Annotated in this window: 50 protein-coding genes and 7 tRNA genes (1 of these 57 running past the window's edge); 11 read left to right on the top strand and 46 right to left on the bottom strand. The window is 30.7% G+C overall.

Annotated features, from left to right (window positions below; genetic code table 11):
• The 5 genes from O5Y44_RS05740 to O5Y44_RS05720 form a co-directional block, all read right to left on the bottom strand.
• Positions 1 to 552: the 5' portion of a glycosyltransferase family protein gene (locus O5Y44_RS05740; RefSeq protein ID WP_316447192.1), read on the bottom strand. It extends 1,473 nt beyond the left edge of the window; only the first 552 of its 2,025 coding nucleotides appear in the window; its start codon is at positions 550 to 552; its stop codon lies beyond the left edge, outside the window.
• A gap of 2 nt (positions 553 to 554) precedes the next feature.
• Positions 555 to 1,556 carry a glycosyltransferase family 2 protein gene (locus O5Y44_RS05735; protein WP_271987747.1) on the bottom strand — a complete coding sequence of 334 codons (1,002 nt, stop codon included), beginning with the start codon at positions 1,554 to 1,556 and terminating at the stop codon, positions 555 to 557.
• Between the two features lie 333 nt (positions 1,557 to 1,889).
• Positions 1,890 to 4,040, bottom strand: coding sequence for a YhgE/Pip domain-containing protein (locus O5Y44_RS05730; RefSeq protein WP_271987745.1), 2,151 nt, complete (start codon positions 4,038 to 4,040; stop codon positions 1,890 to 1,892).
• Positions 4,041 to 4,166: 126 nt separating this feature from the next.
• Positions 4,167 to 4,814 (bottom strand): anaerobic ribonucleoside-triphosphate reductase activating protein, encoded by a 648-nt coding sequence (gene nrdG / locus O5Y44_RS05725; protein ID WP_271987743.1) that lies wholly within the window; start codon positions 4,812 to 4,814, stop codon positions 4,167 to 4,169.
• A gap of 377 nt (positions 4,815 to 5,191) precedes the next feature.
• The gene (locus O5Y44_RS05720) at positions 5,192 to 6,808 is read right to left on the bottom strand and encodes an ATP-binding cassette domain-containing protein (RefSeq protein WP_271987741.1); all 1,617 of its coding nucleotides are present in this window, start codon (positions 6,806 to 6,808) and stop codon (positions 5,192 to 5,194) included.
• Between the two features lie 376 nt (positions 6,809 to 7,184).
• Between O5Y44_RS05720 and pcp the strand changes: the two genes are divergently transcribed.
• From pcp to O5Y44_RS05705, 3 genes are all read left to right on the top strand, one after another.
• On the top strand, positions 7,185 to 7,832 hold the full coding sequence (gene pcp, locus O5Y44_RS05715; RefSeq protein WP_271987739.1) for a pyroglutamyl-peptidase I: 648 nt from the start codon (positions 7,185 to 7,187) through the stop codon (positions 7,830 to 7,832).
• A gap of 323 nt (positions 7,833 to 8,155) precedes the next feature.
• Positions 8,156 to 8,560: a MarR family winged helix-turn-helix transcriptional regulator gene (locus O5Y44_RS05710; protein WP_271964832.1), complete on the top strand. Its 405-nt coding sequence runs from the start codon at positions 8,156 to 8,158 to the stop codon at positions 8,558 to 8,560.
• A gap of 12 nt (positions 8,561 to 8,572) precedes the next feature.
• Complete coding sequence (locus O5Y44_RS05705) at positions 8,573 to 9,955, top strand: MATE family efflux transporter (RefSeq protein ID WP_371465685.1); 1,383 nt, start codon at positions 8,573 to 8,575, stop codon at positions 9,953 to 9,955.
• Between the two features lie 49 nt (positions 9,956 to 10,004).
• On the opposite strand, the gene srtB is transcribed toward O5Y44_RS05705, so the two are convergent.
• The 3 genes from srtB to lplA all read right to left on the bottom strand — a co-directional run bounded on the left by srtB (position 10,005) and on the right by lplA (position 12,236).
• The gene (srtB, locus tag O5Y44_RS05700; protein ID WP_371465684.1) at positions 10,005 to 10,808 is read right to left on the bottom strand and encodes a class B sortase, LPKTxAVK-specific; all 804 of its coding nucleotides are present in this window, start codon (positions 10,806 to 10,808) and stop codon (positions 10,005 to 10,007) included.
• A gap of 97 nt (positions 10,809 to 10,905) precedes the next feature.
• Positions 10,906 to 11,229 (bottom strand): YbjQ family protein, encoded by a 324-nt coding sequence (locus tag O5Y44_RS05695; protein ID WP_371465683.1) that lies wholly within the window; start codon positions 11,227 to 11,229, stop codon positions 10,906 to 10,908.
• Between the two features lie 17 nt (positions 11,230 to 11,246).
• The gene (gene lplA / locus O5Y44_RS05690) at positions 11,247 to 12,236 is read right to left on the bottom strand and encodes a lipoate--protein ligase (protein WP_371465682.1); all 990 of its coding nucleotides are present in this window, start codon (positions 12,234 to 12,236) and stop codon (positions 11,247 to 11,249) included.
• A 177-nt stretch (positions 12,237 to 12,413) separates the two neighbouring features.
• On the opposite strand from lplA, the gene trpS reads away from it, so the two are divergent.
• Both trpS and O5Y44_RS05680 read left to right on the top strand, forming a co-directional pair.
• Positions 12,414 to 13,430 carry a tryptophan--tRNA ligase gene (trpS, locus tag O5Y44_RS05685; protein WP_271964826.1) on the top strand — a complete coding sequence of 339 codons (1,017 nt, stop codon included), beginning with the start codon at positions 12,414 to 12,416 and terminating at the stop codon, positions 13,428 to 13,430.
• A 225-nt stretch (positions 13,431 to 13,655) separates the two neighbouring features.
• A complete protein-coding gene (locus O5Y44_RS05680; protein WP_271964825.1) occupies positions 13,656 to 14,399 on the top strand; it encodes a DNA/RNA non-specific endonuclease in 744 nt (247 codons plus the stop codon).
• A 39-nt stretch (positions 14,400 to 14,438) separates the two neighbouring features.
• Here the strand turns inward: O5Y44_RS05680 and psiE are convergent, their stop codons facing one another.
• Positions 14,439 to 14,840, bottom strand: coding sequence for a phosphate-starvation-inducible protein PsiE (gene psiE, locus O5Y44_RS05675; RefSeq protein ID WP_271964824.1), 402 nt, complete (start codon positions 14,838 to 14,840; stop codon positions 14,439 to 14,441).
• Between the two features lie 135 nt (positions 14,841 to 14,975).
• Between psiE and O5Y44_RS05670 the strand changes: the two genes are divergently transcribed.
• From O5Y44_RS05670 to budA, 3 genes are all read left to right on the top strand, one after another.
• Positions 14,976 to 15,527 (top strand): GNAT family N-acetyltransferase, encoded by a 552-nt coding sequence (locus O5Y44_RS05670; protein WP_271964823.1) that lies wholly within the window; start codon positions 14,976 to 14,978, stop codon positions 15,525 to 15,527.
• A 320-nt stretch (positions 15,528 to 15,847) separates the two neighbouring features.
• Positions 15,848 to 17,524 carry an acetolactate synthase AlsS gene (gene alsS / locus O5Y44_RS05665; RefSeq protein WP_271964822.1) on the top strand — a complete coding sequence of 559 codons (1,677 nt, stop codon included), beginning with the start codon at positions 15,848 to 15,850 and terminating at the stop codon, positions 17,522 to 17,524.
• Between the two features lie 83 nt (positions 17,525 to 17,607).
• The gene (gene budA, locus O5Y44_RS05660) at positions 17,608 to 18,303 is read left to right on the top strand and encodes an acetolactate decarboxylase (RefSeq protein ID WP_371465681.1); all 696 of its coding nucleotides are present in this window, start codon (positions 17,608 to 17,610) and stop codon (positions 18,301 to 18,303) included.
• Positions 18,304 to 18,450: 147 nt separating this feature from the next.
• Here the strand turns inward: budA and lpdA are convergent, their stop codons facing one another.
• The 20 genes from lpdA to O5Y44_RS05560 all read right to left on the bottom strand — a co-directional run bounded on the left by lpdA (position 18,451) and on the right by O5Y44_RS05560 (position 41,920).
• Complete coding sequence (gene lpdA, locus O5Y44_RS05655; RefSeq protein WP_271987724.1) at positions 18,451 to 20,199, bottom strand: dihydrolipoyl dehydrogenase; 1,749 nt, start codon at positions 20,197 to 20,199, stop codon at positions 18,451 to 18,453.
• Between the two features lie 58 nt (positions 20,200 to 20,257).
• On the bottom strand, positions 20,258 to 21,646 hold the full coding sequence (locus O5Y44_RS05650) for a dihydrolipoamide acetyltransferase (protein WP_271964819.1): 1,389 nt from the start codon (positions 21,644 to 21,646) through the stop codon (positions 20,258 to 20,260).
• A 31-nt stretch (positions 21,647 to 21,677) separates the two neighbouring features.
• The gene (locus tag O5Y44_RS05645) at positions 21,678 to 22,670 is read right to left on the bottom strand and encodes an alpha-ketoacid dehydrogenase subunit beta (RefSeq protein ID WP_371465680.1); all 993 of its coding nucleotides are present in this window, start codon (positions 22,668 to 22,670) and stop codon (positions 21,678 to 21,680) included.
• Between the two features lie 55 nt (positions 22,671 to 22,725).
• A complete protein-coding gene (locus tag O5Y44_RS05640) occupies positions 22,726 to 23,706 on the bottom strand; it encodes a thiamine pyrophosphate-dependent dehydrogenase E1 component subunit alpha (RefSeq protein WP_371465679.1) in 981 nt (326 codons plus the stop codon).
• Between the two features lie 644 nt (positions 23,707 to 24,350).
• Positions 24,351 to 24,542, bottom strand: a complete 192-nt coding sequence (locus tag O5Y44_RS05635; protein WP_371465677.1) for a hypothetical protein — start codon at positions 24,540 to 24,542, stop codon at positions 24,351 to 24,353.
• Positions 24,543 to 25,245: 703 nt separating this feature from the next.
• Positions 25,246 to 25,845, bottom strand: a complete 600-nt coding sequence (locus O5Y44_RS05630) for a glycerol-3-phosphate acyltransferase (protein ID WP_371465676.1) — start codon at positions 25,843 to 25,845, stop codon at positions 25,246 to 25,248.
• On the bottom strand, positions 25,842 to 26,807 hold the full coding sequence (locus tag O5Y44_RS05625; RefSeq protein ID WP_371465675.1) for a lysylphosphatidylglycerol synthase domain-containing protein: 966 nt from the start codon (positions 26,805 to 26,807) through the stop codon (positions 25,842 to 25,844). The genes O5Y44_RS05630 and O5Y44_RS05625 overlap by 4 nt, the downstream gene beginning before the upstream one ends.
• 99 nt (positions 26,808 to 26,906) lie before the next feature.
• Positions 26,907 to 27,314 (bottom strand): hypothetical protein, encoded by a 408-nt coding sequence (locus tag O5Y44_RS05620; protein WP_371465674.1) that lies wholly within the window; start codon positions 27,312 to 27,314, stop codon positions 26,907 to 26,909.
• 76 nt (positions 27,315 to 27,390) lie between these two features.
• Entirely contained in the window at positions 27,391 to 28,074 is a 684-nt protein-coding gene (gene mtnN, locus O5Y44_RS05615; protein ID WP_271987718.1) for a 5'-methylthioadenosine/S-adenosylhomocysteine nucleosidase, read from the bottom strand.
• A 4-nt stretch (positions 28,075 to 28,078) separates the two neighbouring features.
• Complete coding sequence (gene greA / locus O5Y44_RS05610) at positions 28,079 to 28,567, bottom strand: transcription elongation factor GreA (RefSeq protein ID WP_048802056.1); 489 nt, start codon at positions 28,565 to 28,567, stop codon at positions 28,079 to 28,081.
• Positions 28,568 to 28,615: 48 nt separating this feature from the next.
• Positions 28,616 to 29,242, bottom strand: a complete 627-nt coding sequence (gene udk / locus O5Y44_RS05605) for a uridine kinase (RefSeq protein WP_003146783.1) — start codon at positions 29,240 to 29,242, stop codon at positions 28,616 to 28,618.
• Positions 29,242 to 30,513, bottom strand: coding sequence for a peptidase U32 family protein (locus tag O5Y44_RS05600; protein WP_003146785.1), 1,272 nt, complete (start codon positions 30,511 to 30,513; stop codon positions 29,242 to 29,244). The genes udk and O5Y44_RS05600 overlap by 1 nt, the downstream gene beginning before the upstream one ends.
• 97 nt (positions 30,514 to 30,610) lie before the next feature.
• The gene (locus O5Y44_RS05595; protein ID WP_271987715.1) at positions 30,611 to 31,537 is read right to left on the bottom strand and encodes a peptidase U32 family protein; all 927 of its coding nucleotides are present in this window, start codon (positions 31,535 to 31,537) and stop codon (positions 30,611 to 30,613) included.
• Between the two features lie 48 nt (positions 31,538 to 31,585).
• On the bottom strand, positions 31,586 to 32,233 hold the full coding sequence (locus O5Y44_RS05590; RefSeq protein ID WP_271964809.1) for an O-methyltransferase: 648 nt from the start codon (positions 32,231 to 32,233) through the stop codon (positions 31,586 to 31,588).
• 237 nt (positions 32,234 to 32,470) lie between these two features.
• On the bottom strand, positions 32,471 to 32,596 hold the full coding sequence (locus O5Y44_RS05585; RefSeq protein ID WP_271964808.1) for a hypothetical protein: 126 nt from the start codon (positions 32,594 to 32,596) through the stop codon (positions 32,471 to 32,473).
• A 262-nt stretch (positions 32,597 to 32,858) separates the two neighbouring features.
• A complete protein-coding gene (pta, locus tag O5Y44_RS05580) occupies positions 32,859 to 33,839 on the bottom strand; it encodes a phosphate acetyltransferase (RefSeq protein WP_316447200.1) in 981 nt (326 codons plus the stop codon).
• A 12-nt stretch (positions 33,840 to 33,851) separates the two neighbouring features.
• Positions 33,852 to 33,971 carry a DNA-directed RNA polymerase subunit beta gene (locus O5Y44_RS05575; RefSeq protein WP_224207478.1) on the bottom strand — a complete coding sequence of 40 codons (120 nt, stop codon included), beginning with the start codon at positions 33,969 to 33,971 and terminating at the stop codon, positions 33,852 to 33,854.
• A 57-nt stretch (positions 33,972 to 34,028) separates the two neighbouring features.
• Positions 34,029 to 35,300, bottom strand: coding sequence for a UDP-N-acetylglucosamine 1-carboxyvinyltransferase (murA, locus tag O5Y44_RS05570; RefSeq protein ID WP_048802062.1), 1,272 nt, complete (start codon positions 35,298 to 35,300; stop codon positions 34,029 to 34,031).
• Between the two features lie 318 nt (positions 35,301 to 35,618).
• Positions 35,619 to 39,968 carry a PolC-type DNA polymerase III gene (locus tag O5Y44_RS05565; RefSeq protein WP_316447201.1) on the bottom strand — a complete coding sequence of 1,450 codons (4,350 nt, stop codon included), beginning with the start codon at positions 39,966 to 39,968 and terminating at the stop codon, positions 35,619 to 35,621.
• 251 nt (positions 39,969 to 40,219) lie between these two features.
• On the bottom strand, positions 40,220 to 41,920 hold the full coding sequence (locus O5Y44_RS05560; protein WP_271964805.1) for a proline--tRNA ligase: 1,701 nt from the start codon (positions 41,918 to 41,920) through the stop codon (positions 40,220 to 40,222).
• Positions 41,921 to 42,327: 407 nt separating this feature from the next.
• On the opposite strand from O5Y44_RS05560, the gene recU reads away from it, so the two are divergent.
• Positions 42,328 to 42,903: a Holliday junction resolvase RecU gene (gene recU, locus O5Y44_RS05555; RefSeq protein WP_271964804.1), complete on the top strand. Its 576-nt coding sequence runs from the start codon at positions 42,328 to 42,330 to the stop codon at positions 42,901 to 42,903.
• A gap of 6 nt (positions 42,904 to 42,909) precedes the next feature.
• Entirely contained in the window at positions 42,910 to 45,081 is a 2,172-nt protein-coding gene (locus tag O5Y44_RS05550) for a transglycosylase domain-containing protein (RefSeq protein ID WP_271987706.1), read from the top strand.
• A 47-nt stretch (positions 45,082 to 45,128) separates the two neighbouring features.
• Here the strand turns inward: O5Y44_RS05550 and O5Y44_RS05545 are convergent, their stop codons facing one another.
• From O5Y44_RS05545 to gshAB, 10 genes are all read right to left on the bottom strand, one after another.
• Positions 45,129 to 45,800 (bottom strand): acylneuraminate cytidylyltransferase family protein, encoded by a 672-nt coding sequence (locus tag O5Y44_RS05545; RefSeq protein ID WP_316447202.1) that lies wholly within the window; start codon positions 45,798 to 45,800, stop codon positions 45,129 to 45,131.
• A 190-nt stretch (positions 45,801 to 45,990) separates the two neighbouring features.
• Positions 45,991 to 47,244 (bottom strand): ferric reductase-like transmembrane domain-containing protein, encoded by a 1,254-nt coding sequence (locus tag O5Y44_RS05540; RefSeq protein ID WP_371465670.1) that lies wholly within the window; start codon positions 47,242 to 47,244, stop codon positions 45,991 to 45,993.
• Positions 47,245 to 47,257: 13 nt separating this feature from the next.
• On the bottom strand, positions 47,258 to 48,046 hold the full coding sequence (locus tag O5Y44_RS05535; RefSeq protein ID WP_316447204.1) for an FAD:protein FMN transferase: 789 nt from the start codon (positions 48,044 to 48,046) through the stop codon (positions 47,258 to 47,260).
• Between the two features lies 1 nt (position 48,047).
• The gene (locus O5Y44_RS05530) at positions 48,048 to 48,521 is read right to left on the bottom strand and encodes an FMN-binding protein (RefSeq protein WP_316447205.1); all 474 of its coding nucleotides are present in this window, start codon (positions 48,519 to 48,521) and stop codon (positions 48,048 to 48,050) included.
• Positions 48,522 to 48,703: 182 nt separating this feature from the next.
• On the bottom strand, positions 48,704 to 49,261 hold the full coding sequence (locus O5Y44_RS05525) for an MFS transporter (protein WP_316447206.1): 558 nt from the start codon (positions 49,259 to 49,261) through the stop codon (positions 48,704 to 48,706).
• 178 nt (positions 49,262 to 49,439) lie between these two features.
• Positions 49,440 to 49,808, bottom strand: coding sequence for a DUF956 family protein (locus O5Y44_RS05520; protein WP_316447207.1), 369 nt, complete (start codon positions 49,806 to 49,808; stop codon positions 49,440 to 49,442).
• 79 nt (positions 49,809 to 49,887) lie between these two features.
• Complete coding sequence (locus tag O5Y44_RS05515) at positions 49,888 to 50,811, bottom strand: PTS system mannose/fructose/sorbose family transporter subunit IID (protein WP_316447208.1); 924 nt, start codon at positions 50,809 to 50,811, stop codon at positions 49,888 to 49,890.
• Between the two features lie 16 nt (positions 50,812 to 50,827).
• Positions 50,828 to 51,637, bottom strand: a complete 810-nt coding sequence (locus tag O5Y44_RS05510; protein WP_316447209.1) for a PTS mannose/fructose/sorbose transporter subunit IIC — start codon at positions 51,635 to 51,637, stop codon at positions 50,828 to 50,830.
• 24 nt (positions 51,638 to 51,661) lie between these two features.
• On the bottom strand, positions 51,662 to 52,645 hold the full coding sequence (locus O5Y44_RS05505) for a mannose/fructose/sorbose PTS transporter subunit IIA (protein WP_048802072.1): 984 nt from the start codon (positions 52,643 to 52,645) through the stop codon (positions 51,662 to 51,664).
• Between the two features lie 533 nt (positions 52,646 to 53,178).
• Positions 53,179 to 55,440: a bifunctional glutamate--cysteine ligase GshA/glutathione synthetase GshB gene (gene gshAB, locus O5Y44_RS05500; protein WP_316447211.1), complete on the bottom strand. Its 2,262-nt coding sequence runs from the start codon at positions 55,438 to 55,440 to the stop codon at positions 53,179 to 53,181.
• A gap of 193 nt (positions 55,441 to 55,633) precedes the next feature.
• Between gshAB and O5Y44_RS05495 the strand changes: the two genes are divergently transcribed.
• Positions 55,634 to 56,926 (top strand): cytidine deaminase, encoded by a 1,293-nt coding sequence (locus O5Y44_RS05495; RefSeq protein ID WP_316447212.1) that lies wholly within the window; start codon positions 55,634 to 55,636, stop codon positions 56,924 to 56,926.
• Positions 56,927 to 57,025: 99 nt separating this feature from the next.
• Here O5Y44_RS05495 and O5Y44_RS05490 read toward each other — a convergent pair.
• The 7 genes from O5Y44_RS05490 to O5Y44_RS05460 all read right to left on the bottom strand — a co-directional run bounded on the left by O5Y44_RS05490 (position 57,026) and on the right by O5Y44_RS05460 (position 57,636).
• Positions 57,026 to 57,097 (bottom strand) — tRNA-Glu (locus tag O5Y44_RS05490).
• A gap of 42 nt (positions 57,098 to 57,139) precedes the next feature.
• Positions 57,140 to 57,212, bottom strand: a tRNA-Lys gene (locus O5Y44_RS05485).
• 1 nt (position 57,213) lies between these two features.
• Positions 57,214 to 57,289, bottom strand: a tRNA-Gln gene (locus O5Y44_RS05480).
• Between the two features lie 9 nt (positions 57,290 to 57,298).
• Positions 57,299 to 57,382 (bottom strand) — tRNA-Tyr (locus O5Y44_RS05475).
• Between the two features lie 13 nt (positions 57,383 to 57,395).
• Positions 57,396 to 57,471, bottom strand: a tRNA-Val gene (locus tag O5Y44_RS05470).
• Between the two features lie 7 nt (positions 57,472 to 57,478).
• Positions 57,479 to 57,553, bottom strand: a tRNA-Glu gene (locus tag O5Y44_RS05465).
• Between the two features lie 6 nt (positions 57,554 to 57,559).
• Positions 57,560 to 57,636 (bottom strand) — tRNA-Asn (locus O5Y44_RS05460).
• Between the last annotated feature and the right edge of the window lie 35 nt (positions 57,637 to 57,671).

The following is a 57,671-nucleotide window of genomic DNA, read 5'->3' as shown; positions in this document are numbered from 1 at the left end:
AATCATTAGACCAAGAATTATTGTTTGTTTTTGTTTTGTTAGTAATTTTCCAGCAGTTTTATACGTTAAGAATATTGTTGCCGTTGTTACTAAGAAACAGAATATATGCAACATCCAAACTTCAGAAATATGTAGAAATGCTGCTATACGATATATCCAATAAAGAATAATAGTAGGTGTAATATTATTAGGATAAACTAAAAAATATCTCTCACCTGAAAATTTCCCATAGTTTAACATATAGTGTGCTTCATTTTCTATCTCTGCACCATCTGAAAAGTTTAAGGTATCCATCGATAATATTATTGCCTGAAATACTAAATATACTAATATTATAATTCTATTATATTTTTTTAATCCTACTTCATCAGTTGCTAAAATTTTCTTTACTGCATAAATAAATAATATGAATACAACAGGAACTCCTAAAAGTAACGCAAGTGGATTCAATATTCGTTCATATACAAACGGTGCTACATAAGCCCAAGTCAAAGCAACTGTGAAAAGCGCTATAAACGCATATGAAAATACATTATGAAGTATTCGCCTCATATTTATCTCCTATCCTTTCTATTAAGATGATTAGCAAACATTATCGGAGACATTGCTATCATTGTTTTGTTAACAAATGTATCACTTTCAAAATAATTTTTTCTTGATTTTATCAATTCTAAAATTTCTATTTCCTCGGACATATTTTCATGCATTCTTAACACATCAAAAAGTAAGTATCCGCATAGAAGATTTAAACTTTCTTCATATTTTTTGTTTTGTTTAAACTCTTCTATTTTATTTACTGCAATCATTATTCTTCTAGTAGAAGCATCTATCATTGCATTGTTTCTCACTGATTTTTTTTCTAATAAGTCTTTATATCCAACTTTTCCAATTTGACTAACCTTTCCTGCTATATCAAAAGTTTTTAATTTAAAATATAAGTTCTCTAAAGCAAGCATGTCTTCTTGAAATCTTAAATTATAGATATCTAAAAATTTTCTTTTAAACATACAAGCAGTGATATTATAGTTTAAATCACTTTTCAATCTTTTAATTTCTTCTACTAAATACTCTTGACCAGATGAAATCTTTTCATCTAATATACTAGGATATCCATCTCTAGTTAACATTACAATATCAAGATTATTTTTAGAAATCTCATTATATAAAATCTCTAAGTAATTTTGTTTTAATTTTGAATTTTCTTCTACAAAAACAACATATTCTCCTTTAGCAAAATCTAACGCACAGTTTTTCGCTGATGAATTAGATCCTAGTTGTTTTTTTATATAATTTATTTTACTACTATCGACTGCAGCAACCGCTTCTTCTATTTCTGAACTAGAAAGATCATCGACTACTATTACTTCGAAATCTTGAAAACTTTGATTAAATAAATCATTAATTATTTCCTGTAATCTTTTTACACTTCTATAAGCGGCTAAGACTACAGTAATTTTCGTTTTATTCGTTGTTTTTATTTTTTTTATTAAAATTTCATTTCCCAAAAGCATTGTATCTAAAAAGATATCTTTTGTTCTATCTAATGTTCTAACCATAATCTATCCTCTATATTTTAAGGTTTTATCTTTTTATTATATCATAAAAAATACTATTTTTCATTTACTATGAGAAAAGTAGAGATTAGGAGTGATTCAAAAATCGTGATTTTGAAAAAATGATATGTACCCCTTTTACTGGACAAGCCGGTAAAAGGGGTACATATCAAAATCGATTTTGTCGAATCACCCCGAAAAGTTTATTAGATATCTAAAAGCTTTTATAAAGCGAATTTAGATATCAATAAACCACTGCGTATATGAGTTATCATACGAATTTTGTTGAATTTTAGGACTTTTAAATCAGCCAAATCTACGCTAAATAGCAAATTATTATAAGAATAACTTAGAACGTTCTCTTTCTCTACTTAATTTTGCTGAACGTGCTTTTAGACTAACTAGAATCGCTCCACCTAAAAGAACAATAATTAGATATATAAATAATATTTTTATATCACGGTGCACAGCTGGAGCATATACACCACCTACCGCTTCACGTAGTAATCCTATTGAATAAGTGAATGGTACTTTTGGATATAATGTTTGGAAGAATTTTGAAGTCATCTGAATCGGGAATGTTCCCCCTGAACTTCCTAATTGCAGAACTAATAATATAATACAAACTGCTTTCCCTACATTTCCTAAAATGCATACTATTGTATAAATAATTGATGAAAATAGTAAAGATATTAATAATGCAAATATAACAAATCTAAAAGGTGATGTCGCCTGAGTACCTAGAACATACATATCACCTAAAGTTATAATTAATGTCTGGAATAAAGAAATTATTACAAACAATAACCCTCTTCCAAAGTATTTTTGATATGGTTTATATTTATTTTCTTCGTCTTCTACCTTAGTAGTTAATAACGAAGACATTAATAATGATCCAACCCAAATAGATAAAACTGTATAAAATGGAGTCATTGCTGATCCGTAGTTTTCTATATGATAAAGTTTATTCTCTTGAAGTTTTACTGGATTTGCGAAGAATTCAGCTTGTTGCTTATAATCAACTTTTAATAAATTAAACAGTTGGTTTTTATCTACTTCTCCATCAGCTTTTTTTATTTCATCTGTTAGTTTTTGAATTTTGCTTTTTGCTGATGGCATATGAGCTTGTAATGTTAATAACTTGCCATGAGCATTACTTATTTTCGCTTCAGTTTCTGATAATTTTCTTTCTACGGCTGGAAGTTCTCCTTGAGCTTGGGCTATTATTCCACTCACTTTATCAATATTAACATCTGCCCTACTAAGAACCTGTGATATTAATGGAGAAACCTCATCATTTAACTTAGTATTCATATCTGTTGAAAGTTCGTTTATTCCAGCTGATTTATTTACAAACTCTTCTTTCAAAGTATCTGTAATTTCATCATAGTGATCCATCTTATTATAAATATTAATATTAATCTCTTTTACTTTATTAATATCATTTTCTAGATTTGTCACTTTGGCTAGTTGATTATTAAATAATCTTTCATTAGATAGATTATTAAAATATTCGAAAATATTCTTTATAAGTTGTAGTCTTTCTCCACTAGCTTGAAGTCTACTATCTAAAGCTTTTTGTCTAGCTTTAATTTCTTCTGTTCTGTCTGGTTTTTGTTGAATTTCTTTTGCTATAATATTTGCTTCTTTTGATACTTCTTCAACTACACTTAAATGATTACTAATAATAGGTAGCATCCTATCATTAAATCCTTGAATATTGTTAATTGTTACACCTGCTTTATCAGCTAGCATAATACTGTTAGTCGCTGCTCTATCTATTTCAGGTAAAGTATTTTGAACTGTATTTAATATATTATAACCATGTTCTACTTTTCCTATTAATTCATTTAAACTCGCTTCATATGTAGAAAAGTTCTCATTCAATTTGAAAATTTCTTGTTTAGCTTTTTCTATTGATGGTAAATTTTCTTCAAATTTAATACCGGCTTCATGTAGTTTTTCAAAAATTACTCCATTTGCCGTTTCAACGAAACTCTTACTAATATTATTAGCAATTGCTGAAGCTCCACTATTAGTTATTTTAGGACTAATAGCATTAATCTTCTCATTTACCGTATACTCAATTGTCGCCCTTTGAGGTTCTGTTCTACTAACAGAAGTCATATCTTTACTAAAGTTTTTTGGAACTACTATACTAGCATAATAATCACCTATTCTTACTCCGTCCTCAGCTTCTTGTTTATTAGATACAAACTGCCAATCTAGGCTCTTATTACTTTTTAATCCCTCAACTAAACTATTACCTAAGTTTAACTCTTTACCATCGACAGTAGCCCCATCATCTTCAGATGTAACAGCAACTTTAATATTATTTGTATGACCATATGGATCCCATGAAGATAAAATGTTTGGCCATGCATACATCGATGGTAAAAAAATTAATCCTACTATAATTATCCATGTATTAGTTTTTCTAAATACTTCTTTTATATCATTTCGAAAAATCTCTATAATATTTTTCAACTTTTGATCTCCTCTCAATAATTTAATTAACAAAAATAATTAGAGATTTTATATGTCCCTAATTATTAACTTAAATATTATATCATGAAAAACTTTCTATTAAAAGTAATTTCATTTCTAGTATTACTATTCTAAATATAACACTACATTATCCCTACTCGAATTTTTTAAATCTATAATTCTTTGGTTACTACTCCCTCTAAATCTTAAACTTAGATCTTTCAAATAAATCATGAACGGTCCATCTACCAATACATCACATAGATTTAATAATTCTTTTTTATCCTCACTAGCATTTAAGAGTTGTTCATATGTATAACCACTGTATACCCAGATATCTTTTGTTGAACCGAATTCATCTCTTACTCTTTTCGCTAAAGATTTAGCTACTTGAGTATTAAGAAATGGCTCTCCTCCTAAAATTGTTAATCCTTGTACATACGAATTACTTAAATCTTGTATGATTTTATCTTCTATTTCTTTTGTATATAATTGTCCCGCGTTAAAGTTTTGGATACTTTCATTAAAGCACTCTTTACAAGAGAATAAGCAACCACTTAAATATATTGAACACCTTACTCCCTCTCCATCAACAAATTGAAATGGTTTATAATCTGCATATTTTTTCTTAGAATATACTTCAGCTAACCAAGTGTCGTTAGCTTCTTTAAATGTTCTCATCATACACTTATTATTAGTAGTTTTCTTATTAGCACTATATTCTGAATTATCTATCGTGCTAATAATAGTTCTTAATTTTTCTTCTCTAGACAAAATCCTCACCCCTTATGTTTTAATAATATCATTTTTAATAATCAATTACAATTTATCTTATAAAGAGATCCTCAAAAATCTTTATTTTTGAGAAATCGATTTTACCAAATAACAATAATACAGTTTGTTAAATACCTAAAAAGTTTTTATAAAGCGAAATTAGATATCAATAAAGTACCATATCTAAGATTCTCATATAAACTTTCTAAAATTTGAAACTTTTGATTCAGCACCTTCAAAATATATCTTATATAAAACGACAAAGAAAGACTTAGGAAAATTAATTTTTATAAAATCAAAATCCTAAGTCACTAGTATCTAACTCCATGTATAAGTATTACTTATCTGCGGTAATATTTATAATGTTGCTCTTACTCTTATTTAATTTCTATGATATCTGTAGCAAATTTATCAAATTCTTTACTATGAGTTATTATCAAACTTGTAATATTGTGTTCTTTTAAGTAGTTAAAAATGTTTTCTACTATTAATTCACTCAAATTGGTATTCATAGCGCTTGTCGGTTCATCCAAAATAATAAACTCAGGTCTTCTTATTAATATTCTAGCCAACTCTAGTCTTTGCTTTTCTCCACCACTTAAGTTTTTTCCGTTTTCTTTCAATAAATAATTATACCCTAATTTATCAATCAATTCTTGCAGGTGTAATAATCTAGCTATCTCATCAAGTCTATCCTCGTATGAATCACCTAAGAGAATATTATCTCTTATTGTAGCTTCATATATGTATGGTTCTTGACTTACTTTCAAAAATTCTCCTAAAACTTGAATATTATTCTTATATATATCTTTTTCATTGATTAAGACTTCCCCATCTAACTTATATGCACCCTCTTGCAAGTTTCTTAATATAAGATTAGATATCGTCGTCTTTCCTACTCCGCTTCTTCCTTTTAGGATTAGAAAATCACCCTTATTTATGTTTAATCTAAAATCAGATAAAATCAGATTGTCTTTAAAATAAAAACTAGCTATATTCACATTTACACTATTAAAATTACTTATTTTTAATACTTCCTTCTCTTCATTGCTTTTATTATTGAAAGTCTTAGACAACTCACTTTCTATTTTATAAGCAGTCTGCCTAACAGTTATTTTATCTGATATAGAATTTATAGGTTCATCTAACATTCTAACTGTAGAAAATATTGCAATAGCCGAACCTATGGAGAAATCTTTATATATTATAAAATACACTGAAAGTAATAGAGAAACAATAGGTAGTATAAATGCAACAGTAGCAGATATACCTACATATAACGAAAAATACTTTGCTAAGTCAGTATTGACCTTTATTCTCTTATTTATAATATTTTCTTTAAGATAATCTATAAAGTACTGTTCTTTATTTAATTGCTTTAAATCAAAATAACCTAATATTGACTGAAGTATATATTGATTAGTTTCACCTAATAATTTCTGTTCACTCTTCATACAATTCGAAAGCTTCTTACTTATTTGTTTTATAATAAAAAAACATACAAGTATTACAGAGAATAATATAAGTGTTATCGAAACATTATACCTACACATAAACATCAATATAGAAAACAAAATAAAAGACTGAGTTACTAAAATAACTTTACCTTGAGAATACCAATCTGATATCTTTATACTATCTGACGTTAACTTAGATAATATTTCACCGCTTTTTGCTTCTTTAAAATCATTATATTCACTTTTTAAAAACTTATCATAAAAATACTCTAAGACAGAAAAATTTCCAAGAAAGAAAAGTTTTCTTAAAAAATATTGAGAAAGAAATAACAATAAAAAATAAAATACTAATATTATTATCAAGTATTTAACAAAATGATAAACTCTCTCAAAATCTTTAGATATCAAACTATCCAAGATAACTTGAATAATAAAAATTGATGTTAAATTTACTATAGTTCTTAGTAAAATAAAAACTACGGTAATAAATTGAACAATATACAACTTATTATCATAATATTTTTTTGTACGATACATAATCTTCCCCTCCCTATTTATTTCAAATTACTTCACATAACTTTGTTTTATCGACTATTAATAAAGTAAAACTTATCTTTTTACAAAATACATCTTAGATAGTTAATATATTATAACATTCTTTTCAGAATAATGTAAGATTATTTCTTAAAAATCTGAAAATTAAAACTGGTAAATTTATGATTTTTTATCTCTTATTTTATGATTAATTACAATTTATCTCCTAAAATTATAAAAATACTATTTTAAAATTATCTAAACTGTTTTATAATTATTATAATTTAAAAATTTAATTAATTCAGATGTAATAATTTTCTTAGAATATTATTAAGTTAATTATTACAATATATTTTTTATAAATATTATGAGGTGCCTTATGAGAGTATTAATAACTGGTTTTGATAAGTTTGGTGGCGAGAGTATTAATCCTTCTAGTTTATGTGTTAATAGCTTATCAGATGTAATAGATAATATAGAAATAAAAAAAGTTACCCTACCTACAGTATTCAAAGATAGCTCACGTGTTTTAGAAGAAAACATAAAATCATTTTCTCCTAATATAGTAATCTGCGTTGGACAAGCTGGTGGAAGAAGTAAAATTACACCTGAGCGTATCGCTATTAATATTGATGATGCTAGAATCCCAGATAATATTGGAAATAGCCCTATTGATGAAACCATACGAAAAGATGGAGAGAATGCATATTTTTCTACACTGCCAATAAAAGCAATTGTTGATGAATTAAATAAAAATAATATCCCTTCTGCTATTTCTAATACTGCTGGTACTTTTGTATGTAATCATATTATGTATGAGGCTTTATACCTAACTACAAAAAAATATCCAAATATTAAAGCTGGATTTATTCATATCCCATATATTGAAGAACAGGTTAAAGATAAACCTAATATGCCTTTTATAAAAAAAGAAGACATAATCCAAGCTTTAGAAATTATTATAAAAACTTCTGTAAATTACTTTGATAAAGAAGATACAAAAATAACAGGTGGTTTAGAGCATTAATTATTATTGAAGTTCTATATTAATCCAAATTAAATTTAATTTTCATTAACAAATAGGGAAACACTGAAAAGAAAGGGGATAGCCAAAAAGTCCTAAAATTTAACAAAGTTTATAGAAAAACTCATAGGCGCAGTGGTTTATTGATATCTGAATTCGCTTTATAAAAGCTTTTCAGATATCTAATAGACTGTGCGGGGGTGACTCTACAAAATCTTGTTTCTTTGAAATCATGATTTTTGAGTCACTCCCTTTCTTTTTTATATTGACAAAATAGTATACTAAGTATATAATATATTAGCTATATTATTTTAGGTGGTGAATTTATGTTAAAAGATGCATTGGGGTATAAGCTTATTACGCTATTAGAGAATATGAGAAGTTATACTAAACAACCTTTGGCTGAGATAGGGATTACACATGGACATTTCATTACTCTTATCTACATTTCAGAAAATGAAGGAGTTACCCAAGCTCAACTTGCTGAAATCCATAGAAAAGATAGAAATATTGTTGGAAGAAACATCGATGCACTCGAAAAGCAAAATTTTGTTATTAGAAAACGTGGAGTGAAAGATAGACGTTCTTTTACACTACATTTGACTGAAATAGGTACAGAAGTTTTATCAACTTACTCTAATCTACTAAATACAGCTGAAAAAGAAGTTCTTAAAAACTTGACTGAAGAAGAAATTACTATTTTCTTTACACTATTGAATAAAATAACTTAAGGAGGAAATAATATGGAAAAAACACAAAATTATATAGAAAATCCACTAGGTACAAAGCCTATAAAAAAATTACTTACATCATTTGCTTGGCCTGCTATTACAGCTAATATCATTAATGCAATGTATAGCGTAATTGACCAGATTTTTATAGGGCAAGGTGTTGGATACTTAGGTAATGCTGCAACAAACGTTGCCTTCCCTCTTACTACGATTTGCTTAGCTATAGGTTTAATGATAGGAATCGGTGCTGCCTCTAACTTTAATCTTGAACTAGGTCGTGGAAATCCTGAAAAAGCTAAGTCCGTAGTTAGTACTGCAGTATCTTCATTATTTATTATAGGGATTATTATTACGATTTTAGTACATATATTTTTAAAACCTCTTATGTATGCATTTGGATCTACTGATGAAATTTTAGAATATGCAATGACATTTGCTGGAATTACTTCTTTAGGTATTCCATTCCTACTAATTTCTATTAGTACTAACCCTATTGTTCGTTCAGATAATAGTCCAAAATATTCAATGTTTGCTATAATTTTTGGTGCTGTTCTTAACACTATTCTTAATCCAATTTTTATTTTTGGGTTCGGTTGGGGAATTGCTGGTTCAGCTTGGGCTACAGTAATAAGTCAATTTTTATCTGCAATGATTCTTGTATTTTATTTCCCGAGATTTAAAAGTGTTAAATTTAATAAACAAGATTTCATACCTAAGCTACCTTTATTAAAAGTTGCAGCCGGATTTGGTATGCCTTCGTTTGTTTTCCAAGGATCTAATATGATTGCACAAATCGTAACAAACAACCTATTAAATATTCACGGTACAAATTCTGTATACGGTAACGACATTCCCATTGCAGTTGCAGGTATTGTAGCAAAAATTAATATAATATTTATCGCTATTATTATTGGATTAATTCAAGGAGCACAACCAATTTTCGGATATAATTACGGAGCAAAAAAATACGAAAGAGTTCGTACTACAATGAGATATACTATGAAATATGCAATGATTATCTCAATTACATTTTTCTTAATTTTCGAAATTTTCCCCAAACAAATTGTTAGTCTATTTGGTAATGGTAATGAACTTTACTTTGAGTTTGCAGTTAAGTACATGAGATTCTTCTTACTATTCACATTTATAAACGGTGTTCAAATTTCAAGTTCGACATTCTTCTCTGCAATAGGAAAACCAAAAATTGGAGTTACTATTGCCTTAACTAAACAACTTATAGTACTAATACCAATGTTATTTGTTCTTTCTCATTTCTTTGGTATTGATGGAATAATTTATGCTACTCCAGTGACTGATCTTTGTGCATTCTCAGTTTCTTTATTCTTCTTAATTAGAGAATTTAAAATAATGCCTAAACATAATGTTACTAAATAGAAAAAAGCAATCTAGTGATTAAAATCACTGGATTGCTTTTTATTATTTATTATCTTTTAGCTACATATTTTAATTCATCTTTATGTTTAGCTTCAAAATCATTCATCTCATTATCTGGGATTTGACGTAAGTACAGATTAGATCGGATTGTTTCATCTTCCTCACGGCAAGTAGATAATACTAAGTATTTATCTGTAGCTTTAAGTTGAACACTATCATTCTTAGTTGTTGCATCTTTTTTAACGTTAGTTAATTGGTTTAAGAAATCTTCATCACTTTCAAAATCTAAACGATAGAATGAAGTTGTCTCAGGTACGATTGTTAAGAATGCTGCTTCATAGTAGTATTTTCTCTCTGGAGTTTCAATTACTACATATTTGTGTTTATCCATATATTCTTGTTTATCATAGTAGTTAACATCGTTGAACATACGGTGATCCCCAACTTTACTTCCACGAGCGTGTCCGAATAACCAAGTTAATCTATCATGGAAATCTTTTTTGTTGTCCATATCCATAAATACAGTACCAAGGTAAGGAACATTTCCACCTTCGAATGTTTTATTTAAGTATGTTTCATTGTCATTAGTTTGTACTACAGGTTCATCTAAATCTGTACCTGGTGCATAAATATATCCTACAGTCTCATTATTCGTTTTAGTTAAATCTGCAAAACGTTTTGATAAATAATCTTTATCTTCTTTACTTACTTTATAAGTCGAATCTGATGAACTAGAACTCGAACTCGAACTTTTATCACTACTACATCCAGCTACAAATACAGCTGATGCTACTAGAGCGATTGTTAAAAGTAAAATAGAGAAAATCTTTTTAAAATTAAATATTTTTTTCATTATATTTTTCCTCTCTATTAAAATTTTAATAACTGCTTAATATTATACAATATCTTATAAAATATTGCTATTAATTTTATTTTTACTATTATATATTTTATCTTACTACAACTGCTGTTCCAGTGGCTGTAACTAAAAGCATATTGTTACCGTCGCTTCCTAGACCATCAAAATCAATTCTAACTCCGATAACCGCATTAGCACCCATCTCAGCAGCACGAGCTTCTAGCTCTTTTAAAACTTCAGCTCTTGCTTGGATAATTTCATCTTCGTACCCCTGGACTCTTCCACCAAAAAGGTTTCGAATTCCTGCTCCTATATCTTTGATGACATTAATTCCAGCTACTACTTCACCAGTAGCAAATCCCTTATATTCTACTACTTCCATTCCTGGAACATAGTTTGTCGTTGCAATTATCATAATACTTTACTCCATTATTAGTCTACTAATATATCTACTACTTCTTCTAATGTAGCTCCTAAGAAATATGAATTAATATCGATTTGCTCTAAAACTTTTTGAATATCTTCTTTTTGGTATTTTACACCTACTAATTTTTTAGCAATATCTTCTACATCCATTACTCCGAAGAAGTCTCCGTAGAATTTGATATTAGTAATAACCCCTTGTTCTACCATGATATTAGCTTCAATTTTACCTGTTTTAAGTCTTCTATTACGTTTAATGTTGAAGTCAGGATTTTTACCATATACCCAATCCCATGAGTTATTTTTTTCTTCTTGGATTGCTAAGATTGCAGCTTCATCTTCTTCAGTTGCAACAAATTCAGTCATTTCGTATTTTTCACTCATATATTTTTTCAGTGCAGCTACGAAATCTTGAACTGTCATATCCTGGTTTGGAAGATGATCCTTAATATTTGTTACACGTGAACGCACTGATTTGATACCTTTTGATTCAATTTTATCTTTAGATACTTTTAAAGCATCTGCTAAAACTGATGTATCAACATCAAACATTAAGCATCCGTGGTGCATAATACGCCCATTGCGTACGTATTGAGCATTACCGCAGAATTTTTGTCCATCGATTTCTAAGTCGTTACGCCCAGTAAATTCTGCTTTAACTCCTAATGAGTCTAATGCATCTAGCACAGGTTGTGAGAATGATTTGAAGTCAAATTCTTCACCACTTCTACCATTTGAGATAATTGTGTAGTTTAAATTGTTTAAATCATGGTAAACTGCACCACCACCACTTACACGACGAACGATTTTGATATCTTTGTCATCACAGAATTTTTGGTTTACTTCTTCTGTTGTGTTTTGGTTTTTACCAACAACGATACATGGTGAGTTTATCCATAGCATAAACACATCATCTTTTTCTGCAAGTTCATTAAAAGCATATAGCTCTAGTGCAGTATTGTAGCGTGGATCATTACTTTTTGATTCTATGTATATCATATTAATCTCCTTGATAATTAACTATTTCTTTATCTCTTATTATAACATTTTTTTCTAAGTAAAACACTAAATTTTTATCCAAAATGATATTTTTTATACTAATTCAAACAAACTTTTCATATATTATGGTATAATTATAAGGAATTATAAAAATTATTATAAAGGAGTTACCCTTTTATGACAAAAATTATTTTAACTGGAGATAGACCAACTGGTAAACTTCACTTAGGTCACTATGTTGGTTCTTTAAAAAATCGTATAGCTTTACAAAATGAAGATGATACTGAAGTATTTATTATGATAGCCGATCAACAGGCACTTACTGACAATGCTGATAATCCTGGGAAAGTTATTGAAAATATAACAGAAGTTGCACTTGATTACCTTGCTGTAGGAATTGATCCTAGTAAAACAACTATTTTCATTCAATCACAAATTCCACAACTTGCTGAATTGTATATGTATTACATGAATTTAGTTTCAGTGTCTAGATTACATCGTAACCCTACTGTTAAACAAGAAATTAATGATAAGAAATTTGGTGAAAGTATCCCTGCTGGATTCTTCACATATCCTGTAAGTCAGGCTGCCGATATTACAGCGTTTAAAGCAACTCACGTTCCTGTAGGAGAAGATCAAAAACCAATGCTTGAACAAACTCGTGAAATTGTACGTGATTTTAATAGAACTTACAACAAAGAAGTTCTTGTATTACCAGAAATTGTCCTACCGCCAAAAAACCATGCTCGACTTGTTGGTATTGATGGACAAGGTAAGATGAGTAAAAGTTTAAATAATGGTATTTACTTAGGTGACAGTGAAGAAAACATTAAAGCTAAAATCATGAAAATGTACACTGATCCAAATCACATTAAAATCGAAGATCCAGGTCAGGTAGAAGGAAATGTAGTATTCACGTACCTTGATATTTTCGATTCTCGAACAGATGAAGTTGCGGAGCTAAAAGAACACTACTCTCGTGGAGGACTTGGTGATATGAAACTAAAACGTCGTTTAAATGATGTAATGCAAGATTACCTACGTCCTATCAGAGAACGTCGTGAGGAATTCGCAAAAGATAAAGCTGAAGTTTATAGAATGCTTAAAGCTGGAAGTGAAAAAGCTGAAAGAGTTGCAGCTGCTACTTTAGATGAAGTAAAAGATGCAATGGGCATTAATTATTTCAAAAAATAAAATTAATTTTTGGGGCTGACCCAAAAATCATAAAATTTAACAAAGTGTCTATGAGAACTCATAGACGCAGTGGTTTATTGATATCTAAAGTCGCTTTATAAAAGCTTTTTAGATATCTAATAAACTGTGCGGGGGTGACTCGACAAAATCGATTTCTACGAAATCACGATTTTTGAGTCACTCCCTCTTAGTTATTTAACATATTATAAAAAATAAGGAGACCATATGGCAAAGAGAAAAAAACAACAATTATCACTATTTTCAATTATTTCTATAGCTATAGTTGTTCTAGCTGCATTTGCTATAACATACTATACTAATAAATCTTCAAATAAAAATGCTAATACTACAACTTTTACAAGTGTATCAAAAATTCCTGATGATGTGATAAATTCACTTACTGCACCAAAAGAAAGTGAAGCTACAGATAATAATAAATATAAGGTATTAAACAACAATAACCCATATTTTGCTAAAGAAGATCTTTCTACAACATCCTATGAAAATTACAGTCCACTTGATAAACTTGGTCGTGTTGGCCAAGCAAATGGAATTATTGGTGTTGATTTAATGCCAACAGATAAACGTGAAGAAATTGCTCACGTTCGTCCTAGTGGATGGCAAAGTAACCGTGGAACTCATGTTTACGATAGATCTCATCTTATCGCCTTCCAACTTGCCGGTGAAAATGATAATGATAAAAACTTAATGACTGGTACAAGATTTATGAATCTTAATATGATTCCTTTTGAAAATGAAGTTGCTGACTACGTTAAAAAGACTAAAAAACATGTTCGTTACCGTGTAACTCCAGTATTCAAAGGTAATGACCTTGTAGCACAAGGAGTAATTATGGAAGCAATGTCTGTTGAGGATAATGGTAAAAGTGTTAAATATAATGTATTTTTACCAAACTTCCAAAAAGGTGTAACTATCGACTACAAAACAGGAAAATACACTGTAAAATAAATACTAAGACTTCGAACAGATTTTGTTCGAAGTCTTTTCTTAATCTTTTTTTATAAATTTTTCAGCAATAGCTAAACTAATTACTAATAGTAAAATCGCAGCTGCCCAGATTAAAACACTTTTAGGATCATCATGTTGAACAATAATCAATCTTATAATTGCTGTGATTCCAATATAGATAAAATATCTAAGTGGGAAATGATAATTATTTTTAAAGTATTTAACTATTAAAGCAACAAACTCGAAATATAAGAAAAATACTAATATTCCTTCTACAAAGTGTTGATAATTTCCCTGCTCGGCAAGGAATTTTGATCCTTCGTGGAATATTTCTTTAGCTTCCATTATCAAACCAAATGACAATAATATCCCTATAATCAATAACCCGATATTCATAATCCAAAGAAAGATATCAGAAATTATTTTACTAAATTTTTCCATCGTTCACCTCTCTAATTATTTTTCATGACTTATTATATCATAAACCTCTTCAATATAATAATTAGACTGCTTAATTTAACTTATTTATATATTTTAAAATTTTTCTTATGTTATAATATAAAAAAGGAGATTTTTATGATTACACTGAAAAAGATAGAAGAAAAACATTTAACCGACTTATATAACGTTATTTACTCATCAGAAACTCCAGAATGGAGTAAATATAACGCCCCCTACTTTAATGATTTTAAGTTAATTGATTTAGATACCTTCCTACTTAAAAATCATCACGAATATTATTTAAGTGACCGTGTACTAGGAATATTTTTAAACAATAAACCTATAGGAATTGTTACTTACTATTGGGAATGTTTTGCTACTCGATGGCTAGAGATTGGAATAGTAATTTATGAGCAGCATACATGGTCAAAAGGAATAGGCTATACAGCATTAAATGAATGGATTAAAATCTGTTTTAATAAATTCCCTGATATTCAACACATTGGACTTACTACTTGGAGTGGTAATCCTCGAATGATGAGATTAGCTGAAAAACTTGGTCTTATGTGTGAAGCTAGAATTAGACAGGTTAGATATTTCAACGGTGTTTACTATGATTCTGTAAAATACGGAATCTTGCGAGAAGAATATTTTAACAACAATATTTTACCACCTCATAATAGGTAATATGGGAGTGACTCAAAAATCGTGATTTCAAAGAAATCGATTTTGTAGAGTCACCCCCGTACAGGTTATTAGATATCTAAAAAGCTTTTATAAAGTGAATTTAGATATCAATAAACCACTGCGTCTATGAGTTCTCATATACACTTTGTTAAATTTTATGACTTTTGGGTCAGCCCCATTCTTTGCAATATTTACATAGAATACATATAAAATTGAATTTCAATAACACTTATACTAGTATTCTATTCTTGAAAAAAATATGATATAGAGTTAGAATATTATTATATATTTTTTAGTCTCATGATTTAGGAGGAATAATAATGAGTGAACATTTAGAACAACAATCTCGCCGAGGCGCGGAATTAGTTGTAGATACATTAATAAATGAAGGAGTTAAACACGTTTTTGCTATACCTGGTGCAAAGATAGATGCTGTATTCGATGCTCTTGTTGATCGTGGACCTGAGCTTGTAGTTGTACGTCACGAACAAAATGCTGCTTTTATGGCTCAAGCTGTTGGGCGTCTAACTGGAAAACCTGGTGTTGCTTTAGTTACTTCAGGACCTGGTGTTAGTAACCTTGCTACTGGACTTATTACTGCAAACTCTGAAGGTGACCCTGTTGTCGCAATCGGAGGTCAAGTTAAGCGTTCTGATTTATTAAAACAAACGCACCAAAGTATGGATAATGTTAGCCTTCTTCGTCCAGTAACTAAATCAGCTGTTGAAGTTGGTCATCAAGATAGCATTTCTGAAGCAATTACTAATGCATTTAGAAAAGCTAAAGAACCTAAAAAAGGAGCTACATTCGTATCACTACCTGCAGACGTAATAAATGAAAAAACTTCTGTGAAAGCTATCAAACGACTTAGAGAACCTATTTTAGGGATAGCAGATCCAAAACACGTTAGTGACTTAGTTGAAAAAATAGAAAATGCTGAGCTTCCAGTTCTTTTACTAGGAATGAATGCATCAACTAAAGAAGCTACAGAAGCTATTCGTTTATTAGTCGCTAAAACAGGTATTCCTGTTGTTGAAATGTTCCAAGCTGCCGGAGTAATTTCTCGTGGATTGGTTCAACATTTCTATGGTCGTGTTGGATTATTTAGAAATCAGCCTGGAGATAGATTATTACATAAAGCAGATTTAATAATCTCTATCGGATATGATCCTATTGAATATGATCCGGTATATTGGAATACAAATAAAAATGCCACTCTAGTTCACATCGATGATACTATTGCTGTTATTGACCGTGATTACCAACCTGATATTGAACTTATCGGCGATATTTCTGAAACATTAAAATGTATTTATAACGGAAATCCTAAAGTAAGAATTTCTGAAGAAAACCTAGCTTACTTAAAAGAACTTCAAGAAGAAATAGTAAAACGAGATGAACCACCTAAATCAAAAATCGAAGGACGTCTTCACCCACTAGAAATTATTCAACAAACTCAAAATGCTGTATCAGATGATACTATAGTAACTTGTGACATTGGATCTCATGGAATTTGGTTAGCTAGACACTTCCGCTCTTATGAACCACGTCACCTACTATTCTCTAACGGTATGCAAACTTTAGGAGTAGCTCTACCGTGGGCGATTGCTTCTGGATTACTTTATCCTAATAAGAAAACTTTATCAATTTCTGGTGATGGAGGATTCTTATTCTCAGCAATGGAACTTGAAACTGCAGTTAGATTGAAATCTCCTATTGTTCACGTAGTATGGAACGACTCATCTTATAATATGGTTGCCTTCCAACAAGAAATGAAATACGGTCGCGATTCTGCGGTTCATCTTGGCCAAGTAGATATTAAAAAACATGCAGAATCTTATGGAGCTGTAGGAATGCGTGCAACTACAAAAGAAGAATTTGCAAAATGCTTAGAAGAAGCTTTCAAAATTGAAGGGCCAGTTGTTATTGATGTTCCTGTTGACTACAGTGATAACATCAAACTTGGTGAAACTCTTCAAGATAGCTATTTAAACTAGTTTTGAAGAGCTACTAGTTTCTATTGAACATGATTCAAGTTTTCTCTTGTTTCTAAAATATAAAACATAAAAGGAGAATTATTATGTTATATCAATATAGCACTATGGCTGCGCTAATGGGTGGAGCATTTAGTGGAACAACAACTGTAGAAAAATTACTAGAACACGGTGATTTTGGTATTGGTACTTTCGAAGGTGTCGATGGAGAAATGATTATACTAAATGGAGAAGTTTATAAAACTGATAGTAATGGATTCTCTACTTTACAGCCTAAAGAAGCAACTTCACCTTTTTCAAACATTACTATGTTTTCTACAAACTTTAAAAAAGTAACTACAACAAGTTTTGAAAATTTAAACAATGATATTAGTGAATATCTAAATCCGAATTATTTTTATGCTATAAAAATAACTGGAGTATTCGATAAAATTGATACTCGCTCACCTAAAAAACATGAAAAACCTTATCCTACTCTTCTAGAAATATTAGAAACGCAAAGTATATTTAATTACGAAGATAGTAAAGGTACAATAGTTGGTTTCTTTTCTCCAGAATATACTCAAGGAGTTGGTGTGGGAGGATTCCATCTTCATTATATTAGTGATGATCGTACTCAAGGTGGACATATTTTTAACTTCGATATTAAAGATGCTACAATTGAAGTATCTAAACCATTAAATTTCACACTAGAATTACCTCAAAGTGAAGAATATAAAGCTGTGAATATTAATTTAAAAACATTACATAAAGAAGTTCATGAGGCTGAAAGCTCTCGTTAGCATAATACACTCAAGCAAATTTAATCTTGCTTGAGTGTATTTTTGTATACAAATATATTATTTAAAAAATTAAATTAATTATATATAGAATTTAAAATAATAATACAAAAAAAGCAACTAGAAATCTAGTTGCTTTCTTCATTAAACTTATTTAGTTTTTTTCTTAGGTGCATGGATACACATATCGATACAGTCAGCCATTGCTTCATATAAAGCTTCTGAGTATGTTGGGTGACCATGGATAATATCCATAACATCATCAATTGTCATTTCTGTTTGGATTAATGTTGAACCTTCATTGATAATTTCTGCTGCAACTGGTCCTACAATGTGGATACCTAAGATTTCTCTGTATTTAGTATCCATAATTACTTTAACGAATCCTTCTCCGTGGTTAGATGCTAATGAACGACCGTTAGCTGCAAAGTTGAATCTACCAACTTTAACATCATATTTTTCGCGAGCTTGATCTTCAGTTAAACCAACCATTGCGATTTCAGGGTGAGTGTAGATTGCTGCTGGAGTAGCTTTAAGATCAACTTTTTTGTGGTGACCCATTGCATTTTCAGCTGCGATTTCTCCCATCTTGAACGCTGCGTGAGCTAACATTTTAACTCCGTTAATATCTCCAGGAGCGTAAATTCCTTTAATAGAAGTTTCCATGTATTCGTCAACTTTAACACGTCCACGTTCCATTTCGAATTTATCAGCTAATTCTCCAAGACATGTATTATCTGGAACACGTCCGATAGATAGTAATACTTTATCAACTACGATATCTTCTTTTCCTTCAACTTTAACTACTACTTCGTGACCTTTGTCAACGATTTCTAATAGTTTAGTAGATGTAAGAACCTCGATACCTTGTTTTCTGAATTGTTTTTCTAAAGCTACAGATGCATCTTTATCCATGTTAGCAATTAGACGATCAGCCATTTCAACGATAGTTACTTTAGAACCAAATGTAGAGAATGCTTGTCCTAATTCAGAACCGATTACTCCTCCTCCGATTACTGCTAAACGAGATGGTACTTCAGTGATATCTAAGAACTCATCACTTGTAAGAACTTTATCACTGTCCATTCCTGGAATGTTAATTCTACTTACTTTAGAACCACCAGCTAAAATTACATTATCAGCATCGATAGTTTCTTTTTCATCAACAACGATTTTCTTATCAGCTGTTAGACTTCCTACACCGTTAAATACTTTAACACCGTAAGATTTAAGTAATCCAGCTACTCCACCAGATAGAGTTTTAGATACTTTATTTTTAACTGCTACAGTTTGTTCCATATCAACTGTAAATGCATCATTTACAAGTTTGATACCACGATCTTTTGCAGAACGGATGTAGTTAATGATTTCTGCATTGTGTAAGAATGTTTTTGTTGGAATACATCCACGGTTTAGACATGTTCCACCAAGTTCACGGTTTTCTACTAATGCTACTTTTCCTCCTAATTGAGCCGCTTTAATAGCTGCTACGTATCCAGCAGGACCTCCACCGATAACTGCTACATCATATTCTCCACGACGTTCACGTTTTGGTAATACTTCTTCTGCTTTAGTTTCAGGTACTTTAACATCAGCTGCTACTTCTTTAACAACTTCTTGAGCTGCTGCAGTTGCTCCATCAGCTCCTGGTACTGCTTCACCAGGTTGTCCAATCCAAGCGATTGTTTGAACTACTGGTACAGTTGATCCAGCTGGGTGAAGAATTTTTAATAATGTTCCACTTGCTTCAGCTTCAACTTCCATATTAACTTTATCAGTTACGATTTCAAGTAGGACTTCACCTTCTTTTACTTCGTCACCTTCTTGCTTAAACCATTGTACGATTTCGCCTTCTTCCATTTCACTTCCGGCTTTTGGCATAATAACTTCTACTGCCATGTTATAATCACTCCTTAATACACTTTTCTCTTATTTTCTTCTATATATTATATCATTATTAGATTAGTAATGATAGTGGATTTTCGATAGCTTCTTTCAGAGTCTTCATGAATTTAGCTCCTTCTAATCCGTCAACAACACGGTGGTCCGCTGTTAATGTTAATGTCATAATTGGTCTTACAGTAACTTCACCGTTTAATACTACAGGTTTTTGAACTGTAGCACTTACACCTAAAATAGCTGTATTTGGTTGGTTAATGATTGGCACGAAGCTTTTAACTCCATACATACCTAAGTTACTGATTGTAAATGTTGAGTCTGCCATTTCATCTGGTTTTAATTTACCAGCAAGAGCTTTAGTTGTAATTTCTTTAGAAGCTATTACAAGCTCTTTAAGACTCATCTTATCTGCACCTTTAATTACTGGTACTACTAATCCGCTATCCATACCAACAGCGATTGATAAGTTTACATAGTGGTGTAAATACATTTCTTTTTCATCACTTGATAATGAAGCATTTACATATGGGTGTTTCATTAATGATTTAATTACCGCTAATGAAATAAAGTCTGTAACTGTTGCTTTTTTACCAGTTTCTTCGATAATTGCATCAACAACTTTTTTACGTAATGCTAATAATTCAGTCATATCAACTTCAACATTAACTACAAATGTTGGTGCACTGAAGTAAGATTCACTCATACGTTTAGAAATAACTTTACGCATTGGTGACATTGGTACAGTTTCAACAATTCCCCATTGATTTTCATTTGGCGCTTTAACAGATTTTTTACCTGGTTGAGCAATTTCTTCTTTTTTAGCTGGCTCTGCTTTAGGTGTACCATTAAGTACTGCAAGAACGTCTGCTTTCATAATTTTACCATTTGGTCCTGTTCCAGCGATACTTTCAGTGTTAATTCCTTCAATTTGTGCAATACGTGCAGCAAGTGGAGAAATTTTAACTTTAGAGTTTAGTTTGTAATCTAAAACATCATCTTTGTGGATACGACCTTTTGCACCTGTACCTTTAACTTTAGATAAGTCAATTCCTTTTTCACGAGCATATGCTCTAGCTGCTGGTGTAGCACGAAGGCCTGAATAATCAATTACTTCCACTTCTTTAACTGGTGTATGATCAACTTTTTTCTCAACAACAGTTTCTGCTGGAGCTACTTCCCCTGTTGAAGTTGCCCCAGGAATTGCTTCACCTGGTTCACCAATCCATGCGATTGTTTGAACTACTGGTACAACATCTCCTGCTTGTGCTAATATTTTTAATAGTGTTCCGCTTGCATCAGCTTCAACTTCCATATTTACTTTATCTGTTACGATTTCTAATAGGACTTCACCTGCTTCGACATGGTCACCTTCATTTTTGAACCATTGTACGATTTCGCCCTCTTCCATTTCACTACCGGCTTTTGGCATAATAACCTCTACTGCCATGTTTTATTCACATCCTTCGCTAACTAAATTTTTATTTTTTATTTACAGCTTTTTTAATTGTTTCTTTGATGTCTTCTACATCAGGTACAACTAATTTTTCTAAGTTTTTAGCTGATGGAATGTTAGTGTCAGCTCCTGCAACACGGTAAATTGGGCTATCTAAGAAATCAAATGCATCACTTTCTGCGATACGTGCAACGATTTCTCCACCGAATCCACCAGTTTTGAATGAGTCGTGACAAACTACTAATTTTCCTGTTTTTTGTACAGATTTAACGATTAAGTCTGTATCTAATGGTACTAATGTAATTGGGTCAACTACTTCTACTGAAATTCCTTCTTCTTTTAACTCTTCAGCAGCTTTTAAGCTACGTTCTAACATTCTTCCCCATGATACTAATGTTACATCAGTACCTTCTGCTTTGATGTCACCTTTTCCGATTACACCAACTTTACCTACTTCAACTTCACCTTTACGTCCAAATAACGCTTTTGGTTCAATGTAGATAACTGGGTTGTTATCTCTAATTGCAGCTCTTAAAATTGAGTAAACATCTCCTGCTGTACCTGGTGCTACTACTTTAAGCCCAGGAATGTGACAGAACCAAGCTTCTAGAGCTTTACAGTGTTGAGCTGCAGCTCCTGTACCTGCACCAGATGCACAACGATAAGTAACTGGTACTTGTACTTCTCCACCTAACATATAACGCATTGGTGCTGCTTGGTTAACAATAGCATCCATACCAATTGTTACGAAATCCATAAATGTTACATCGATAATTGGACGCATACCAACTGAAGCAGCCCCTGCAGCAGCTCCACAAATCGCAGCCTCACTAATAGGTGTATCGATAACACGTTCAGAACCGAACTCTTCTAACATTCCTACTGTAGTACCGAAGTCACCACCGAAGATACCAACATCTTCACCCATTAAAAATACATTTTCATCTTCACGCATTTCGTGAGTCATAGCTTCTTTTATGGCTTCACGAACTGTCATAATTTTTGTTTCTTTAGTCATAACTATTAATCTCCTATTATATAAAATATTATTTAAATTATTTTAACCTAAAATATTAGTCAGCGTAGTTATCTTGGAATGCAATTGAACCATCAGCAAATGGTGATTCTTTAGCAAATTCTACAGCATCATCGATAGTTGCTTTTGATCTATCTTCGATTTCTTTTAATTCTTCTTCTGTAGCAATTCCATTTTCTAATAAGTAGTTTTTATATTTTACGTTAGGATCTTTAAGTTTCCATTCTGCTACTTCTTCACGACTACGGTATTTACCAGCATCTGAAGCTGAGTGTCCGAACCATCTGTAAGATACTGCTTCTACTAAAACAGGACCTTTTCCACTTCTTGCATGTTCGATAGCTTCTTGCATTGCATCGTAAACAGCTAATACATCGTTACCGTCTTCTACGTGAATTCCTTTTATTCTATAAGAAGCAGCACGTTCAGTAATATCTTTAACACGCATACATCTTTCTTGAGCCATTGAAATACCATATTTATTGTTGATTACATAGAAAATAAGTGGTAAATCCCAGTTAGATGCCATGTTTAAACATTCGTGGAAACTTCCTTCGTTAGTAGCCCCATCACCCATACAACAAATTACAACATTACCTGTTTTTTTCATTTTTTGAGCTAGAGCGGCACCAGTACTTAAACCGTGTCCTCCACCAACGATACCATTACATCCCATGTTTCCTTGTTCAAGGTCATAAACGTGCATACTTCCTCCACGTCCTTTACATTGACCAGTTTCTTTACCAAGGATTTCAGCCATCATACGGTCAATTTCAATACCTTTAGCAATTGTTTGCCCATGACCACGGTGGTTAGAGTACATTAAGTCTTCTTTTCTTAATGGATAAATAGCTCCAACGTTAGCTGCTTCTTCTCCTACTGAATAGTGAGTCATACCGTGAACTAAACCACGAGAGTATAGTTTACTTAACTCCATATCAAAATCTCTAATAAGGTGCATTAGTTCATACATTTCTAAATGCTCTTGTTTAGTTAAATCTTTTGATGTTTTTACCATAATAACCTCCAAAGTTTGTATATATATTTATTAAATGTGTATAAATTATGTTTTAATCATATATTACTTTAATAATATACAATGTTTTCGAAAAAAAGTCAAATCAATGAGCTCAATAAAATAACAATATTTATCTCAGTAATATTTCTTGATTCTGTACTACTACAATCTAAAACTTTCAACAAACAGAATAAAACAGATTTCTTCCATTTGCATATACTATCATTTTTCTTATTCTACACTTTATATAAACTCTCTCTAAATTTTTATAGATACAGAATTAAAATAAACTAATTAAAGATAGTAAGAATAGTTTTTTTAAAAAATTATGTTGTTTATTAAGAAACTAGCCGTAAATATTAAGTCTAATGTAAAGCGTTTTCTTGTAGATTTATATACTTTTAAACACTTAAAAATTGAAGTTAATTAATTATTCTTCAGAAATTATGTAAACTTTAAATTTCTATGAAGTAACCTATTAAATACACTAATGTGTATTAATTATTAAGATTTTTGATTGTGATTAAGTTACTTATCATATCTAAATATCATTTATTATAAATATTCCCACTTCATAATAGTATATATTTATACCAGCCCTGAAAAAAAGAGAGATCTGACACTTTCTCAGATCTCGTTTTTAGCTATGCAGCGTGTTTATTGCAGTGACAATCACCAGTTTTGCAATTTCCACATTCACAATCTTCTTTTGCGTTGTGGCATCCACAGGCACAACCTTCTTTACAGTCACAAGTTCCTTCAACACAATTTCCACATTTGCAATCTTCTACTGCATCATGACAGTGACAGTGGTGTTCACATTCACATTTAGTCATCTTTATCGCCTCCGTATTTTTATTCTATACTTAAATTTTATTATGTTTTATATAACAAGTCAATAGATTCTCGTCTTAAGTAACTATTACGATTTATATACCTGTAAATCGTAATAAGAACGATTTTTGTATCTCAAAATAAATTAGTTGAAATCACTAATTTATTTACTATTCTTTACCTATTATTTATTCCATATGTTATAATAAAGTTGAACTTTAGAAATTTAATAACATCAATACAAAAATATACTTATTCTAGATTTAATCTTATTTCAAAGGAGGAAAAATAGATGAAAAGTAGAAATTATTTAATCATCAGTCTTATGTTGTTTGTCGTACTTTCAATAGTTTTTTTCGTCACAAAAAACAACATTTATTATTATTTAACTATACCAATACTTATTTATGCTAGTTTTATGAGATATAATAGAGAAAAAGAAAAATTAATAATAAAAACAACTAAGATTCTTATTTTTTTAAAGTATGAGATTATAACATTCACCATGGCTTTTCTAACAATGTATTTACATTCATTATTTATCAATACTAGAATGTTTTCATCTGAATTATATCTTTTTATTACGACTATAATTTCTGTTATTTTTCTCCTAATCTATCTTATACTTCATATTAAGCGTACTCTGCTTATAAGAAAAGAACTACGAAATAACAATTCTAAATAACAAAAAAAGAAATCAGCTCACTATCGAACTGATTTCTTTATTTTTCTTACACTAAAATATTTATCAAATGAATTTTCTATGTCTTCAACCGCTACCACACCTAATAATACAACAGTTAAAATAAATATTCCTAAAATTAAGAATGATGGGTTCTCAACATAGTTGATATACGTTACGAATGGAAAACTTGAATAGAATCCAATCGTTAAACTTTTTACGATAATTGCTATAACTAATGTGCAAAGTATCATAATCAAGAATAAATTAATCGACAGAGCTGCTAGACAACCAAAAAACGTAGCAACTCCTTTACCACCTTTAAACTTAAAGACAACAGGTTTTATATGCCCTAGTAATACTAAAAGTATGCATATATATATTATTTTAGAATCAACAGCTAAAATTTTTAAAAGTATAACTACTAAAAATCCTTTGAAGAAATCTACCGCTAATACAAATAAAAACGATCTAGGACCTAAAATTCGTCCTGCATTTCTAGCACCAACATTACCTGATCCTTTATTAGTAAATTCTTCTTTATATATTTTTTCTAATAATTTTCCACCCATTATATTCCCAATAAGGTAGGCTAAAATCGCGTAAATTACCATTGAAATCATAACTTTTCTCCTCTCTTAAATTTATTTTTTATAATTCTTATTCCTTCACTTAAAAACATTAGACATCCTATAGAAAATGGAACAACATAATATGCTAATCTGTATATTACAATAGTTGCTCCTATAATTTCTGGGTTAATCCCTAAGTTTTTGAGACCAATTAGGACTAATGTGTCAAAAGTACCTAATCCTCCAGGAATCATAGTTAATAACCCCACTATTGAAGCTACTATTATAACTCCCATTATTTGCAATTCCTTATCAGCAACTAAATCACCTGTATAAAAATATAAAATCACTAGTATGATAAGAGCCGCAAATACCCATTCTAAAAAAGAAATCACTGTCAATTTAACACTCAAGTATCTATCCGTTCTAATTCTTGGTTTTCTCAAATTAAAAAATAGATACAATGGTAAAAATAACGACATCAGAATTAAAGAATAATAAAAAATTTTATTATCAGCATATAACGCCTGACCTGGAAATACATTAAGAACCACAAAAATTGATAACAAACTAATACCTGAAAGCATAGAAATTAAAATCATTCCTATTGCAGTAACTAATGTTTTTCCGTTTTTTGTATAAGGTTTATACATATAATATCTAAGTCCAGCACCAATAAAGCCACCAAAACCTAGAACCATATTCAGTGTGTTAGTCATAAAGCTGATTTTAAAAATACGGAATGAAGACATATTTTTCGTTAAATTAATAGCTTTAAGGACAAAATAATCGTAAAGACATAAAATACTTATACCGAATAATCCGAATAATAAAACTACTAAAAATTTCATCTCTCCTATAGTTAAGGTAAGATGATGTATTTTTTTAAAATCTAAACTAACTATCTCTTTTTTAAAATAGGAAAAAATTAAATAAAATATCAATAATCCTAAGCTTATCTGAACTAAATTCTTCAAATAATTAAAGGATCTACTCTCTGTAATATTTTTCATTCTTCTTTTCCTTAAATAATATTTATCTACTTTATATTAACATTTTATAACTTTTTTTTCAATACAATTAATTACATAAAATTATGACTACAATATTTTTTAATCTACATATTCATATAACTTATCTTCATATTCATTATATAACTCTGGATAACCTTTTTTCACAGCTTTTAAAAATGTTTTTCGAATTTTATTGACTTTTTGTACATAAATCAAAATAAACATCAATGTAAATATTACAATATACAAAATTAACATCTCAATTATAAACGCTCTATAGGCTCCTTGATAGAATCCAAGACATAATATGAGTGAAACAATAAAAAATACCATTACTACTGAAGCTTTAAAACCTTTTTTATATCTTGTATAATCATCTCTCACAATTTTACAGATTATATCTAATTCTTCTTTTGTATAACCTCCACTTTTAATTGATTTCAAAGTATAGCTCGGAAGTTTTTCAGATGTAAGTGCTAAAAATAATTTCGATAATATAGTTATCATACTTTCCCTCCTACTTCACATAAATATTACAGCAAAGAAAAGCTTTTTGCCCTCCTTTGCTGATCTATAATTAATTTTAAAGTTTTTTAATTAGTTCTGTAGTTAAAATTGACGAGTTTACTGCAGCTATTTGTAAAAATTCATCAAAAGTAACTCTTGTTCCTTCTTCTGCTTTATCACTTACACTACGGCAAACTATAAATTTTGTTCCAAATTGGTAACAAGTTTGAGCAATTGCTGCTGCTTCCATCTCAACTACTTGCATATTAGGAAAGTTTTTCAATATTCCTTTTTTTAACTCTTTATTAGAAATAAATGAATCTGATGTTCCTACTAAACCAAAGTGAATCTTATGATTTGGTAAGTTGATTTCAGAAGCTAATTTTTGTAACTCTTCATCACTCTTATATGCTGCTGGCATTTGCGGAACTTGACCTATTTCATAGCCAAACTCTGTTGCATCAACATCAAAATGTCTCACCTCTGTGGCAACAATCATATCACCAATTTCCATATCACCTTGCAGTGCACCACATGTACCTATATTAATCACATACTCTGGTTTATAGTGATCTAATAATAGAGTTGTAGCAATAGCAGCATTCACCTTCCCTGGTAAACTTAACATAAGAACAATATCTCGTCCTTCATATTTACCTTCATAAAATGTTACATGAGCTATTTTTTTCTCTTGTAAATTTTCTATTTTTTCTTTTATTATAGCCACTTCTTCTGGCATTGCACCGATTAATGCTATCATAATACTATTCTACCGCTAGAATTTTGATATCCATTGAATCTTCAGGTCCAGTTGGTAATGATACTTTCGCAACATCCCCTACTTCTTTTCCTAATAAAGCTTGTGCTACTGGAGATTCATTTGAAATTTTGTATTCAAATGGGTTAGCTTCCGCGCTACCTACGATTTTATAAGTTTCAGTTAAACCATCAGGTAATTCTTGATAAGTTACTGTGTTACCAAGACGAATTGCACTTGATTTTTCATCTAATTCGATAATAACAGCATAACGAATCATTTGTTCCATTTCTAGAATTCTTTGTTCGATAAATCCTTGTTCATCTTTTGCTGCATCGTACTCAGAGTTCTCAGATAAGTCCCCGAAACTACGTGCGATTTTAATTTTTTCAATTACTTCTGGACGTTTTACTTTTTTATAATGTTCTAATTCTTCAACAAGTTTGTCATAACCTTCTTGGGTCATTTGATATTCTAATTTTTCTTCTAAAGCCATAGTGGTACTCCTTTTTTTAGTCTACTCTATATTATATCTTTTTTTTAATTATTTTGCTAGTAGCGATTTAATTTTTGTTATTAAAATGTCGATAGCTATATCGTTATATCCACCATCTGGAACGATAATATCTGCATATTGTTTTGTAGGTTTAATATATTTCTCATGCATTGGTCTAACAGACACTAAATATTGATTAATTACTGATTCTACAGTTCTTCCACGTTCATTAATATCACGTAATAGTCGTCTTAAAATACGTAAATCACTAGGTGTATCAACAAAAATTTTAATATCCATTAATTCTCGTAGTTTTTCTGAATATAAACCAAACATACCTTCGATGATAATTACATCTTTAGGTTCTTGGTGTTTTTGTTCTTTACTACGAGTATGATTTACATAATCATAAACCGGAAGTTCGACAGCTTTCCCCTCAATTAATTCTAATAAGTGATTATAAAGTAACTCATTATCAAATGCACTCGGATGATCATAATTTGTTTTAACTCTTTCATCCATAGTCATATGGCTTTGGTCTTTATAATAATAATCTTGCTCAATTAAAGCAACTTTATCTTGAGTTAGCTCGTCTATAATTCTTTTAGTAACGGTTGTTTTACCACTACCGCTTCCCCCAACAATACCGATAATTTTTGGTCGTTTTGTAGTCATTATCGTCCCATTTCCTTTCGCATCATATTGCTTTTAAATACTCTAGAGTCTAATTTTGTTCTAATAATTTGAAGTGGATGTCTTGCTGCATCTAACAATTCACCATCTTCATCATAAATTTCCCCGATAACTTGTCTAAAAGTATCAATCTCAGGTCCAAAGAATTCGACTTCTTGACCTGTTTTAAAGAAGTTACGTTGTTGAATTGTTGCGATTTGAGTTTCTTCATCATAGTGAAGAACTTGTCCAACGAAATCATAATTTGTTTTCTTACCACCCTCATTTCCAAACATTTGTTCAGAATACTTAGGTATTTCATAGAAGAATGACATTGCTGTATCACGGTTAGCACATTTATATAGTTCTAATTTATATTCTGGCGTCATCTCAAAGTTATCTGGATCTGCACAATAATCATCAATTAGTTTTCTATACACACTTGCAACTGTCGCAACATAGTGAATAGATTTCATTCGCCCTTCAACTTTTAATGAATCTATACCTAACTCAATAATTTCTGGTACTGCTTCAATTAAAGTTAAATCTTTAGGACTCATCGCATATGGATTTGCTCCTTCATCGAATAACTTAGTATCTTCATCAGTTCCTTCTTCATAAAGGTCATAATTCCAACGACATGATTGACAACAACCTCCACGGTTACTATCACGAGCTGTCATGTAGTTACTTAAAGTACAACGTCCTGAATATGCTATACACATTGCTCCGTGTACAAACATTTCAATCTCAACATCTGTTTTTTCACGAATTTCTTTTATTTCCTCATATCCTGTTTCACGTGCTAATACAACACGGTGTACTCCTTCACTTTCCCAATATCTAACTTCTTTATAGTTTGAGATAGATTGTTGTGTACTAATATGTACCTCTACTTTTGGAGCAACAGCTTTACATCTTTCGATGATATATGGATCCGCAACGATTATACCACGAACACCTGCATCTTGAAGTGCCATTAAGAATTCATCTAATCCTTCAAAGTTTTCATCGTGCGCGATAATATTCGCTGTTACATAAATATCAGCTCCATATTTTGCAGCAAATTCACAACCTTCTTTTATCTCTTCGATTGTAAAGTTATCTGCGTTACTACGAAGTCCAAACTCCTGTCCACCTAAGAACACAGCATCTGCTCCATAGTGAATAGCTATTTTTAATTTTTCTAAGTTTCCTGCTGGAAGCAGTAATTCTGGTTTTTTTGTTATTACTCTCTTGCCGTCTCTAATTTCTGAAATATTTGGTATTGCCATAAGTTTAGGTCACATTCAAGTATGACCCATCCTCCTTGTCTTTTTTATTAGGTTTTATATAGGAAACCTTATCCTCTTTTCAACATTTAAAATATGATTAGTACATAGTTTTCTTATAGAAGAATCCTAAGTCAACTTCTCTATATTTTGGTTTAATTCTCTCTATATCATTATAGAAATCTTGCTTTTCATCTTCATATGCTTCTTTATCTTCGTAATAAAGATCGATAGCATCACGATAAATCGTTACTACTTCTGTAATGTAATCTTCATCTTTTAAAACACCCTCAATTTTGAATGCAGATACTCCCGCTTCAATTAGACGATCTAATTCTTCAATAGCACAAATGTCGTTTGCACTCATAATATGTGTACCGTTAGAATCCTCAAAAATCGGGTAACGTTCATTTCTATCTTGGCTATATAGGAATAATTTTTTCGAATTACTATATTCCTCGATGTATTTTTCTTTACCGCTATACATGAAATAATTATCAACTAATTTCCTTACTGATTGGAACATACAAAGCATCCCTTGTACCTGAACTTCAATCTCATAGTCGCTTTTTCCAGTAATTTCAAGAATCTCATCGATTGTTAATTCTTTCGAAAGACATGTTCTATATGCTCCACGTTTCCCCCAGTAATTACAAGAGAAAGAGTTCGTAGCTAATGTATGTGGATCCCATTGAAGTTTGAAATCTAAATTCTCTTCTCTTAAAATTGTAATTATTGTTGGTTCTCCATATATTAAAGCATCTACATCTAACGTTGATAGATAATGTAAATAATCAACTAGGTCATCTATATGCTCATTATGGAATATTGCATTTACACTAACATATGCTTTTTTCCCTGCTTGATGTATAATCTCAATAGCTTTTTTTAATTCGTCTCTCTTAAATTCACCAGCAAGACGTAATCCATATTTTTCTTCACCTATTACGAAACTATCAGCTCCTACGTTTATAAGTTCATAAATATGATCTATACTTTTCGGTGTTACAACTAACTCTACTGTCATTTTTTATCCTCTCTTAATAAAATTTACTAACTTCACAGTTCTATAATTTTATTTTCTCGTTGTTATAGTTATTCCATCTCCAAATGGTAATATTACACTCTCATAGTTTTCATGTTTTAATAACCATTCATTGTAATTATTAATTTTTCTAGAAAGTTGTTTTAAATCTCTACTATGTTTAATAATACTTGGATCTGCAACCATTCCCTTGAATAGCACATTATCCGTAATAACTACAACATCTTCAGCAAAATATGGTTCATATAATTCAAAAAACTTTCTACTTTGACTCTTAGCACCATCGATGAACACTACATCATAAGGTGCATTTGCTACGACTTCATCTTGAAGTTCTAATGCATCAGCATGAAGTAATGTTATTTTATCAGTAAGATTTCGCTTTTCAATATTGTTTTTTGCTTCTTTATACATCTTATCATCACGCTCAATAGTAGTAACATTACATCCTATTCTCTCAGCTAATTTAATTGACGTATAACCAATTGCAGTTCCTATTTCCAATAAATTCTTAGCTTTCTTAACTTTTAGCATTTGAATTAAAAATCTTATCCCGATTTTATCAATTATTGGAACTCTATTTTCTTCAGCAAATTTTTCTAATTCTAAGTAAAATTCATCAAAGTCTTCTAACAAATCTATAACGTATAAGTCATCTTTTGATTCTATCGCAACCATGTTTACCTCCATATTTATACATCATTATATAATACCATATAAGTTGGTATAAATGCAATTATAAAGACTAAAAAAGAAAGTAACCCTATATTTTATGATTCTATAAAAATCACTAATACAAAGTTACTCCCACATAGTTTTTTATATATTCAAAAAATGTACTAAACTCATCTAAATTTAGAAAAGTCTATCTCTTATCAAATTTACTATTTTTATCATCTATTAAAATTAGTTGTTCTATTTTTTTAATCCTTTTCGTATAAAGTCTAAAGCAACATATACTAAATATAAAAATACAACAAAACCGATAACATCCGCAACTGGACTAGTAATCGCCTTATAAAAATAATCTAAATCATTCATAATTCACATCTCCTTTTTTACTACTTTATCATAATACTGTTCACACACATTAAAAAAATAAATTACCATTGTAATCTCTCCTTTAAATTTTAATAACCTATTTTTTATTAATTTCCCCTTTTATTTTTGTACATATGAACAGTATTCTTCTCAATAAATGTAGCTTATATTCTTTACTTAATTATATCAAATAAAAAAATCAATATCAAATTATGCTATAAAGAAAAAGAGGTTAACCAAAGTCAACCTCTTTATTAAAATCTTATTTTTCTAAAGCTTGAACAGCTGTAATTAATGAAAGTTTATATACATCTTCTGCATTACATCCACGAGATAGGTCATTCACAGGAGCGTTTAATCCTTGTAAGATTGGTCCTACAGCTTCAAATCCACCTAGACGTTGTGCAATTTTGTATCCAATATTACCAGCTTCTAGACTTGGGAACACAAATACATTAGCATCTCCTTGTACTTTTGAATTAGGAGCTTTTAATTTAGCAACTGAAGGTACAACTGCAGCATCGAATTGTAATTCACCTTCTACCGCCAATTCAGGTGCATTTTGTTTAACTAATTTAGTAGCTTCTGCCACTTTCGTAGTATCTTCAGTAACAGCTGAACCTAAAGTAGAGAAACTTAACATTGCTACTTTTGGATCAACGTTAAAGCTTTTAGCTGTTTTTGCACTTTCAATTGCAATTTCAGCTAGGCCTTCTGAATCTAATGTTGGGTTAATCGCACAGTCAGCAAATACATAACGTTTGTCTTCTTTACTCATAATGAATGCACCACTTGTACGTTTTGTACCTGGTTTAGTTTTTATTATTTGTAACGCTGGACGAACAGTATCTCCAGTAGAGTGAATTGCTCCAGATACTAATCCTTCAACTTCACCTGTATATACTAACATAGTTCCGAAGTAGTTAACATCTTTTAATAATTCACGAGCTTTTTCTTCAGTTACTTTTCCTGCACGACGCTCTACAAACTTAGCAACTAATTCTTCTAATTTTTCGTAGTTTTCGTGATCAATAACTTCCAAGTTAGAAACATCTAAAGATAATCCTTTAGCAATCTCTTCTACTTTTTCTTTTTTTCCAACTAACACAGGTTGAACATAACTAGTAGCGCCTAACTTAACAGCCGCTTCTAATACACGCTCATCATATGCTTCTGGAAGTACGATACGTACATTTTTCCCTTCTAATTTTTGTTGAAGTTCTACAAATAAATCATTTGCCATCTTCATTTCCTCCTAATTGTATATAATATCTTTAATATGTCTTATCGGCTTTAAGCTTAAAGCGTCAAATAAACTTCCCTTACCTAGAATTGTATAGCCTAGCAATAATCCAATATAAAATATAATTATCATTAAGGCTATATTACGCAAGTATCTTGTTAACTTATCATTTAGTTTCATAATGAAATCCTACTCGTCTATTCTTTGAATATCTGCACCTAATTTTCTCATTTTTTCTTCGATGTCAACATATCCTCTATCAATATGATAAATGTCAATAACTTTAGTAGTTCCCGTTGCCATTAATCCCGCAATAACTAATGCCGCTCCAGAACGTAAGTCTGTTGCTCTTACAGTAGTTCCTTCTAAATGAGGTAATCCCTCAATTAGTGAACTTCTACCTTCGATTCTAATTTTAGCATTCATTCTACGTAGTTCTTCTACGTGCATAAATCTATTTTCAAAAACTGTTTCTGTAATTGTACTTGTACCATCAGCTAAAAGTGTTAATACACACATAATAGATTGCATATCAGTTAAGAAACCTGGGTGTGGTAGAGTTTTAACATCTACAGGTTTTAAACTATCCAACTTATTACTTACACGCATAGAGTTTTCATCTACTACTTCAATGTTAACTCCCATTTCACGCATTTTACTCACTAAAGCAACATTATCTTTGTATGGAGCTCCTTTAACAAGAACATCTCCTTTAGTTGCTGCAGCCGCAATCATGTATGTTGCCGCTTCTACACGGTCTGGCATTACTGAGTATTCAGCTCCTACTAGTTTTTCAACACCTTCTACAACTAAAACAGAAGTTCCTTTTCCTTCAATCTTAGCACCCATTTTTATCAAGAAGTTAATCATATCTTCAATTTCAGGTTCTTGTGCTGCATTTACGATTGTAGTTTTACCTTTTGCTAAACAACTAGCCATAATTACATTTTGAGTTCCTCCTACACTTGGGAAATCAAAGAAGATAGTTGTTCCTTCTAATTCTTTTTCTGCACGAGCTTCTACAAACCCTGCATCTTGAATAATTGTTGCACCTAGTGCTTCAAATCCTTTTAAATGTTGATCAATTGGTCTACTTCCAATTGAACATCCTCCTGGCATCGCTACTTTAGCACTTCCTTCACGTGCTAGCATTGGACCTAAAACTAAAAATGATGCACGCATTTTACTAACAAATTCAAAAGAAGCCTCTGTTAATAATGGATTTCTCGCATCCATTTCTAATGTATTTTCATCAGGTCTATAATCTATTTTCACTCCTAGACTTTCAAATAATAATCCTATTGTTTTAATATCTGATAATTTAGGAACGTTATAAAATTTACTTGTACCCTCTGTTGCTAATAATCCAGCTGCTAATATTGGTAAAGCAGCATTCTTCGCACCAGAAACTTGTACTTCTCCTATTAAAGGTGTTCCACCTTTAACAACTATTTTTTCCAAGTTGTTTCCTCCATCTCTATATTTACATTTTATATCACATATAATACTACCACAAATTAATAAATAAATAAAGTTTGAATAATTATTTTAATATTTATTTTATTAAAAAATATAGTTTCTATTATCAAATAATGAAAAACTAATTTAAATTACATAAATGAATAATTATTATCTTCTATCATTTAAAAATCTAATTCTAAAAAAGTTATTCTACAAAAAAGGATAATTTCATAAAAAATACTTTTTATGATTTTATAATTTTGTAGAATAACACTTTTTTATTTACTTTACTCTATTTCTAATGAATAAAATTATCAATTACAGTTCATCAAAGAAAGATAATTGAGCTTTTTCAGGCAGGCCTTTTAATGTTCCCATCTCTCTTAAATACTCTACTACTGTAGATGAAACACTTCCTCGTTTCGAAAAGTCTTCAATTGAAAGGAACGATTTTTCTTCTCTCGCTTGAACTATTTTATTCGCTACGTTATCTCCAAGCCCAGGTACTATTGAAAATGGTGGAATTAAAGTATTTCCTTCAATGATATAATCATGGCTTGCTGATTTTTCTAAATCAACTTTTGAGAATGTAAAACCACGTTCCATCATTTCATTAGCTATCTCATAACTTACTAGAGCATCTTTATCTTTATTCGATAATTCATTCTTATCTGTAGTTTTTATTTCTTTAATTTTTGCTTTTAATGTTTCTGCTCCCTTAACAACGGTTATAATATCAAAATCACTCGCTCTAACTGAGTAATATGCACAGTAATATGTAAGTGGTTGATGCACTTTAAACCATGCAATTCTTAAGGCCATTAATACATATGCACATGCATGGGCTTTAGGGAACATATATTTAATTTTTTTGCATGAATCAATATACCATTCTGGTACATTATTATCAATCATCGCTTTTTCAAAATCTTCAGTGAGACCTTTACCTTTCCTAACACTTTCCATTATTTTGAAAGATAAACCTTCTTCTAAACCAGCATGTATTAAATATACCATGATGTCATCACGACATCCAATTACATCTTTAAGTTCACATGTACCATTTTTGATTAATTCTTGTGCATTACCTAACCAAACATCGGTACCATGAGATAATCCAGATATCTGAACTAACTCCGAATATGTAGTCGGCTTCGTATCATCTAACATTTGAATAACAAAGTTTGTTCCAAATTCGGGTATTCCAAAAGTTCCACTTGCTGAATCCACTTGATCTCTAGTTACACCTAGTGCCTCAACTGTTGAAAAAATACCCATTACTTCAGGATCAGATACGTCAATTGTCTTAGGATCTATTCCTGATAAATCTTGAAGTTTTCTTATCATAGTCGGATCATCGTGTCCAAGTATATCAAATTTTAAAATATTATCGTGAATAGAGTGGAAATCAAAGTGAGTAGTTCGCCATGGACTCGTTTCATCATCCGCCGGGAATTGGTACGGCGTAAAATCAAAAATGTCCATATCATTTGGAACAACTAGTATCCCTCCAGGGTGTTGACCAGTAGTTCTCTTAGAGCCTTCACATCCTGCTGCTATTCTTTCTATATCAATACTTCTTTTTTCTACTTCATTTTTCTCATAATAATCTCTAGTAAATGAATAAGCCGTCTTTTCGGCAACTGTCGATATTGTTCCCGCACGGTATACGTAATCCTCACCAAAAATTTCTTTCGTAAAGTTATGTGCCGTAGCTTGATATTCTCCAGAGAAGTTTAAATCTATATCGGGTACTTTATCCCCATTAAATCCTAGGAAAGTCTCAAACGGAATATCCTGACCGTCTTTAATCATCTTCACATCACAATGAGGACAATTTTTATTCGGAAGGTCAAATCCTGAAGCATATTCTGCATTTAAGAAGAATTCACTATGTTTACATTTTGGACAAACATAATGTGGCGCTAGCGGATTAACCTCTGTAATCTCCATCATCGTAGCAACTAATGATGAACCAACAGACCCCCTTGATCCTACAAGATATCCATCATCAAGTGATTTCTTAACTAGCTTATGTGAAATTAAATATACTACACTGAATCCATTACCAATAATAGATGCAAGTTCTTTTTCTAATCTTTTTTCTACTATTTCTGGTAACTCTTCTCCATATATTTTATGAGCCATATCATAACTTAGATTACGAACTTCATCTGCTGCCCCTTCAATATTTGGTGTATATAACTTATCTTTTAACGGAACTACTAACTCAATCATATCGTTAATTTTATGAGTATTTTCTATAACTATTTCTTCTCTTAATTGTTCATCAAGATAAGAGAATTCTTTTAACATTTCTTCAGTCGTTAAAAATGTTGCCATGGGTTTTAAGTCTCGTGCACCAGGATTACTTTTCACCGTTAGTCTTAATATTTGTCGATAAACATGTTGATATTCATCTAAATAATAACAGTCCCCTGTTGCTACAACTATTTTTTCTTTTTTCTCTGCTAATTTTATTAATTTTTTCAGAATTTCTTCTAACTCGGCATTATCTGATATTCTTTCATTTCTTATGAAATTAGCATAATGATGTTTTGGCTGAATTTCTATATAATCGTAAAAATCAATTATATTTTCCACCTTAGCTTCTTTTGAGTTTAACAATTCTTCAAATACTTCATTATCACCATTACCACTACCGATTAATAAATCTTCACGATATTGTTCTAATAAGCTACGTGGAATTGTAGGCTTAGCTGAATTTAAATATTTAGTACAACTATAAGATACTAATCTAAATAAATCTTTCAATCCTTTTGCATTCTTAACTAAAATTGAACATGGAAAAGTTCTAGAGCGTTTATGTGCAAGTTCTAAATCAATCTTTTCATCAATCTCATTATGATATTCAATGCCAAGTTCATACAATTGATCTAACATTTTCACAAAAATCTCTGCAGTAGCTTTAGTATCATAAATTGCCCTGTGGTGTTGTACTAAACGCACTTTATATAATTTGGCTAAATTACTAAGACCATGCCTTTTAGCTTCTTTATTTTCGGCACGAGAGACAAATAACGTATCTATACTAGCATTATTCTTATTCTCTAAACCTAGTCGCTCAAAACATGTATCTAAGAAACCAAGGTCAAATTTAGCGTTGTGTGCTACTAATATGTCATCTTTATCTAACCAATTATAAAAATTAGTCATGACTTCTTTTTCTAATGGAGCATCTCTAACATCATCATTAGTAATACTCGTTAATCTTGTGATTAATTCTGAAATAGGTCTTTGTGGATTAATGTAACTTTCAAAACTGTCTATTTCAGCTCCATTTTTCACCTTAACCGCAGCTATCTCGATTAGTCTATCACGTTCGGCAGAAAGACCTGTAGTCTCAACGTCAAATACAACATAAGTAGCATCTTTTAATTTAAGATTCTTTGGGTTAGTTGTAGCAGTAATACTATCATCCATAATAAAAGCATTAAGACCATAAATAGGTTTAATATCTTTTCCTTTTGAACTTAGACAAATTTCTGGATATGCTTGAACTCCATAAGTATCAGTGAAAGCAATAGCTTCGTGTCCCCAATCCATAGCCCTAGCTATATATTCTTTCGCAGAAGAAATACCTTCTAACTGACTCATTTTTGTATGAGTATTTAACTCTATTCTTTTTTTACCACTATAATTATCTTTCTTTTCATCTTTGTGAGCAACCTCAATGGACTTCGGTTCAATAATTGTATCTCTTAAATATGGATCATTACTAACACTTCCATGAATCTTAAGCCATTGCCCTTTTTTTATTCCTTTTACTAAATCGATAAGTTCATTTCTTCTTTTATTTTGAAACTTAGAATTAGGATTATTACCAAATAGTCTTAGTATTATAGAATCACTGTAGTCAGTAAGTTTTAAGCGGTATTGACTTGAACCATTTCTATGAACAATTTCTTCAGTTCCAAAAACTTGAGCCATTATTGTTACATCGCCGGCATAACCAATAACATCCTTAATTTCAACGATATCTTCATCACGAATTTCTTGTCCATAACGAGTTCCCCCACCTCCACCGAAGGCAGCAAATTTTTTCTCAGGTTCTTTTGGTTTTCTTTCCGCATTTTTCTTATCAATTTCTTCTAGTTTTACAATTTCCTGGGAAATCTTCTCTTCTTGACTTTCTAACACCGCTTCTACATCAGTTTTAGAAAAGTTAGGAATGATATCTTTAATTGCAATACCAAGGTTAGAATAACTACTTATTATCTGGTGTTTTCTCTCATTAATAAAGTTATTCCAAATAGACGGAGCCATTATTTTCATAGTTAAAACATTGTTGTTTACATCTATTTCACTAAATAAAATACTCTCTAATAAAACTTGAGATATTTCCGAAAAATTCTCTAGTATTATATATTTCCAAAATTCTTTTATTTGCTCATCAGTTACAATATTACTTGTCTTTAAGCGATAATTAACAACATAATCACCCATAAAACTTTCACGTAATTTTTGTATAAGTAATGTTAATTCATCTGCTAACGGCAAAGTTTCACCACTGAAATTAAATGTCCATGTCTTATTTTTATTATCTTTTTCTATATTATCTAAAGAAAAATTAATAAGTTTTGAGCCGGCTAATCTTTCTTCTAATTCTAATGTTTTAACCAATAAAGAAAAATGTTTATTACTCATGCTTCCTCCTATAGTTTTACTAAATCGACAAATTTTTATAATAAATATCGTCTAAACGAAAAAAATCCATTCATTTTGTTTCTACTTTGACAAAATGAACTAGCTTTTTAATAAGACATTATTATAAATTATCAACACAATATAATTTTATACTTATTTAAATTATACTAAAAATACCAACTAAAAACAAATGGTTATTTTCTATTAACTACTTATTTTTAATTGGTATTTATTATTTTAACTTTTTCTTATTATTTGTAGAATGCTTCTACTTTAGCTAATACATCCGCAACTTCTGTATCAACTTTTTCTAAAGTTTTTCTTTCTTTAACTTCCACGATTCCTTCACCAGCTTTTTTACCTACAACTACTTGTAATGGAATACCGATTAAATCCGCATCGTTAAATTTAACTCCAGCACGTTCTGCTCTGTCATCATAAAGTACTTCATACCCAGCAGCCGTTAACTTAGCATATAATTCTTCACTAAGTTTTACTTGTTCTTCTTTCTTAACATCTACACATACTAAGTGAACTTGATATGGAGCTACTTCTTTAGGCCAGATAATTCCTTTATCATCACTATGTTGTTCAATGATTGCTGAAATAACACGAGTTACCCCGATTCCGTAACATCCCATATAGAAGTGATTTGCACGACCATTTGCATCTAAGTAAGTAATGTCCATAGATTCTGAGTATCCTTTACCAAGTTCGAACACTTGTCCTACTTCGATACCTTTAGCGAATTTAACTGGTCCTGATAAGTCTTCAGCTAAATCTCCTTCTTCAATCATACGAAGGTCGTAGTGAGCATCGATTTCATAATCCCCTGGATTTACATTAATATAGTGGAATCCTTTTTTGTTAGCTCCGCAGCTGTGATTGTACATATATTTAATAGCATTATCACCGATTACTTTACAGTTTTTAATGCCAAATGGTCCCATGTAACCTACTACACTTCCCATAACTTCTTCAATTTCTTGCTCAGTTGCCATTTCTACTTCAGAAGTTCCTGTAGCTTTCATGAATTTAATATCATTAAGTTGATCGTTACCACGCATAAGAACTAAATAGAATTCTCCATCAGCTTTTAAAGCTAATGCTTTCATAGCACGGTTTACTTCAACACCACAGTATGCAGCGATTTCATCGATAGTTTGTTGATTTGGAGTTTCTAATAAACTACGATCTTTTTTCTCAAAACCAGTAGGCATAGTGTAGTTTTGTTCAACTACCGCTGCAGTTTCAATATTTGCTGCGTAATCACTCTCTTCAGTATACGCAATAGTATCTTCTCCAACTTCTGCTAAAGCTTGAAACTCATGAGTATAGCTTCCTCCGATATTTCCAGAATCAGCTTTTACCGCACGATATTTAAGTTCAAATCTATCAAAAATATTACTGTAGGCTTGATAATAATCTTTATAAGTTTCTCTTAAAGATTCTGGTGTATCGTGGAAAGAATAACCATCTTTCATGATGAACTCTTTACAACGTAATAAACCTAAACGTGGACGAATTTCATCACGGAATTTAGTTTGAATTTGGTATAAGTTCACTGGAAGTTGTTTATATGAAGTTACCATGTTACTAACTGTTTGACAGATAATTTCTTCAGCGGTTGGACTTAATGCATACCCAGCATTTTTTCTGTCTGTAACACGAATTAACTCGTCTCCCATTTTGTTCCAGCGACCAGATTTTTTCCAATATTCATCTGATTGTAAAATTGGCATTAATAATTCTACAGCACCAATTTTTTCGTGTTCTTCTCTTATAACTTTTTCAATTTTTTGAATTACTTTAGTAGCTAAGGGAAGATGAGTGTAAACTCCTGCAGATACCTGCTTCACCATCCCCGCTTTAATAAGCAACTTGTGACTTGTTGCTTCTGCAGAGGATGGTACTTCTCTTGTTGTTGGAATAAATGTTCTTGATTGTCTCATAACAATACCACCTCTCATTTTTAAAATTACTTATATTATACCACAAAACTTATGATTTTTTTCAAATAATTTCACTTTTTTATAAATATATTACTGTATTACATAGCTGTAATTTATTGTTATTAAATTTTAAATATTACATTTAAAACTATAATCAGTGTTACTTTCACTTTCTATTGTATTTTTTTATTAAACACTTACTCATGAATTTAATACTGTTATATATCTTTTTTTACTACACTAATAGCGATTTTCATTATTACTAATTTATCAACACTTTTTATCTTTATCTTCTGTTACTTCTTTTTCAAGATTTTTTCGAAAATATTATATTTTTAGTTGTTAGTAATTTAATTTTTTCTAATAATATAGTATAATAAATAAGATAATTATTTATGGAGGGATATATGTTTAATTATCCTAATAAAAAAGGTAATTTTATTCAAAAAACTAAGTATTCTAATAGAGGGATGGAACTTGAAGAGGATATAAATTTTGCGAATAAATATTATTTAAATAATGACATAGCTGTAATTCATAAAAAACCAATTCCTATTCAAATTGTTGAAGTTAATTATCCTAGTAGATCTAGCGCTATGATTACTAAAGCATTCTATAAAACACCTTCTACTACGGATTACAACGGTCTTTGGAATGGAAAATATATTGATTTCGAGGCAAAAGAAACTAATTCAGCCACTTCGTTTTCTCTAAATAATATCCATGATCACCAAATCGAACATATGCAAAAAATTTTAAATCACGGTGGAATAACTTTTATCATAGTTCGTTTTAAAAAGATAGATAGAACCTTTATTTTACCTTTTAAAAATTTTATTTTCTTTCATAATCGAGCTAATAACGGAGGAAGAAAATCAATAAAACTTAGTGAATTTGAAGAATCGGCATTTGAATTATCATTCAACTATAAAATAAGATTAGATTATTTAAATATTATAAAAAATAATGAAAGTGAGTTTTAATAACAGATGAAAACTTTGTTTAAATATATAAGTTCAATCTTTTTTTCAATCTGCTTAGTATTATTCTTTGTTGTTATGATACTATTTGCACGTGAATTAAGAGATGTTCCTGATATTACTCAGGCAAACTTACAAGATCCTTTATCATCGGAAATCTATGATAAAAATCTTAATTTAATCGCTACTGTTGGAGCTGAAAAAAGAGAATATGTATCATTAGAAGATATCCCTAAAAATATAACTGATGCGGTTCTTTCAACAGAGGATACAAGATTCTATTCTCACCTTGGGATCGATCCTATTCGTCTTATCAAAGCAGTTCTTGTTAACATACGTTCTAATTCTGCTCAACAAGGTGCTAGTACAATAACTCAACAAGTAGTAAAAAATTCATTACTTACATCAGATAAATCGTTACAACGTAAAATTCAAGAAGCATACTTATCTTTAAAATTAGAAAATAAATACTCTAAAAAAGATATATTAGAAATGTATATGAACAAAATATACTATTCTGATGGACAATACGGTATAAAAACAGCTGCCAAGTATTTCTATAATAAAGAATTAGATCAGTTGACTTTACCACAAGTTGCTCTTTTGACTGGTATGCCTCAACAACCAATATTATATAATCCTTACGATTATCCTGAACAAGCTAAAGAACGACGCGATACTGTATTATATGCACTTTTAAGTAATGGAAAAATCTCAGAAGATGAATACAATAATGCAGTTAATACACCAATTACTGAAGGTATTGTAAGCAAAACAAAAGAAGAAAGAGCTAATCAACACACTTATAATCCTAAGTTTGCTGCTTACATAGATCAAATTACTAAAGAATTAAAAGAAAATAAAAACTTTGAAAATGTTAAAGATCCATTGTCTATGGGACTAAAAGTTTATACTAACTTAAATCCCGAATTACAAATGTATGTTCAAGATATGTTAGACAATCAATCTTACCCGATGACACCGCATGCTTCTCAAGCCGCTATTTCTGTTCTTGATACTAAAACTGGACTTGTTGAAGCTATCGGTGGAGGAAAAAATTATAAAGCTGGTGGTTATAACTTCGCAGTAGACGCACGTGTACAACCTGGTTCATCAATTAAACCTCTAATCGACTATGCTCCTGGGATAGAATATTATGGTTGGGACCCACAAACAACATTTTCTGATACACCATATAAAATAGCTGGAACTGAGTTTTATATTCAAAACTGGGATAGAATTTATCATGGAACAGTGCCTATGACTCGAGCAGTGTCTTGGTCTTACAATATTCCCGCAGTACGCGCTTTCGAATCTGTAGGATATGAAAGATCTAAACTTTTTGCTGAAAGATTAGGAATACCTGTAACTAAAGATGAACCTACTACAGCAATCGGTGGTAATGTTGATGGAGTTTCAACTTTACAAATGGCTGGAGCCTTTGCTTCATTCGGTAATAAAGGTTACTATAACAAACCTTCTACTATTGTAAAAGTATTTAATGCTAATGGTAAAGAATTGGTAAATATTAAGTCTGAGCCTGTAAAAGCAATGTCTGAGGAAACAGCTTATCTTATGACAAACGTCTTAAAAGGAGTTTTAACTGAAGATGGAACATCTCCTAATGGTAAAATTCCAAACTTTGACATGGCTGGTAAATCTGGATCTAGTACCTTCGATGACACCGCATATTACAACTATGGAATTGATGTAGTTAATTCTACAAAAGATAGCTGGATGATAGGTTATACCACTGACTATACTGTTGCAGTTTGGCAAGGAGCTGATGTAGTCGATTCAGCTGCTAAAGCTTTATCTTATGAGCAAGCAAAAACAACCCAAGTTATAATGGCAAATGTTATGAAGAAAGCTTCAGATAATAAAGTTCCTGCAGCATTTGAAAAACCAGCAGGAATCGAGTCGAAAAATGGAGTTGAATACGCTAAAGAAAGAAATAAAGAAACAGACTATATGTATGCTGGTAGTGATCGTGATGCTGTTTATCAAGCAGCACTTGCACAAAAACAACGTGATAATCGTTCTGCATTAACATCAGTATTTAATTCACTAACAAACTCAGCTACTAGAGCAACTATAAATCAAGGTACAGCAAATTCAAGAGCTTCTGCTAACAATACAGCAGGATCAACTAGAGCCGCCCAAAATAATCGTAGGCGATAAAATAAAAGAATCGTAAGAAATAAAAATTTCTTGCGATTCTTTTATTATTAATTCATAATTTTCTTATATATACTCTCACAGATAAAAAAATCTAACTCATCATCAATATCATAACTATATATTTTTTCCATCTTAAATACTTTTGTTCTTTTTGAATAAAATGTTTTATCCCTTAAATAATTGTCTTTTGTAGACATCCATATTGAACCATTTGGATAAATATTAACCGGCTCATCCTGTCTTCTATAATCACCACCATGCCTTGAAGGTATCAAATATCCATCATTTTCATCCATAAATAAACTTTTATTTAATCTATAATTACTAAATGACACTAAATGGTCACATTTTTCAAACAAATCAAAAGCATCTAGTATATGCTCTTTCTTTCTTATAGGTGATGTGACTTGCAAATTTATAAATATAAAATTTTCTTGTATGTCCTTAAATAAATAATTTAATGTATCGAATGTCGTTGAAGAATCTAGTGAAACATTTTCATCACGAATCTTATAAATACATTTCTCACCATATTCTTCTCTACAAATATCTAAATATTCTTCTGAATCAGAAGATATCCAAACTTCATCAAATTTGCCACTTTCCAATGCCACATCTATAGTATGAAAACATAATGGCCTTCCACAAAATAGCTTTATATTTTTGTCTGCTAGACCTTTTGAACTTTTTCTTATTAATATAATTCCAATTTTTTTCAAGTTTATCCTACTTCCTTATGATGTTTTATCATTAACTATTATAACACCATAATGCATTTTAAACTATACGATTATATAATAAATAAAAATTAGATATCTAATAACCTGTGCGGGGGTGACTCGACAAAATCTTGTTTCTACGAAATCACGATTTTTGAGTCACTACCACACAACCTTATTAATCTCTATGTTAGAAATTAAATCCTTCATAGAATATTCTATTTTTTCCTATCCCTTTTTCTTTTAATAGTTTTTCATATGAAATATTCATCACCATTGGGCCTGCAATAATATAATTATAGTCATCTCCAATTGGTAAATAATCACTTAATTGTTCAGAAGTAAACCTCCCATTTTGACAATATGATTTAAAATTACTTCTTTCATTCCATAATTCAAATTTTTCTTGATATAATAATTTCTTATCTTTTTTTACAGTATATAAAAATGTGATATCTTTATCGTCAAACTTATCTGCTAATCCAAGTAAAGGAACGACACCAATCCCTCCTCCAATAAGAACAAACTTTTCATTCTTACCAGATTTTTCTATCATTGAACTTAAGACTCCATATCCTCTTGTTAAATTAACTTTTTCTCCTACTTCTAAATTAGATAAATTTTCAGTAAAATCTCCTACTCCTTCTATCGACATTTGAACGTATCCATCACGTTCTGGAATATTTAAAATAGAAAACGGATGAGGTTCTTTCATTCCTTTTACATTCGGAAAAGAAATAAATGAAAAATCTCCCGCTTCTATTTTTCTTAAAACTGATTTACCAGTTGTTATTGTTAATTCAGTTATATTTTCATCTACTTTTCTGACATTTTTTAAAATACCAACTTGAACATTTAAGTATTTATTATATGCATAGTACCCGTATGCTCCAAACGCTATAACAGTGTATAAAATAACTAATACTGTAAATGGAACTATACTTCTAATATAAGGAATCAGAAGTACATGTAAAAATGCAAGTACCGCAGCTACTAAATTAAGCCTATGTATCCACATAGATAATTCATGTTTAAATATTTTTTCTAATACTTTCTTTATTTTCATCAAAATACTAATCCTTGAAGTTAACCAACCTGCCATAAAAACAAGAGAATAGACAATTATTGCCATAAATATATACATTGCCCACTCACCAGTTAATTTTATAAGTCCTGACGACTTTAGTAACTGATCATGCAAGTACATAAAAATTACGGCAAAAATTGCAGTTACTCCATGAATTATATACATATCTGGTAAACCTATTATTCTATCTAACCATTTAGGTTGAGTCGATAAGAATATTGCTGAAAGCATCCATGAATATGCAAATACTCCTAAATTAATCGCTAATACTCTACTTCCAAACACCTCAGGTAAACCATTTCCTACTGTTATTATTAATAGTAATGGTATCGTTAATAGTACTATTAACCAAATCATATTAAATATAAATTTATGTTCTCTCAACATCCGTTATTTTTCCTTCCTCAAATACTCTTTTAATTCCCTCTTTTGTTAACAAAATTCCAGTCAATTTATTTTTTTCTACAAATTCACTCCAAACATTTTTATTAGATACTATACCCACTGTTGCCATTATATCTACATCTGATAAGTATCTTCCAATAACTGTAACTTGGATATGCTCAATATCATTCTCACTTTTAATATGCTGGCCTTTTTTATTAATCCCCGAGGTTGCCACCGCTCCATTTTTTATACTGTATCTAGCTATTATCTTTTCTCTATCTTCAGGATTTTCTATCCCTATTTCCCAAGAAAAATCACTATCAAGACTAGTACCCACTTGCATATCTCCAGCTCCATTAATTGCACCAGCTTCTATAATATTATTATCAATTAATGGCTTAATATATTTCATAAAAACAGTTTCTATAGCCCAACCTTTAACAAGTCCCGTTGGATTATATTTTCCTTCAAAAAATGGATTAAATAAGCCTCGTGTCTCTTTTTCAGCTAAAATTGAACGACTGTAAACTTCTTGATATTCTAAATCAAAAAAATTTTCTTGTAAAACTTCACCTAAATCGGTATGCCTACTAACCAAACTATCAGGTAGAAATGTCGAAAATTTTTCTTCTACTTTTTTCAAATATTTATCAATCTCATCGATAACTTGATTCAATGCCTCTATTAAAGTTTCATCGAAATTATTCTTTACAAAAATAATTGTAAAAGGCATATTCATTCTTTTTAAAACATAAGTTTTATACTTAATCATCTTATTTAGCCTTATTTAATGCATCCTGTAATGAACCTTTGAATCCTTCAAAAGTTTCAGACGCTCCTGATACTAATGCAATATCACTACTCTGTGCTTCTATCGCTTCTTCAACATACTTAGGAAGCGCTGTCTTATTAATACTTTGTGAAAATTCTTCATCTGGTTGAAGTAGCACATTTACATTAGAAATCTTCCCACCTTGAACAACAACACTTACTTGAAAATCACCTTTATTTGTTTTAGTTACTGCACCTGTGTACGTACCATCTTTATACGTTACACCTTCTTTTGTTGAAGAAATTGTACTATTTGTTGTATTTTTTGATTCTTTATTTTCTGCTTGATTAGTGTTCTGCGTTTTTTGATTTGATGTTGTAGTTTGTATACTTGGTTTCACAAAAGTATAATACCCTGCTGTTAAAGCAGATGCACCTACTACTCCTATTAATGCTGTTTTCTTTATTTTACTCATGTTATCTCTCCTTTATTTCCTATACTTTTAAGGATAATATACCATATTTTTAATATATGACCTACTAGATTGCATTAATAAATATTATATTATTTCTAACTAAATTATAGCTAATGTGAAAATTTCAGAATCATATCAAAATTATTTCATTTTAGTTAACATAATTTTAAAATAAAAAATCTTTAGAGATATTTTTTACCTCTAAAGATTTCTTTTTTATTTCTTCGGTCTTGTTTCTGGAAATCTAAAAACAAAAATAATATAACAACCAAAGCAGCCCCCACATTGTATGCTGCGGTAATGATTGCACTTGTCATTATTTTCTTATCATTTGGTATAAATTTCGACACAAATGAATTTATGAAAACTATAATCATTGATCCACCAAATGCCATTATCATTCTAGATATTGTATATAGCCAATAATTATGAGTGAATATAGCAAAAAATGAAAAACATAGACAGAATAATGCTAACAGTGCAGCTTTTCTTGGATGTAATCTAATCAAAATAAATGCTGCTAATAAATTAGCTATAATTCTAGCAATTGTAATTGTATAGTTAACAACCTCAGATATTATAGGTGATACTTTCTCACCATTAAAATAATGATCTGTAATTTGTTTCGATAAATTTGATCCTGCTACCCAGTTTGTAGCAAATACTACATATGCTGTAATTAGCAATGCAAACATAATTATACCTTGCCTTCGAGTAGGAGAATTTGATGATAGTTCCATCTATTTACCTCTTTCTTTCTCTTTTAAAATTAGTACACCTATAAGATATTATAATACTATTTCTAAAATACTATATTCGTTTAATATAAATATTCAGAAAATACAAGAAAAATATGCTATTTACATTGCTTTTTCATGAAAATATTTTTAAAATTAAAAAAAGACTAATATCAGAGTATTAATCTTTTTTTCTAAATAATTTTTTTAATGATAATACTGGTTTATTCCTTACTATCTTGTCATTACCAATAAATTCTCTCATTTCTTTTAAACATTTTCCAGAATTTTTGACTATAAAATTGAAACTCCCAGCTCTTTTTGTATCGATAAAAAATCCTCTGATATATTTATCTCTAAAAAACATCTGTGCTCGTACTTTTTCAATCTCAGTCCAAGGTATTTGAATATAATCTTCTGGATTTCTATGATTATAGAACTCAAAAGCTTTATCTCCTACCATAACATCTCCATGTTTGTTCCCAATTGATCCAGTAAGACAATTAGCTTTCGTTGTATAAATTACCTTAGTATTCATTGATACTACCATAACTAACACCTCTACTCTATTTTCTTTACTAACTTTAAAAAGGAAGTTGAGACATCTTGCCTCAACCTCCTATGCTTTATTACATTACACCTGCTACGTGAGCAATTACACCTAAAGCGAATAATCCAAAGATTATTACTACTGGGCTTACTTTACGTTTTAATAACCACATACATACGAATGTTAATAATAACGCTGCAAATCCAGGAATAAGTTGATTTAAGTTATCTTGTAATGTTATAACTTTTTCTGGTGTTAATGAGAATTTACCACTTGTTGCTTTTGTAACAATATCTTGTAATACTTCACCAGTAATGTGTGTGCCTTTTTCTGGGAAATGAATAAATGCTTTTTCATCTAACGGTACTTTAGAAACTACCAATGGGAAGCTGATGTTAGTCCAACGTTGAACTAAAATCCCCATTACGAACATACCAAGGATTGAAGCTCCTTTTGTAATTGTTTGTAAAATACCACCTGAAAGGTCACTTGTAATTTCAGAACCTTTTTTATATCCGAATTCTTGTGTATACCATAAGAATCCAATACGGATTAAGTTCCATGCGATAAAGAAGAATAATGGTGCAATAATTGAACCACCAGTTGCTAATGAAGCTGCGATAGCTCCAAGGATAGGACGAACTGTAAACCAGAATACTGGATCCCCAATACCTGCTAATGGTCCCATCATACCAACTTTAACCCCTTGGATTGCTGCATCATCAATATCAGCTCCATTTGCTTTATCTTCTTCTAAAGCAAGTGTAACCCCTAGAATAGGTGCTGCAATATATGGGTGAGTGTTAAAGAACTCTAAGTGACGTTTTAATGCTTGAGTTGCATCTTCTTTGTTTGGATATAATTTTTTAAGTGCTGGGATTAAAGCAAATGCCCAACCACCATTTTGCATACGTTCATAGTTCCATGAACCTTGAAGGAACTGAGAACGTAACATAACGCTACGACGATCTTTTTTACTTAATGTAATTTTTTTCTCTGACATTTGTAGTTCCTCCTTATTAATAATCGTTTAAGATATCGCCTAGTGGATCCCCAGATGAAGTATTTCCACTTCCGCCGCCACCTTTGTTTTTAGAAAGGTTTAAGTAAATAATAGCTAAACATAATCCGATGATACCTGTTGCGATAAGTGTTAATTGGCTAATTGGTGCTAATGCAAATCCTAAGAAGAAGAACGGCCACACTTCTTTAGTTGCCATTAAGTTGATAACCATTGCAAAACCAACTGCAACTACCATTCCTCCACCGATTGCCATACCTTCTGTGAACCATTTTGGTAATGCTTCAAGAGCTTTTTGAACTACTGATGATGGAATGAACATTAATAATCCTGCTGGAATAGCAACACGTAATCCTTGAGCTGCAAGTGCTACGTAGTGCCAGAATTCAACTCCACGGAAGTTACCGTGTTCTGCTGCGCGGTCAGCTTGGTGAACGATAACTACTGATAGTGTACGAACAACCATTGTAAGTACAAGACCAACTGTAGCTAATGTAACAGCTGTTGCGATAGCAATAATACGCCCTTCAGCTGAGAAATCTCCAGCTTTAATGAAAATAATAGCAGATGCTACTGATGCTAAAGCTGCATCGGGAGCAACCGCAGCCCCAATATTAGCCCATCCAAGTGCTAATAATTGAAGAGCTCCACCTAAAATAATACCTTCTGATAAATGTCCTGTTGCTAAACCGATTAAAGAACAAGCAATAATTGGTTGATGGAATTGGAATTGGTCTAAGATACTTTCCATACCAGCTAAAAACGCAACAATTAGGACTAATATAACTGTTAGAATACTAAATTCCATAGTGTCCTCCTAATTTCTATTAAATTATAATTTTAAACCTTCACTTGATTTAGCTTCAATAAGTTTGAATAAATCTGATGGAGAATCGTTAGATACTTTACGAACATCAAATTTAACACCTAAATCACGAAGTTTTTTGTATACTTCTACATCTTCTTGATCTAACGATAATACGTTGTTAATTTGAACTTTACCAACAGAGTGAGCCATAGAACCAATGTTTAATTCTGGAATCTCTACTCCTTTTTCGATTACTGCAAGAGCGTCTTGTGGTGTTTCAAATAGTAATAATGCTTTTGTATCACCAAATCGTGGATCATTATAAACTTGAACAAGTTTATCCAATGGAATTACGTGTGCACGCACTCCTGGAGGAGCTGCTTGCTCAATAAGTTTTTTACGTAATTCATCTTTTGATACTGAATCTGAAACTACAATAATTCTGTTTGGATGAGTTGCTTTTGTCCAGTTAGTAGCAACTTGTCCGTGTAGTAGACGAGTATCGATACGGGCTAATACAAAGTCAATTTTCCCGTTTCCTAACACTGTACCTTCAGGAATCTCTCCTTGTGGTGCAGCTGTTGTGCTTTCAGCTACTTCTGCTTTAGGTTGTAGTTCTTCAGGGCGAACTTTAACCCCATCAATAGCTGTTGGTGTAATTGCTTTTGCAATCTCGTGAGCTGTTGTCATAGTGAATCTACTTGCGTATGCTTCGATAAGCATTGGTAAGTTTAATCCTGCTACGATTGCTCTTTTCTCTGGTGCTTCTTCAAATAACTTATTAGCTTGGTTAAATGGACTTCCACCCCAAAGATCGACAAGGAAAAGAATTTCTTCAGAATCTACTTTAGCGATAGCTTCTTGAAGTTTTCTTTGCAGGTCTTCAGGTCCTTCACTAGGCATAAATACAACTGATTCTACTTTTTCTTGTTCACCAAAAATCATAGAACCTGATTGTTTAATTCCTGCAGCGAATTCACCGTGACTCGCGATGATAATTCCTACCATCTTAGTACCTCCTTTTATAAAATACTTATTTTATTATGACGTGTATACCTTTGCATACAAATAAATTATATCATTTATTAATTTTTTTGTAAATGTTTAAGTTTCTTACTTTACAAATTTTGAGATTGATTTCTATTTTATAAGGTAGGATGGTAAACATATTTTTTTTATTATTTAAGCATAAAAACTATTAGTATAGCTTTTGTAAGTTAAATTAAGTTTTATTTTAGTCACTCTATATGTAAATTTTAATTTTAAAAATAATTATATGAAAATATTATTTTCAAACTTTCATAATATTCTTTCTATTTTTCTAAAATATAAAAATGGGAGTGACTCAAAAATCGTGATTTCAAAGAAATCGATTTTGTAGAGTCACCCCCGTACAGGTTATTAGATATCTAAAAAGCTTTTATAAAGCGAATTTAGATATCAATAAATCACTGCGTCTATGAGTTCTCATATACACTTTGTTAAATTTTATGATTTTTGGGTCAGCCCCATTCATTAACTATTTATCAATTATACTTGTATTATTTAATGTTTCTTTCCGGGAATAACATTTTCAGTACATTTAGTGATAATCTTCTTGACTTACCCGAATGTGGATAGATATGCATCATCATCATAGGATTAAAATTAGCCTCAATAACACCGTAATTTTCTCCATTTATTTCTTCTGTTATATCTGGAATAATCAAGTCAACTCCACATACTTTAGCCATCATAGCATCAGTAATTTCTACAGCTAATTTTTTATAACTTTCATGAACAGCATCTGTCTTATCTACAGAATCTCCACCTGTGCTTATATTAGAGTTTTCTCTAAGATATGCAACCTTGTTTTCTGGTAATATTGAATCGAAGTTTAATCCTTGTTCAGCTAATTGTAGTTTTTCAATCTCTCCTAATTCAATTTTTTTCAGTGGAGTTTTTTTTGCGTCTCCTCTTAATGGACTAGAATTTTTTATCTCAACTAATTCTCTAATTATATGTTTTCCATCACCAACTACATTGGCAGGAACTCTTAATAATACAGCTTCTGTTTTTCCTTCAATTACGAAAAATCTATACTCTATTCCTTCTATAAATTCTTCAATTAATATATCTTTATCTTCTTTTAATGCAAATTCTACAGCTTTTGAATAGTTTTCTAACGAATTTGTTCCATTTTTAAATATCGTTATACCTAATCCAAAATTAGTGCTTTTTGGTTTTATAACTATTGGTTTATTTTTTATATAATTAAACTTCTGAATTGCTTCATCTAAACTAGATACCTCATATCCTTTAGGTACTCTAAAACCTTTTTCAGCAAGAACTTTTTTTGTTACTACTTTATTTTCCATAATTAATGGAGAGATGTAACTATCTTTACTCGTCATATTTCCATTTTTTACATATTCAATATGATCTTTATTTTCTAAACGAATAAATTGATCATTTTCATCAATTACATCTACTTTAATTCCATTTTTTATAGCATCTTCTATTACCGCCTGTGTAGAGAGTTCCATGTTAGCAAAAGCACTTAATGAATAATATTCTCTTAATGCCTCTTCTTTATATTTTTCAGCAAGTTCGATACCAACTCTAGACATATTGTTATCTTTTTCATACTCAGCTAATAACTTAGCTCCTAGAGTATTTTTTGGATTTTGTAGTTCATCTATTTTTTCATCAATTAATTTAATATCATTGTCAAATAAACCTAATTCCTTAACTAGTTCTTTCATTTGACTTAATAACCATATTCCTTCTTCCTCATAAGGAACATTTTCATATGGATGAGTTAATGCGACATTTTCACTATACTCATAACCTAATGATTCTGAAGTTTCTTTATTCACTTCATCTAACCAAACTAATGTTTTTAGGAATAAATGAACAAATCTTATATCTTTTTCTAAAATACCAAAAGGTGCAAATGGATTTAAATCGAAAAGACGGAATTCCATATATTTAATACCTTCTTTAGGAAATTTCACGATAGTATCAGCACCTCTAAAACGAACACTAGAGTAAAATTCTTTTTCAGCTATTAGATTGCCATTTTTCACATAACCTGTAATATCTTCAATATATTTTTCTAATGAACTATACGATACTTTAATATCATCATCGTTAACATAGCCAAAGCGACTAGTACGTAAACTCCTCACATAATGATCAGGTTTTATTCCATTTGTAAAATACTTATCTTCAGCTAATGGAGAAGCTCCATATAGGTATATTAATATCCATTGGTATCTAATAAATTGCCTAGCTAATTTTAAATAAATTTCATTTTTTACTCTAACTAAATCTTTCTTAGTAATTTCTGAAATTTTCTCCATAAACTTATCATCAAGTTGGAAATTATAGTGAATTCCTGAAACCATCTGTTTATATTTACCATATTTTTCTACTAAATATTCTCTATATTCCACATCAGATTTTTTTTCAAATTGAGCAACTCTTATATCCTTTTCATCAGGTAAAATTGCTGGAATACTTAATGGCCATATGAATTCATTAGCAGGTATATTTTTAAGTGTAACCTCATGAACTGCATTTAATACTCTAAGTACAGATTTTTCACTGTTTTCTGGGGTTGTAATAAGTTCAACTTGTGATTCAGCAAAATCTGTCTGTATATATGGATTTTCATGACGTACTCCAAATACTTTTGGATGATCTGTTTTTGAAATCGTACCATCTTTTAAGATACGTTGTCCCTCTTTTTCTAAACCAATTTTTACATTAGTAAATATCTCTTCTAAATTATTATCTTTAATTAAATCTCTAATTATCATATTCTATCACTCTCTACATACAATCTAGTTACATTCTATCTTATCATAAATATACAATTTATAATAGAAATTAAACTCAAAGCAAAGTATATTATTACAAACACTTACAATATACTTCCTCTTATGTTATAATCAAATTACACTGAAGAAAGGGGTATGAAATTCGATAAACAATCGTATTTCTTATAATTACATGATTAAATTAATTGCTAGCGATATGGATGGCACTTTACTAAATAGTGACCACAAAATCCCAAAAGAAAATATAGAACTTATAAAATTTGCACAAAAAAATGGAATTCAATTTGTAGTAGCGACCGGAAGAGCCTATTATGAAGCATTACCAGCATTAAACGATGAAAATATAAAATGTGATGTTATAAGCTTCAACGGAGGAATAATATACGATAAGAATGGGAATATAATTAATATTACTCCAATGAAATTAAAAGATTTATACTATACAATTGAAATATTAAAAAGTTTAGAAATAAGCTATCAACTTTATACAAAAAACACAATTTATACAAATAGTATAGAAACTGATATAACTGCATATATAGATCTAATACGAGCAAATGGCGAAGAACCAAACGAACAGCACTTAAGACAAGAAGCTAGAAATAGACTTGCATTAGGACATATTACAGAAGTTGATAATATAGAGTTATACTTAAATCAAGAAAATAATCCTGCTATTAAAGTAATCGGTATATCAAATGATTTAGAAAAATTAAAACATGCTACTGAACTACTTTCAGGAAATGATAATATTAGTGTTACATCATCAGGCGCTAATAACGTCGAAATTATGGACAAAAAAGCAACAAAAGGTGAGGCATTAAAAATAGTCGCTGATATACATGATGTCAACTTAAAAAATGCTATTGCTATAGGTGATAATCTTAATGATCAAGCCATGCTAGATATAGTTGAATATAGTATTGCAATGAAAAATGGAAATAAAGATCTACAGAAAACTTCTAAATTCATCACTGACAAAACAAATTCTGAAGGTGGCGTTGCTGATTCAGTTATGAAATTATTAAAGGAAAAAAATGAATTCTACGAAGATATAAATCAAACACTAGTAGAAGCCGCTATAGAAGCTACAAAATTTGCGTACGTTCCATATTCAAACTTTAAAGTTGGTGCAGCAATACTCGCTGATAATGGTAAAATATACACTGGATGTAATATAGAAAATGCAAGCTATTCTCCTACTAACTGCGCAGAAAGAACTGCAATATTCAAAGCTGTTAGTGAAGGAGTAACAAAATTTAAAAAAATAGCAGTTGTAGGTGGTCCTAATGGAAATTTAGAGAATTACTGTCCACCTTGTGGAGTATGTCGACAAGTTATTTCGGAATTTGCAGATGAAGAATTCGAGTTAATTCTAGGGACATCAAAAAACACATATGCAGTATACAACTTTTTTGAAGAAGTATTACCACTTAGCTTCACAGCAAAAGAATTAAAAAAATAAAATTAAAGAGCAATTCTAGTATAAATAGACTTGCTCTTTAATCTTTATAAAACTTAATTATAAAAAAAAGTCGTAACAAAAGTTACGACTTGGTTAAGATGACCCGTACGGGATTCGAACCCGTGTTACCGCCGTGAAAGGGCGGTGTCTTAACCACTTGACCAACGGGCCAAAAATATAAAAGGCTAATTAATTAGCCTTTTATTAAATTAATGAGCCATGAAGGACTCGAACCTTCGACCCTTTGATTAAAAGTCAAATGCTCTACCAACTGAGCTAATGGCTCATGGCTGGGATACCTGGATTCGAACCAGGGGAATGACGGAGTCAAAGTCCGTTGCCTTACCGCTTGGCTATATCCCAATATTAGAATGGTGGGAAGAAGTGGATTCGAACCACTGAACCCTAAGGAGCGGATTTACAGTCCGCCGCGTTTAGCCTCTTCGCTATCTTCCCGGCTTATTTAAAATGGTGGAGGTTAACGGGATCGAACCGCTGACCCCTTGCTTGTAAGGCAAGTGCTCTCCCAGCTGAGCTAAACCTCCGTTCAAATGGTGACCCGTACGGGATTCGAACCCGTGTTACCGCCGTGAAAGGGCGGTGTCTTAACCACTTGACCAACGGGCCAAAAAATGGCTCCACAGGCAGGACTCGAACCTGCGACCCTCTGATTAACAGTCAGATGCTACTACCAACTGAGCTACTGTGGAATAATAAGTCTAATGCATTAGCAATAGACCTCAAA

It is taken from the genome of Gemella sp. 27098_8_155 (assembly GCF_041433725.1).
GTDB classification, from domain to species: Bacteria; Bacillota; Bacilli; order Staphylococcales; family Gemellaceae; genus Gemella; species Gemella haemolysans_D.
Note: the sequence above shows the minus strand (reverse complement) of the source record. Positions and strands in the feature narration are given on the sequence as shown.

Coding starts and splice junctions, on each gene's coding strand:
- O5Y44_RS05735 (WP_271987747.1), bottom strand. CDS start 1,556: ATGGTTAGAACATTAGATAGAACAAAAGATATCTTTTTAGATACAATG.
- O5Y44_RS05720 (WP_271987741.1), bottom strand. CDS start 6,808: ATGTATCGTACAAAAAAATATTATGATAATAAGTTGTATATTGTTCAA.
- pcp (WP_271987739.1), top strand. CDS start 7,185: ATGAGAGTATTAATAACTGGTTTTGATAAGTTTGGTGGCGAGAGTATT.
- O5Y44_RS05710 (WP_271964832.1), top strand. CDS start 8,156: ATGTTAAAAGATGCATTGGGGTATAAGCTTATTACGCTATTAGAGAAT.
- O5Y44_RS05705 (WP_371465685.1), top strand. CDS start 8,573: ATGGAAAAAACACAAAATTATATAGAAAATCCACTAGGTACAAAGCCT.
- srtB (WP_371465684.1), bottom strand. CDS start 10,808: ATGAAAAAAATATTTAATTTTAAAAAGATTTTCTCTATTTTACTTTTA.
- O5Y44_RS05695 (WP_371465683.1), bottom strand. CDS start 11,229: ATGATAATTGCAACGACAAACTATGTTCCAGGAATGGAAGTAGTAGAA.
- lplA (WP_371465682.1), bottom strand. CDS start 12,236: ATGATATACATAGAATCAAAAAGTAATGATCCACGCTACAATACTGCA.
- trpS (WP_271964826.1), top strand. CDS start 12,414: ATGACAAAAATTATTTTAACTGGAGATAGACCAACTGGTAAACTTCAC.
- O5Y44_RS05680 (WP_271964825.1), top strand. CDS start 13,656: ATGGCAAAGAGAAAAAAACAACAATTATCACTATTTTCAATTATTTCT.
- psiE (WP_271964824.1), bottom strand. CDS start 14,840: ATGGAAAAATTTAGTAAAATAATTTCTGATATCTTTCTTTGGATTATG.
- O5Y44_RS05670 (WP_271964823.1), top strand. CDS start 14,976: ATGATTACACTGAAAAAGATAGAAGAAAAACATTTAACCGACTTATAT.
- alsS (WP_271964822.1), top strand. CDS start 15,848: ATGAGTGAACATTTAGAACAACAATCTCGCCGAGGCGCGGAATTAGTT.
- budA (WP_371465681.1), top strand. CDS start 17,608: ATGTTATATCAATATAGCACTATGGCTGCGCTAATGGGTGGAGCATTT.
- lpdA (WP_271987724.1), bottom strand. CDS start 20,199: ATGGCAGTAGAAGTTATTATGCCAAAAGCCGGAAGTGAAATGGAAGAA.
- O5Y44_RS05650 (WP_271964819.1), bottom strand. CDS start 21,646: ATGGCAGTAGAGGTTATTATGCCAAAAGCCGGTAGTGAAATGGAAGAG.
- O5Y44_RS05645 (WP_371465680.1), bottom strand. CDS start 22,670: ATGACTAAAGAAACAAAAATTATGACAGTTCGTGAAGCCATAAAAGAA.
- O5Y44_RS05640 (WP_371465679.1), bottom strand. CDS start 23,706: ATGGTAAAAACATCAAAAGATTTAACTAAACAAGAGCATTTAGAAATG.
- O5Y44_RS05635 (WP_371465677.1), bottom strand. CDS start 24,542: ATGACTAAATGTGAATGTGAACACCACTGTCACTGTCATGATGCAGTA.
- O5Y44_RS05630 (WP_371465676.1), bottom strand. CDS start 25,845: ATGATTTCAATGGTAATTTACGCGATTTTAGCCTACCTTATTGGGAAT.
- O5Y44_RS05625 (WP_371465675.1), bottom strand. CDS start 26,807: ATGAAAAATATTACAGAGAGTAGATCCTTTAATTATTTGAAGAATTTA.
- O5Y44_RS05620 (WP_371465674.1), bottom strand. CDS start 27,314: ATGATAACTATATTATCGAAATTATTTTTAGCACTTACATCTGAAAAA.
- mtnN (WP_271987718.1), bottom strand. CDS start 28,074: ATGATAGCATTAATCGGTGCAATGCCAGAAGAAGTGGCTATAATAAAA.
- greA (WP_048802056.1), bottom strand. CDS start 28,567: ATGGCTTTAGAAGAAAAATTAGAATATCAAATGACCCAAGAAGGTTAT.
- udk (WP_003146783.1), bottom strand. CDS start 29,242: ATGACTACAAAACGACCAAAAATTATCGGTATTGTTGGGGGAAGCGGT.
- O5Y44_RS05600 (WP_003146785.1), bottom strand. CDS start 30,513: ATGGCAATACCAAATATTTCAGAAATTAGAGACGGCAAGAGAGTAATA.
- O5Y44_RS05595 (WP_271987715.1), bottom strand. CDS start 31,537: ATGACAGTAGAGTTAGTTGTAACACCGAAAAGTATAGATCATATTTAT.
- O5Y44_RS05590 (WP_271964809.1), bottom strand. CDS start 32,233: ATGGTTGCGATAGAATCAAAAGATGACTTATACGTTATAGATTTGTTA.
- O5Y44_RS05585 (WP_271964808.1), bottom strand. CDS start 32,596: ATGAATGATTTAGATTATTTTTATAAGGCGATTACTAGTCCAGTTGCG.
- pta (WP_316447200.1), bottom strand. CDS start 33,839: ATGGCAAATGATTTATTTGTAGAACTTCAACAAAAATTAGAAGGGAAA.
- O5Y44_RS05575 (WP_224207478.1), bottom strand. CDS start 33,971: ATGATAATTATATTTTATATTGGATTATTGCTAGGCTATACAATTCTA.
- O5Y44_RS05565 (WP_316447201.1), bottom strand. CDS start 39,968: ATGAGTAATAAACATTTTTCTTTATTGGTTAAAACATTAGAATTAGAA.
- O5Y44_RS05560 (WP_271964805.1), bottom strand. CDS start 41,920: ATGAGACAATCAAGAACATTTATTCCAACAACAAGAGAAGTACCATCC.
- recU (WP_271964804.1), top strand. CDS start 42,328: ATGTTTAATTATCCTAATAAAAAAGGTAATTTTATTCAAAAAACTAAG.
- O5Y44_RS05550 (WP_271987706.1), top strand. CDS start 42,910: ATGAAAACTTTGTTTAAATATATAAGTTCAATCTTTTTTTCAATCTGC.
- O5Y44_RS05540 (WP_371465670.1), bottom strand. CDS start 47,244: ATGATTTGGTTAATAGTACTATTAACGATACCATTACTATTAATAATA.
- O5Y44_RS05535 (WP_316447204.1), bottom strand. CDS start 48,046: ATGATTAAGTATAAAACTTATGTTTTAAAAAGAATGAATATGCCTTTT.
- O5Y44_RS05530 (WP_316447205.1), bottom strand. CDS start 48,521: ATGAGTAAAATAAAGAAAACAGCATTAATAGGAGTAGTAGGTGCATCT.
- O5Y44_RS05525 (WP_316447206.1), bottom strand. CDS start 49,261: ATGGAACTATCATCAAATTCTCCTACTCGAAGGCAAGGTATAATTATG.
- O5Y44_RS05520 (WP_316447207.1), bottom strand. CDS start 49,808: ATGGTAGTATCAATGAATACTAAGGTAATTTATACAACGAAAGCTAAT.
- O5Y44_RS05515 (WP_316447208.1), bottom strand. CDS start 50,811: ATGTCAGAGAAAAAAATTACATTAAGTAAAAAAGATCGTCGTAGCGTT.
- O5Y44_RS05510 (WP_316447209.1), bottom strand. CDS start 51,637: ATGGAATTTAGTATTCTAACAGTTATATTAGTCCTAATTGTTGCGTTT.
- O5Y44_RS05505 (WP_048802072.1), bottom strand. CDS start 52,645: ATGGTAGGAATTATCATCGCGAGTCACGGTGAATTCGCTGCAGGAATT.
- gshAB (WP_316447211.1), bottom strand. CDS start 55,440: ATGATAATTAGAGATTTAATTAAAGATAATAATTTAGAAGAGATATTT.
- O5Y44_RS05495 (WP_316447212.1), top strand. CDS start 55,634: ATGATTAAATTAATTGCTAGCGATATGGATGGCACTTTACTAAATAGT.